Origin of the sequence: Streptomyces sp. SAI-127, from assembly GCF_029894425.1 — a bacterium.
GTDB lineage: Bacteria > Actinomycetota > Actinomycetes > Streptomycetales > Streptomycetaceae > Streptomyces.
In genome coordinates this window covers 9,139,511-9,195,450 of the sequence record NZ_JARXYJ010000001.1, presented here as the reverse complement: position 1 = coordinate 9,195,450, position 55,940 = coordinate 9,139,511, and the positions used below count along the sequence as shown (strand labels likewise).

General features: G+C 70.5%; 52 protein-coding genes and 3 pseudogenes (1 of these 55 cut by a window edge). 25 read left to right on the top strand and 30 right to left on the bottom strand.

Features of this window, described 5'->3' with window-relative positions:
* Positions 1-110 precede the first annotated feature (110 nt).
* The 3 genes from M2157_RS42175 (at position 111) to M2157_RS42165 (ending at position 3,285) form a co-directional block, all read left to right on the top strand.
* Positions 111-1,466 carry a dipeptidase gene (locus M2157_RS42175; protein WP_280867812.1) on the top strand — a complete coding sequence of 452 codons (1,356 nt, stop codon included), beginning with the start codon at positions 111-113 and terminating at the stop codon, positions 1,464-1,466.
* A 65-nt stretch (positions 1,467-1,531) separates the two neighbouring features.
* Positions 1,532-2,239 (top strand): MBL fold metallo-hydrolase, encoded by a 708-nt coding sequence (locus M2157_RS42170; RefSeq protein WP_280867811.1) that lies wholly within the window; start codon positions 1,532-1,534, stop codon positions 2,237-2,239.
* The gene (locus tag M2157_RS42165) at positions 2,179-3,285 is read left to right on the top strand and encodes a protein kinase family protein (protein ID WP_280867810.1); all 1,107 of its coding nucleotides are present in this window, start codon (positions 2,179-2,181) and stop codon (positions 3,283-3,285) included. The genes M2157_RS42170 and M2157_RS42165 overlap by 61 nt, the downstream gene beginning before the upstream one ends.
* Here the strand turns inward: M2157_RS42165 and M2157_RS42160 are convergent.
* The 7 genes from M2157_RS42160 to M2157_RS42130 form a co-directional block, all read right to left on the bottom strand.
* Positions 3,186-4,307, bottom strand: coding sequence for a dipeptide ABC transporter ATP-binding protein (locus M2157_RS42160; RefSeq protein WP_280867809.1), 1,122 nt, complete (start codon positions 4,305-4,307; stop codon positions 3,186-3,188). The genes M2157_RS42165 and M2157_RS42160 overlap by 100 nt on opposite strands.
* On the bottom strand, positions 4,304-5,380 hold the full coding sequence (locus M2157_RS42155; protein ID WP_280867808.1) for an ABC transporter ATP-binding protein: 1,077 nt from the start codon (positions 5,378-5,380) through the stop codon (positions 4,304-4,306). The genes M2157_RS42160 and M2157_RS42155 overlap by 4 nt, the downstream gene beginning before the upstream one ends.
* Positions 5,381-5,408: 28 nt before the next feature.
* Positions 5,409-6,401 carry an ABC transporter permease gene (locus M2157_RS42150; protein ID WP_266523983.1) on the bottom strand — a complete coding sequence of 331 codons (993 nt, stop codon included), beginning with the start codon at positions 6,399-6,401 and terminating at the stop codon, positions 5,409-5,411.
* Between the two features lie 71 nt (positions 6,402-6,472).
* Positions 6,473-8,140 (bottom strand): ABC transporter substrate-binding protein, encoded by a 1,668-nt coding sequence (locus M2157_RS42145; RefSeq protein WP_280867807.1) that lies wholly within the window; start codon positions 8,138-8,140, stop codon positions 6,473-6,475.
* An 80-nt stretch (positions 8,141-8,220) separates the two neighbouring features.
* A complete protein-coding gene (locus M2157_RS42140) occupies positions 8,221-9,249 on the bottom strand; it encodes an ABC transporter permease (protein WP_280867806.1) in 1,029 nt (342 codons plus the stop codon).
* Between the two features lie 330 nt (positions 9,250-9,579).
* Positions 9,580-10,620, bottom strand: coding sequence for an NUDIX domain-containing protein (locus M2157_RS42135; protein ID WP_280867805.1), 1,041 nt, complete (start codon positions 10,618-10,620; stop codon positions 9,580-9,582).
* Between the two features lie 143 nt (positions 10,621-10,763).
* Positions 10,764-10,958 carry a hypothetical protein gene (locus M2157_RS42130; protein ID WP_280867804.1) on the bottom strand — a complete coding sequence of 65 codons (195 nt, stop codon included), beginning with the start codon at positions 10,956-10,958 and terminating at the stop codon, positions 10,764-10,766.
* 153 nt (positions 10,959-11,111) lie between these two features.
* On the opposite strand from M2157_RS42130, the pseudogene M2157_RS42125 reads away from it, so the two are divergent.
* Positions 11,112-13,126 (top strand): annotated as a pseudogene (locus tag M2157_RS42125) (NPCBM/NEW2 domain-containing protein).
* 80 nt (positions 13,127-13,206) lie between these two features.
* Here M2157_RS42125 and M2157_RS42120 read toward each other — a convergent pair.
* Entirely contained in the window at positions 13,207-14,157 is a 951-nt protein-coding gene (locus M2157_RS42120) for an ROK family protein (protein ID WP_280855883.1), read from the bottom strand.
* 195 nt (positions 14,158-14,352) lie between these two features.
* Between M2157_RS42120 and M2157_RS42115 the strand changes: the two genes are divergently transcribed.
* A complete protein-coding gene (locus tag M2157_RS42115; RefSeq protein ID WP_280858930.1) occupies positions 14,353-15,402 on the top strand; it encodes a LacI family DNA-binding transcriptional regulator in 1,050 nt (349 codons plus the stop codon).
* Positions 15,403-15,408: 6 nt separating this feature from the next.
* Positions 15,409-16,209: a hypothetical protein gene (locus M2157_RS42110; RefSeq protein WP_280855884.1), complete on the top strand. Its 801-nt coding sequence runs from the start codon at positions 15,409-15,411 to the stop codon at positions 16,207-16,209.
* On the opposite strand, the gene M2157_RS42105 is transcribed toward M2157_RS42110, so the two are convergent.
* Both M2157_RS42105 and M2157_RS42100 read right to left on the bottom strand, forming a co-directional pair.
* Positions 16,155-18,221, bottom strand: coding sequence for a serine/threonine-protein kinase (locus M2157_RS42105; RefSeq protein WP_280867803.1), 2,067 nt, complete (start codon positions 18,219-18,221; stop codon positions 16,155-16,157). The genes M2157_RS42110 and M2157_RS42105 overlap by 55 nt on opposite strands.
* Positions 18,222-18,339: 118 nt before the next feature.
* Complete coding sequence (locus tag M2157_RS42100) at positions 18,340-19,644, bottom strand: aldolase/citrate lyase family protein (RefSeq protein WP_280855886.1); 1,305 nt, start codon at positions 19,642-19,644, stop codon at positions 18,340-18,342.
* Between the two features lie 190 nt (positions 19,645-19,834).
* Here M2157_RS42100 and M2157_RS42095 point away from each other — a divergent pair, with 190 nt between their 5' ends.
* Positions 19,835-20,728, top strand: coding sequence for an endonuclease/exonuclease/phosphatase family protein (locus M2157_RS42095; protein WP_280855887.1), 894 nt, complete (start codon positions 19,835-19,837; stop codon positions 20,726-20,728).
* A gap of 57 nt (positions 20,729-20,785) precedes the next feature.
* On the opposite strand, the pseudogene M2157_RS42090 reads toward M2157_RS42095, so the two are convergent.
* The 4 genes and pseudogenes from M2157_RS42090 to M2157_RS42075 form a co-directional block, all read right to left on the bottom strand.
* Positions 20,786-21,749 (bottom strand): annotated as a pseudogene (locus M2157_RS42090) (electron transfer flavoprotein subunit alpha/FixB family protein).
* A gap of 73 nt (positions 21,750-21,822) precedes the next feature.
* On the bottom strand, positions 21,823-22,611 hold the full coding sequence (locus M2157_RS42085) for an electron transfer flavoprotein subunit beta/FixA family protein (protein ID WP_280867802.1): 789 nt from the start codon (positions 22,609-22,611) through the stop codon (positions 21,823-21,825).
* 226 nt (positions 22,612-22,837) lie between these two features.
* On the bottom strand, positions 22,838-23,347 hold the full coding sequence (locus M2157_RS42080) for a flavin reductase family protein (RefSeq protein ID WP_280855890.1): 510 nt from the start codon (positions 23,345-23,347) through the stop codon (positions 22,838-22,840).
* Positions 23,348-23,555: 208 nt separating this feature from the next.
* Positions 23,556-23,969: a thioredoxin family protein gene (locus tag M2157_RS42075; protein WP_280868347.1), complete on the bottom strand. Its 414-nt coding sequence runs from the start codon at positions 23,967-23,969 to the stop codon at positions 23,556-23,558.
* Positions 23,970-24,043: 74 nt separating this feature from the next.
* Between M2157_RS42075 and M2157_RS42070 the strand changes: the two genes are divergently transcribed.
* Together M2157_RS42070 and M2157_RS42065 are read left to right on the top strand one after the other, a co-directional pair.
* A complete protein-coding gene (locus M2157_RS42070; RefSeq protein WP_059207360.1) occupies positions 24,044-24,460 on the top strand; it encodes a DUF4395 domain-containing protein in 417 nt (138 codons plus the stop codon).
* A gap of 183 nt (positions 24,461-24,643) precedes the next feature.
* Complete coding sequence (locus tag M2157_RS42065) at positions 24,644-25,372, top strand: lysophospholipid acyltransferase family protein (protein ID WP_280855892.1); 729 nt, start codon at positions 24,644-24,646, stop codon at positions 25,370-25,372.
* 20 nt (positions 25,373-25,392) lie between these two features.
* Here M2157_RS42065 and M2157_RS42060 read toward each other — a convergent pair whose 3' ends face one another.
* The 6 genes from M2157_RS42060 to M2157_RS42035 all read right to left on the bottom strand — a co-directional run bounded on the left by M2157_RS42060 (position 25,393) and on the right by M2157_RS42035 (position 30,556).
* Positions 25,393-26,082 carry a phenylalanine--tRNA ligase beta subunit-related protein gene (locus M2157_RS42060; protein WP_280867801.1) on the bottom strand — a complete coding sequence of 230 codons (690 nt, stop codon included), beginning with the start codon at positions 26,080-26,082 and terminating at the stop codon, positions 25,393-25,395.
* 8 nt (positions 26,083-26,090) lie between these two features.
* Positions 26,091-26,663 carry a transglutaminase family protein gene (locus tag M2157_RS42055; protein ID WP_280867800.1) on the bottom strand — a complete coding sequence of 191 codons (573 nt, stop codon included), beginning with the start codon at positions 26,661-26,663 and terminating at the stop codon, positions 26,091-26,093.
* A 61-nt stretch (positions 26,664-26,724) separates the two neighbouring features.
* A complete protein-coding gene (locus tag M2157_RS42050; protein WP_280867799.1) occupies positions 26,725-27,237 on the bottom strand; it encodes a GNAT family N-acetyltransferase in 513 nt (170 codons plus the stop codon).
* Between the two features lie 42 nt (positions 27,238-27,279).
* Entirely contained in the window at positions 27,280-28,350 is a 1,071-nt protein-coding gene (locus tag M2157_RS42045; RefSeq protein WP_280867798.1) for a low specificity L-threonine aldolase, read from the bottom strand.
* Positions 28,347-29,096: an SDR family oxidoreductase gene (locus M2157_RS42040; protein ID WP_280858932.1), complete on the bottom strand. Its 750-nt coding sequence runs from the start codon at positions 29,094-29,096 to the stop codon at positions 28,347-28,349. Before M2157_RS42040 ends, M2157_RS42045 begins: the two co-directional genes overlap by 4 nt.
* Before the next feature lie 62 nt (positions 29,097-29,158).
* On the bottom strand, positions 29,159-30,556 hold the full coding sequence (locus M2157_RS42035) for a DUF6421 family protein (protein WP_280855897.1): 1,398 nt from the start codon (positions 30,554-30,556) through the stop codon (positions 29,159-29,161).
* A gap of 271 nt (positions 30,557-30,827) precedes the next feature.
* Between M2157_RS42035 and M2157_RS42030 the strand changes: the two genes are divergently transcribed.
* Positions 30,828-31,511: a glycerophosphodiester phosphodiesterase family protein gene (locus M2157_RS42030; RefSeq protein ID WP_266524026.1), complete on the top strand. Its 684-nt coding sequence runs from the start codon at positions 30,828-30,830 to the stop codon at positions 31,509-31,511.
* A gap of 15 nt (positions 31,512-31,526) precedes the next feature.
* On the opposite strand, the gene M2157_RS42025 is transcribed toward M2157_RS42030, so the two are convergent.
* Positions 31,527-32,063 carry a GNAT family N-acetyltransferase gene (locus M2157_RS42025; RefSeq protein WP_280867797.1) on the bottom strand — a complete coding sequence of 179 codons (537 nt, stop codon included), beginning with the start codon at positions 32,061-32,063 and terminating at the stop codon, positions 31,527-31,529.
* 71 nt (positions 32,064-32,134) lie between these two features.
* Between M2157_RS42025 and M2157_RS42020 the strand changes: the two genes are divergently transcribed.
* The 3 genes from M2157_RS42020 (at position 32,135) to M2157_RS42010 (ending at position 35,125) form a co-directional block, all read left to right on the top strand.
* Positions 32,135-32,527: a VOC family protein gene (locus tag M2157_RS42020; protein WP_280867796.1), complete on the top strand. Its 393-nt coding sequence runs from the start codon at positions 32,135-32,137 to the stop codon at positions 32,525-32,527.
* Positions 32,528-32,635: 108 nt separating this feature from the next.
* A complete protein-coding gene (locus M2157_RS42015; protein ID WP_280867795.1) occupies positions 32,636-33,958 on the top strand; it encodes a diacylglycerol kinase family protein in 1,323 nt (440 codons plus the stop codon).
* 114 nt (positions 33,959-34,072) lie between these two features.
* Positions 34,073-35,125 (top strand): aldo/keto reductase, encoded by a 1,053-nt coding sequence (locus M2157_RS42010; RefSeq protein WP_280867794.1) that lies wholly within the window; start codon positions 34,073-34,075, stop codon positions 35,123-35,125.
* On the opposite strand, the gene M2157_RS42005 is transcribed toward M2157_RS42010, so the two are convergent.
* The 3 genes from M2157_RS42005 to M2157_RS41995 form a co-directional block, all read right to left on the bottom strand.
* Positions 35,122-37,725, bottom strand: a complete 2,604-nt coding sequence (locus tag M2157_RS42005) for a cellulosome protein (protein WP_280855904.1) — start codon at positions 37,723-37,725, stop codon at positions 35,122-35,124. The genes M2157_RS42010 and M2157_RS42005 overlap by 4 nt on opposite strands.
* 158 nt (positions 37,726-37,883) lie before the next feature.
* On the bottom strand, positions 37,884-38,423 hold the full coding sequence (locus M2157_RS42000) for a MarR family transcriptional regulator (protein WP_069762560.1): 540 nt from the start codon (positions 38,421-38,423) through the stop codon (positions 37,884-37,886).
* Entirely contained in the window at positions 38,420-40,042 is a 1,623-nt protein-coding gene (locus tag M2157_RS41995; RefSeq protein ID WP_280867793.1) for an FUSC family protein, read from the bottom strand. Before M2157_RS41995 ends, M2157_RS42000 begins: the two co-directional genes overlap by 4 nt.
* Positions 40,043-40,201: 159 nt before the next feature.
* Between M2157_RS41995 and M2157_RS41990 the strand changes: the two genes are divergently transcribed.
* From M2157_RS41990 to M2157_RS41970, 5 genes are all read left to right on the top strand, one after another.
* The gene (locus tag M2157_RS41990) at positions 40,202-40,732 is read left to right on the top strand and encodes a DUF5134 domain-containing protein (protein ID WP_280867792.1); all 531 of its coding nucleotides are present in this window, start codon (positions 40,202-40,204) and stop codon (positions 40,730-40,732) included.
* A gap of 243 nt (positions 40,733-40,975) precedes the next feature.
* Positions 40,976-41,647, top strand: coding sequence for a phosphatase PAP2 family protein (locus tag M2157_RS41985; RefSeq protein WP_280855908.1), 672 nt, complete (start codon positions 40,976-40,978; stop codon positions 41,645-41,647).
* A complete protein-coding gene (locus M2157_RS41980; RefSeq protein WP_280867791.1) occupies positions 41,644-42,162 on the top strand; it encodes a hypothetical protein in 519 nt (172 codons plus the stop codon). Before M2157_RS41985 ends, M2157_RS41980 begins: the two co-directional genes overlap by 4 nt.
* A gap of 9 nt (positions 42,163-42,171) precedes the next feature.
* Entirely contained in the window at positions 42,172-42,864 is a 693-nt protein-coding gene (locus M2157_RS41975; protein ID WP_280855910.1) for an HAD-IA family hydrolase, read from the top strand.
* Positions 42,865-43,103: 239 nt separating this feature from the next.
* Positions 43,104-43,778: a TetR/AcrR family transcriptional regulator gene (locus tag M2157_RS41970; protein WP_280855911.1), complete on the top strand. Its 675-nt coding sequence runs from the start codon at positions 43,104-43,106 to the stop codon at positions 43,776-43,778.
* Here M2157_RS41970 and M2157_RS41965 read toward each other — a convergent pair.
* A complete protein-coding gene (locus tag M2157_RS41965; RefSeq protein WP_280855912.1) occupies positions 43,766-45,268 on the bottom strand; it encodes a hypothetical protein in 1,503 nt (500 codons plus the stop codon). The genes M2157_RS41970 and M2157_RS41965 overlap by 13 nt on opposite strands.
* A gap of 96 nt (positions 45,269-45,364) precedes the next feature.
* Here M2157_RS41965 and M2157_RS41960 point away from each other — a divergent pair, with 96 nt between their 5' ends.
* Complete coding sequence (locus M2157_RS41960) at positions 45,365-46,033, top strand: DUF305 domain-containing protein (RefSeq protein ID WP_280855913.1); 669 nt, start codon at positions 45,365-45,367, stop codon at positions 46,031-46,033.
* A 27-nt stretch (positions 46,034-46,060) separates the two neighbouring features.
* Here M2157_RS41960 and M2157_RS41955 read toward each other — a convergent pair whose 3' ends face one another.
* Positions 46,061-46,528, bottom strand: coding sequence for a DUF6214 family protein (locus M2157_RS41955; RefSeq protein ID WP_280855914.1), 468 nt, complete (start codon positions 46,526-46,528; stop codon positions 46,061-46,063).
* A gap of 159 nt (positions 46,529-46,687) precedes the next feature.
* Between M2157_RS41955 and M2157_RS41950 the strand changes: the two genes are divergently transcribed.
* A complete protein-coding gene (locus M2157_RS41950) occupies positions 46,688-48,028 on the top strand; it encodes an FAD-dependent oxidoreductase (protein WP_280855915.1) in 1,341 nt (446 codons plus the stop codon).
* Positions 48,029-48,118: 90 nt separating this feature from the next.
* Positions 48,119-49,507 carry a nucleobase:cation symporter-2 family protein gene (locus M2157_RS41945; RefSeq protein ID WP_280867790.1) on the top strand — a complete coding sequence of 463 codons (1,389 nt, stop codon included), beginning with the start codon at positions 48,119-48,121 and terminating at the stop codon, positions 49,505-49,507.
* Here the strand turns inward: M2157_RS41945 and M2157_RS41940 are convergent.
* Positions 49,427-49,780, bottom strand: a complete 354-nt coding sequence (locus M2157_RS41940; RefSeq protein ID WP_280855917.1) for a helix-turn-helix domain-containing protein — start codon at positions 49,778-49,780, stop codon at positions 49,427-49,429. The two genes, M2157_RS41945 and M2157_RS41940, sit on opposite strands and share 81 nt — an antisense overlap.
* A 153-nt stretch (positions 49,781-49,933) precedes the next feature.
* On the opposite strand from M2157_RS41940, the gene M2157_RS41935 reads away from it, so the two are divergent.
* The gene (locus M2157_RS41935) at positions 49,934-51,013 is read left to right on the top strand and encodes an NADH:flavin oxidoreductase/NADH oxidase (RefSeq protein WP_280855918.1); all 1,080 of its coding nucleotides are present in this window, start codon (positions 49,934-49,936) and stop codon (positions 51,011-51,013) included.
* An 80-nt stretch (positions 51,014-51,093) separates the two neighbouring features.
* On the opposite strand, the gene M2157_RS41930 is transcribed toward M2157_RS41935, so the two are convergent.
* Both M2157_RS41930 and M2157_RS41925 read right to left on the bottom strand, forming a co-directional pair.
* Positions 51,094-52,386 carry a PHB depolymerase family esterase gene (locus tag M2157_RS41930; protein WP_280867789.1) on the bottom strand — a complete coding sequence of 431 codons (1,293 nt, stop codon included), beginning with the start codon at positions 52,384-52,386 and terminating at the stop codon, positions 51,094-51,096.
* Between the two features lie 35 nt (positions 52,387-52,421).
* Positions 52,422-52,640, bottom strand: a complete 219-nt coding sequence (locus tag M2157_RS41925; RefSeq protein WP_280867788.1) for a hypothetical protein — start codon at positions 52,638-52,640, stop codon at positions 52,422-52,424.
* A 356-nt stretch (positions 52,641-52,996) separates the two neighbouring features.
* On the opposite strand from M2157_RS41925, the gene M2157_RS41920 reads away from it, so the two are divergent.
* Both M2157_RS41920 and M2157_RS41915 read left to right on the top strand, forming a co-directional pair.
* Positions 52,997-53,974, top strand: coding sequence for a polysaccharide lyase family 1 protein (locus tag M2157_RS41920; protein WP_280867787.1), 978 nt, complete (start codon positions 52,997-52,999; stop codon positions 53,972-53,974).
* A gap of 47 nt (positions 53,975-54,021) precedes the next feature.
* Entirely contained in the window at positions 54,022-54,825 is an 804-nt protein-coding gene (locus M2157_RS41915; protein ID WP_280867786.1) for a pectate lyase, read from the top strand.
* 64 nt (positions 54,826-54,889) lie between these two features.
* Here M2157_RS41915 and M2157_RS41910 read toward each other — a convergent pair.
* Positions 54,890-55,649: pseudogene (locus tag M2157_RS41910) on the bottom strand (PaaX family transcriptional regulator C-terminal domain-containing protein).
* Positions 55,650-55,721: 72 nt separating this feature from the next.
* On the opposite strand from M2157_RS41910, the gene M2157_RS41905 reads away from it, so the two are divergent.
* Positions 55,722-55,940 carry the 5' end (the start) of a DNA alkylation response protein gene (locus M2157_RS41905; protein WP_280868346.1) on the top strand. 1,437 nt of this gene lie beyond the right edge of the window, so the window shows 219 of its 1,656 coding nt (coding positions 1-219); the start codon lies at positions 55,722-55,724; its stop codon lies off the right edge, out of view.

Here is a 55,940-nt window from a genome sequence, read left to right as displayed (position 1 = left end):
GCCGTTGCCGCACCTGTCTCCCGCATCCTACGGCGGGCCCGCCCACAGACCACTGTGGGAGGATCTACGGCACTCACAGCTACAACGTCGCACCCACCAGGAGCGTGCCCATGTCGTCGAATCCGGTCGCCGAGACCGTCGCCTCGCTGATGCCCAGGGCGCGGGCGGAGCTCACCGAACTGGTGGCTTTCCAGTCGGTGGCGGACTTCGACCAGTTCCCGAAGAGCGAGAGCGAGGCCGCCGCCCGCTGGGTCGCGGACGCGCTCACCGCCGAGGGCTTCCAGGACGTGGCACTGCTCGACACCCCGGACGGCACGCAGTCGGTCTACGGCCACCTGCCCGGTCCCGCGGGCGCGAAGACCGTCCTGCTGTACGCCCACTACGACGTGCAGCCGCCGCTGGACGAGGCCGGCTGGGCGACCCCGCCGTTCGAACTGACCGAGCGCGACGGCCGCTGGTACGGGCGCGGGGCCGCCGACTGCAAGGGCGGCGTGCTCATGCATCTGCTCGCGCTGCGCGCCCTCAAGGCCAACGGCGGGGTGCCGGTCCACGTCAAGTTCATCGCCGAGGGTTCGGAGGAGCAGGGCACGGGCGGCCTGGAGCGGTACGCCGAGGCGCACCCCGGGCTGCTGGACGCGAACGCCGTCGTCATCGGGGACGCGGGCAACTTCCGCACCGGTCTGCCGACGGTCACCGCCACCCTGCGCGGCATGACCATGCTCCGCGTCCGGATCGACACCCTGGAGGGCAACCTGCACTCGGGCCAGTTCGGCGGCGCCGCCCCCGACGCGCTGTCCGCGCTGATACGCGTACTGGACTCGCTGCGCGCGAAGGACGGGACGACGACGATCGACGGGCTCACCCCGGACGCGTCCTGGGACGGCCTGCGGTACGACGAGGAGCAGTTCCGCAAGGACGCCAAGGTCCTGGACGGCGTCGAGCTGATCGGTGACGGCACGGTCGCCGACCGCATCTGGGCCCGCCCGGCCGTGACGGTCCTCGGCATCGACTGTCCGCCGGTCGTCGGCGCCACCCCGTCCGTGCAGGCGAGCGCCCGTGCGCTGGTCAGCCTGCGGGTGCCGCCGGGCATCGACACCGACGAGGCGACCAAGCTGCTCCAGGTCCATCTGGAGACACACACTCCGTGGGGCGCGCGCGTGAGCACCGAGCGGATCGGCCAGGGCCAGCCGTTCAGCGCGGACACCACCAGCCCGGCGTACGCGGCGATGGCCGACGCGATGGCGGTGGCGTACCCGGGCCAGGAGATGCAGTACGCCGGCCAGGGCGGCTCGATCCCGCTGTGCAACACCCTCGCGGCGCTCTATCCGCACGCCGAGATCCTCCTCATCGGCCTGAGCGAGCCCGAGGCCCGGATCCACGCCGTGAACGAGAGCGTCTCCCCCGAGGAGCTGGAGCGCCTGTCGGTGGCGGAGGCCTTGTTCCTGCGCAACTACGCGGCGGGCTGAACCGCCGGCTCTGCTGTCGGCAGAAGGCCCTCGTCCGCGGACGGGGGCCTTTCTACGGTCGTCCCATGGACGTCATCGAGCTGCTCCCGCACCTCCACCTCCTGCGCTTCCCGGTCGGCCAGGCCTATCTCTGGCGAGACGGCGACGAGTCGACACTGATCGACGCCGGCCCGGCGGGGTCCGCCGCGTCGATCGCCGCCTGCGTACAGGGGCGCCTACGACGGATCGTGCTCACCCATTTCCACGAGGACCATGTGGGCGGGGCGGGCGAGTTGGCCGCTCTGACCGGCGCCGAGGTGCTGGCGCACGAGCTGGACGCGCCGGTCGTACGAGGTGAAGTACCGGGCCCGCCACCGGTGTTCGAGGACTGGGAGCGCCCCCTGCACGCGGAAGCCCTACGACACCTGCCACAGGGCGAGTTCGCGAGGCCGCCGAAGCTCACCGAGCTGTCCGACGGTGATCTGCTCGGCTTCGGCGGTGGGGCGCGGGTCGTCCATGTCCCGGGTCACACGCCCGGCAGTGTCGCGCTCCATCTCCCCGAGCACGGAGTGCTCTTCACCGGCGACGCCGTGGCCGCGTCACCTGTCGACGGGAAGGTGATGCCCGGCGTGTTCAACGTCGACCGGACCCAAGCCCTGCACTCCTTCGAGAAGTTGGCTGAACTCGGGGCGGACCTCGCGTGCTTCGGCCACGGGGGACCGATCATGGGGCCATGGTCTCCGCCACCCGTCTCAGCACCCACGCCGACACCGCCGCCTCCCTCGCCCTCCTGAGCGACCACGCCCTCGCCGACCTCGTGGCATCCGGCACGCCGGCAGGCACCGGCATCGGCGGACGGGCGAGCCTGCTGGAGGTGGACGGCGTACAGGTCTTCGTCAAGCAGGTGCCGCTCACCGCCACCGAGCTCCAGCCGGCCCACGTCCGATCCACCGCGAACCTCTTCGGCCTGCCGTCCCGCTTCCACTACGGCATCGGCGCGATCGGCAGCCCCGGCTTCGGCGCCTGGCGTGAGCTGGCCGTGCACGAGATGACGACCGACTGGGTACGCTCGGGCAGCTTTCCGGGCTTCCCGCTGCTGCACCACTGGCGGGTGCTGCCCGACCTCCCCCAGCCGCTCCCCGGTGACCTCGCCGACGTGGAGCGGTGCGTGGCCTACTGGGGCGGTGGCCGCGAGCGGGTCGAGGCCCTGCGCACGGCGTCCGCGAGCCTGACCCTGTTCCTGGAGTACGTGCCGCACACCCTCCACGACTGGTTCTCCGCACAACTGCGCACGGAGAATGCCGAGCCGGCCTGCGCCCTCGTGGAGCAGGGCCTCGAAGCCGTCACCGGCTTCCTCCGTGCGCAGCGGCAACTGATCCACTTCGACGCCCACTTCGGCAACATCCTCACCGACGGACACCGGCTCTACCTGACCGACTACGGGCTGTCCTTGTCGAGCCGCTTCGCACTCGACCCGCAGGAGCGCGACTTCTACGACCGCCACCGGGAATACGATCGCGCCTACGCCCTCTCCTATCTGGTGCACTGGCTGGTCGTCGACCAGTACGGCCTCGGCCGGGACGAGCGCGAGGAGTTCATCCGCGCATGCGCCGGCGGCAGGCGCCCCGAGGGGATCCTCGCGGCGGCGGCCGAGCTCATCTCGCGGCACGCCCGACTGGCAGTCGTGGTCGGCGACTTCAACCGGCGACTGGAACAGGAGAGCAGGCTCACCCCGTACCCTCACGACGACGTCGAGGCGCTGTCCTCCAGTGCGGTCAGGGCCGGATCGAGCACGATGTCCTCTCCGCGGGCCTCGACGCTCGGCTCCTCCGGGAAGTGACAGGCCGTCAGGTGCCCCTCCGCGTTCCCCGCCGCCCGCACCAGCGGCGGCTCCTCGGTCGCGCACCTGTCCTGGGCCTTCCAGCAGCGGGTACGGAAGCGGCAGCCGGACGGCGGGTCCACCGGCGAGGGCACGTCCCCGGCGAGCCGGATGCGCTCGCGCCGGCGGACGCCGTCCGGATCGGCCTCGGGCACCGCGGACAGCAGGGCGTGGGTGTAGGGGTGCCTCGGCCGCGTGTACAGCGTCTGCCGGTCGGCGACCTCGACGATCTTGCCGAGGTACATCACCGCGACCCGCTCGCAGAAGTGCCGTACGACAGCGAGGTCATGGGCGATGAAGACGAACGCGATGCCGAACTCCCGCTGGAGGTCCTGGAGCAGGTTGACGATCTGCGCCTGGATGGAGACGTCCAGCGCCGACACCGGTTCGTCGGCCACGATGAGCTTGGGCCGCAGCGCGAGCGCCCGGGCGATCCCGATGCGCTGGCGCTGGCCCCCGGAGAACTCGTTCGGGTAGCGGTTGTAGTGCTCGGGGCTGAGTCCGACCGTCTCCAGCAGTTCCTGGGCGCGCTTCTTGTGGCCCTGCGGCGGGTTGATGCCGTTGAGCCGCATCGGCGTCTCGACGATCGTGCCGACCGTGTGCCGGGGGTTCAGTGAGGAGTACGGGTCCTGGAAGATCATCTGGAGGTTCCGGCGAGCCTCCTTCATCCGGTTCTCCGGGGTGTGGGAGATGTCCTCGCCGTCGAACACGACCTTCCCGGCCGTGGGTTCCAGCAGCCGGGTGATCAGGCGGCCCGTCGTCGACTTGCCGCAGCCGGACTCGCCGACCAGACCGAGCGACTGGCCCGCGCCGACCGTGAAGTCGATGCCGTCGACGGCGTGCACGGCGCCGATCTGCCGCTGGAAGACGATGCCGTGGCGGATCGGGAAGTGCTTGGTGAGGCCGCTGACTTCGAGCAGGTGCTCCCCGGCGGCGGGCTGGGTGGTGCTCACGGCTTGCTCCTGTTCGTCCGCCGCGGTCACTGCCCGGCCCCGGCGGCCGTACGAACGCGGATCTCTTGCCTGGTCTCCGGGGTGAGGTGGCAGGCGGCGAGGTGCCGGCCGGTGCCGGCGACGGCCATCAGTTCGGGCCGCTCCGTCGCGCAACGCCCCTCCGGCACCCAGCCCTTGTAGGTGCAGCGGGGGTGGAAGGCGCAGCCTCCGGGAGGGTTGATGAGGCTGGGCGGTGACCCGGCGATCGGGTTCAGCCGCTGTTCGACGTCCCCGGTGATCTGCGGCATCGACTCCAACAGCCCCCAGGCGTAGGGGTGCTGGGGTTCCTTGAGTACGTCGCGCACGGTGCCGTACTCGATCCGGCGGCCGCCGTACATCACCAGGATGTCGTCGGCGATGTCGGCCACCACGCCGAGGTCGTGGGTGATGAGGATGACGGCGGAGCCGAACTCCTCCTGGAGATCTCGGATCAGGTCCAGGATCTGCGCCTGGACGGTGACGTCCAGGGCCGTCGTCGGCTCGTCGGCGATGAGCAGTTCGGGATCGCAGACCAGGGCCATGGCGATCATGGCGCGCTGGCGCATACCGCCGGAGAACTGATGGGGATAGTCCCGGACCCGGCGTTCGGGCTGCGGAATGCCTACCCGTTTCAGCATCTCCACCGCACGCTCCCGGGCCTCCTTCTTCGAGACCCTGTGGTGGACCCGGTAGGCCTCGGCGATCTGGGCGCCGACGGTGAAGTAGGGGTGCAGGGCGGACAGCGGGTCCTGGAAGATCATGGAGACGGTCCTGCCGCGCAGCGCGCGCATGTCGTGCTCCGGAAGGGCGACCAGGTCCTTGCCGTCCAGCCGGATCTCCCCGGAGACCACTGCGCGCGTGCCCTTGTGCAGCCCGAGCAGGGCCAGCGAGGTGACCGACTTCCCCGAGCCGGACTCGCCGACGATGCCGAGGGTGCTGCCCTTGTCCAGGGTGAAGGAGACGCCGTCGACGGACTTGACGATCCCGTCCTCGGTCGGGAAGTGCACGCGCAGGTCCCGTACGTCGAGGAAGGGGGCGGCCGCGGGATCGACGGCCGCCGGTTGCGGTGAGGTCTGCAGGGACACGGGGTTTTCCTTGCTGCGGTGAGGGGGCTCAGGCGAGGCGGACACGGGGGTCGACGAGGCCGTAGACCACGTCGACGACCACGTTGGCGAGCACGACGAAGGTGGCCGCGAAGAGCGTGGTGCCGAGGATGACGGGCAGGTCGGAGTTCTGCACCGAGTCGACCGCGAGCTTGCCGATGCCGTTGATGCCGAACACCGACTCGGTGATGACCGCGGAGCCGCCGATCAGCGAGCCGACGTCCATGCCGAAGATGGTGAGGATCGGGGTGATGGCGGCCCGCAGGCCGTGCTTGAGGACGACCTTGCCGCTGGACAGGCCCTTGGCCCGGGCGGTGCGCATGTAGTCCTCGGCGAAGACCTCCAGCATGGAGGAGCGGGTGAGCCGGGTGTACAGCGCGAGGTAGACGATGACCAGGGTGGCCCACGGCAGGATCAGGCCCTCGAACCAGGCGCTCGGGTCCTCGGTGATCGGGGTGTAGCCGGAGGCGGGCAGGATCTGCCACTTGTCGACGAACAGGTAGAGCAGCAGCAGTCCGACGAAGTAGATCTGCACGGAGACACCGAGCAGGGCGAGTCCCACCGCCGCCTTGTCGGCGGCCTTGCCCCGGCGGACGGCGGCGAGCGTGCCGAGGCCGACGCCCAGGATCAGGAAGAACACCGCGGCGCCGAGTCCGAGCGAGAGGTCCGCGGGGAAGTCGCCCAGCAGGGTGCTGAGGACGGGGGTGTCGGTCTGGAAGGAGATCCCGAGGCAGGGCGCGCCGCAGTGCACGCGCAGGCTCTGGTCTCCGTAGTCACGGCCGACGAAGAGGCCCTTGAAGAACTCCCAGAACTGGGTGAGGAAGCTCTTGTCGAGCCCGAGCGAATGCTTGATCTCGGTCAGCCGGGAGGGCGAGCAGGTCTTGCCGCAGGCCAGGAGTGCGGGATCGGACGGCAGCGCGAAGAAGATCACGAAGGTGATCACGGTGATCACCAGAAGGATCGCGGCCGCTGCCAGCAGGCGCCGGATGAGGTAACGAACCATGTCGTGCTGGACCTGACGTGAGAGGGGGTGCCCGCCGGCCGGGGACCGCCGGCGGGCCGAGGAGGGGTGCGTCAGCTCTTGACGTACACGTGGACGAGGCTGGGCTCGGCGAGGATGGGGTCCGGGATGACCCCGCCGACCTTGGAGCCCGCCAGTTCGCTGAAGTTCATGTACATCAGCGGGACCACCGCGGCGTCCTTCATGATCTGCTCGTCCAGGGCGCCGTAGGCGGCGTTGGCCTGCTTGACGTCGGTCATCTTGGCGATCTTGTCGATCTGCGCGTTGACCGCGGGGTCGTTCAGGTACGCCAGGTCCTGGTTGGACTGCGGCAGCTTGGCGATCTGCCGTCCGTCGAAGAGCACGGGCAGCACGGTGGAGGCGTTCGGCCAGTCCGCGATCCAGTCGACCCAGGTCAGGTCGTACTGGTTCTTCACGTTGTCGATGTTGCTGAAGTAGTTCGCCGCGTCGATCGGGGTGATGTTCACCGTGATGCCGATCTTGCCGAGCGACGTCTTCACCGCGTCACCGAAGTGCTCCAGGGTCGGTGTGTTCTCCACCGCCAGCGACATGGTGAGCTTGGGGTTCCCGACCTGCTTCATCAGCGCCTTGGCCTTGGTGAGGTCACCCGCGGGGTTGGTGCTGTAGAGGTTGAACTTCTTGTAGCCGTCGATGCCGGGGCTGATCATGGTGCTCGCGTAGTCGCCGTACGCCGAGCCGCCGAACGCGCCGCGGACGGTGGTCTTGTCGATCGCGTACTCGATGGCCTGACGGACCTTCAGGTCCTTGGTCCGTGTGGTGTTGATGGCGAGGTAGTTGATGCCGGGAGCCGGAATGTTGTAGAGACGGGACTTGAGCGACTGGTCGCTGGAGATCGTCGTCAGGTCGGAGCCCGCGATCGGCCACTGCATGATCGAGGTCTGGGCGGCGCCGGCGTCGGACTTGATCTGCTGGTCGATCGCCGACTGGTCCTGGCCGAGTTTCACGTCGATCTCATTGACGTTCTGCTGCCGGATCGGGTCGGTCGACTGCTTCCAGTGCGTGTTCTTGACGAGGACGACTTCCTTGTTCTTGGTGTACGACTTGATCATGTACGGCCCGTCGGACCAGACGTGTGTGTCGTACGTGGCCCCCGTGTCGTGGGCCTTGGGCACCCCGGACCAGCCGGGCATGGCGGTCGTCTCGTTGAAGTCCGCGACGGGCTGGCCGAGATGGAACACGATCGTGGACGCGTCGGGCGTCTGGATGGAGGCGAGCTCCTTGCCCGAGTAGGGCCCCTTGTAGGAGGAGCCGCCGACCAGCCACTGACTGGCGTACGGCGGGCCGCCGTTGATGTCGGGCGAGAAGGTCCGCTCGACGCCGTACTTGACGTCCTGCGCCGTGACGGGCGTGCCGTCCTGCCACACGACGCCCTTGCGCAGGTGGAAGGTCCACACCGTGTCGCCGTTGCTGGGCGTTCCGGTGTCGGTGGCCAGATCGCCGACGAGCTTGGGCTGGGAGCCGGTCTCGTCCCATCCGGTCAGGGTGCGCACGATCTCCTGGTCCATGCTCGAACCCTCGGTCGTGTAGGTGCGCTGAGGGTCGAGGTGGTCGAAGTCGGCGTGGTCGAGGACGGTCAGCGTGCCGCCCTTGGTCGGGGACCCGCTCCCGGTGGTGCTGGAGGAGCCCCCGCATGCGGTGGCCCCCAGGGCGATCGCCACGGCGGTGGCCGCGAGCGCGATCGAGCGCCTTCTGCGCGTCATTGGGTAACACTCCGTTCTTTTACGGCTCGGCGGTGCGACCCGAGTGGGGTCGTGCGTGCCGGTGTCGAGGGGGGACCGCGTCAGCTTCGGGCCGCGCGGGGATCTAGGGCGTCCCGGACTCCGTCTCCGAGGAGGTTGAGCCCGAGGACGAGGATCAGGAGCAGGACGCCGGGGACGAACAGGTACATCGGGTCCTGCAGGAAGTACTGGGAGGCGTCCGACAGCAGCGCCCCCCAGTCCGGGTTGGGCGGGATGACACCCACGCCGAGGTACGACAGGGCCGCCTCGGTGGTGATGTTCTGCGGGACGGCCAGCGCGAAGGAGATCAGGACCGGCGCCCACAGGTTCGGCAGCAGCTGCCGGAAGAGGATGTGCCACCGGCCGGCGCTCATGATCCGCGCGGCGTCGACGAACTCCCGTTCGCGCAGCGACAGGACCTGCCCTCGCACCAGCCGGGCGGTGTAGGCCCAGGCGAACACCGCGATGTTGAGGACGAGGACCAGCAGCCGCAGGTTCTCGTCGGTGCCGCCGTGGCTGTTGGTCTGCATCGCGTTCTGGATGACCGGGGTCAGCGCGATGATGAACAGCAGCTGCGGGAAGGCCAGCATCACGTCCATGATCCGCGAGAGCACGGAGTCGACCCAGCCGCCGGAGTATCCCGCCGCGAGGCCCGCCACGACACCGACGACGGTGGACAGCACGGCCGAGGCGAAGCCGACGAGGAGCGAGGTGCGCAGGCCGTAGACGATCCGGGCGAACAGGTCGTAGCCCGTGCCCGGTTCGACCCCCAGCAGGTGGGTGAGGCTGATGCCGCCCAGCGCACCGCGCGGGAAGTTGCCGGTGTCCGGGTCGATCGCCCTGCCGTCGGGGGTGATCGGCCCCCAACCGGTGATCGCGGTCAGGACCGGAGCCAGCAGCGCGACCAGGATGAACAGGACGGTGATCACGAAGGCGATCAGGGTGACCTTGTCCCGTCTGATGCGCCGCCAGGCCATTCGGGCGGGCGAGCGCCCGGTGATGACCGTGCCGTCGCTCCGCGGGTTCGGCGAAGGTTCACCGGCTTGCGTGGTGCCGGTGTCGGCGGGCATCGGCTGCTGTTGCGTCGTCATCGTGCGGACGTCCCGGGTATGTGCTGGGGCTGGCGCGGAGTTTTCGCCGTCGCCGGCGGACAGGGTCTCGTCATGGGGCTGTTGCCGTGAGACTGAGCGGACTGTCGCAACACGCTGAGAGGCCGGTCAAGGCGGAAAATGACCGGAAAGGGGATTGTTTGCGCTCCTTGCCAAGAGTTGACGAGGGCGGGACGTTTCGTTAGCTCTGACATGGAGGTATCACGACGATTCCCTTGGCTGGTTCTCGCCCTCCGCTTGCCTGAGTCGAACATGCCTCGAACATGGCGAAGCCCCGTCGGCACCGAATGCCGACGGGGCCTCCCCCGGACGTCAGCCGATCGGAACCCCGGCTTCCAGGTACAGCGCGGCCCCGCGTTCACGGGCCCGCAGCGCCCACCGCAACCGCTCGTAACGCACCGGCGGCAACAGCTCGGCGGCCTCCTCCTCGCTGGCGAAACACCAGCCGCGCAGCTCGGGACCGGGCAGCAGAACCGCCCGTGCCCGGGCGGAGTCGAGCCGGCCGCCGTCGAAGAGGAGGCGCAGTCCGCCGTATCCGGGAGGCGCGGGCGGCTCCCAGTCGACGACCAGGAGACGCGGTACGTGCTCCAGCTGGATGCCGGTCTCCTCGGCGACCTCGCGCACGCCGGCCCGGGCCGGCGCCTCGCCGCGCTCGACGACGCCGCCGGGGAACTCCCAGCCGGCCTTGTAGGTGGGGTCGACGAGCAGCACCCGGTCGCGCTCGTCGAAGAGGAGGACCCCGGCGGCCACGGTCTCGGCGGTGGGCTCGGGGGTCTGCACGATGTCGCACACCGGCACGGTCCCGGCGCCGAGGTCCTCGGCGATGCGGGCGGCCGTCTCGTACGGGGTGAGCGCGCCGGTGTCGATCAGGTGGGCGTCGGCGGTGAGCCAGGAGGCGAGGGCGGCCCGGTAGGGCTCGATGTGGTCGTACGCCCAATGCCCCTGCCCCATCTCGCCGGGCGGAAGGGTCGGCGGGGTCTCCCGCCCGGCTATTCGCTCGCGCAGGATCGTTTCCGCCGGAGCGAGGAGAACATGCCGGACGGTGATCCGGCGGGCGGCGAGGCCGCCAAAGATCTCGTCGCGGTACTCCTGGCGCAGCAGGGTCATGGGGACCACGAGGGTCCCGCCGAGCTCGGCGAGCATCGCGGCCGCCGTGTCGATCACCAGACGTCGCCAGATCGGCAGGTCCTGGAAGTCGCCGACCTCGGTGAGGTGCTTGGGCGGCAGCAGACGCACGACCGCCGCGCCGATGTCCTCGGGGTCGAAGAGCGTGCTGTTCGGGATCAGTTCGATCAGTTCCCGTGCGGCGGTGGTCTTCCCCGCACCGAACGCGCCGTTGATCCAGACGATCACGGACTCCCCCTCTTCTGTTTGGCCCCCTGAGGCTTGCCCGCTCCACCCTGCCACGGAAACCAGCCGCAGATGAGGGCGCACAAACGCGGCGCCGGGACCCCTCGTCCAGAGGGGTCCCGGCGCCGCGGTCCGCGCAGGCCTTGTCAGCCCTTCCCCCCGAGGGCGGTCCCGTCCACGCCGTCCAGACTGTCGTTGGCGACGGTGTGGTCGACGGTGCTGAGGGTCTTGTCGACGTCGATGCGGTTGAGGTCCTCACCCACGGAGTGCGAGGGAGTGACCGCCGCGACGACGAAGCCGGTGGCGAGGGAGGCGATGGCGAGCATGCTGCGCTTCTTCATGGCCTGATCAACGTCGACGGACGGAATGGGTCACGCTGCCGTACGCCGTGCCGCTCTCTTCCACCACAGTCCAACACGTCCTACCTTTAACCCACACTGAATGACGCGTACATGCAGTCATCGCACCTTCAGCCGGTTCGGAGGAACGTAACGATGCGTCACCTTCACACCCGCACAACCCGCCGAAGGATGGTCGCCGCACTCAGCGTGCTGCTGTTGGCGGTGCCCGGCGCTTCCGCCGTCGCGGACGAGGAGGGGCCGGCGTCACCCGCCCTGGCCGACGGCCTGGCCCTCACCCCGCCCATGGGCTTCAACAACTGGAACTCCACCCACTGCCGGGCCGAGTTCGACGAGTCCATGGTCAAGGGGATCGCGGACATCTTCGTCGAGAAGGGCCTCAAGGACGCCGGCTACCAGTACGTCAACCTCGACGACTGCTGGGCACTGCCGGCCCGGGACGCGGACGGCAAGCTCGTCCCGGACCCGGCCCGCTTCCCGAACGGGATCAAGGCCGTCGCCGACTATGTGCACGCCAAGGGCCTCAAGCTCGGCATCTACACCAGCGCGGGCACGAAGACGTGCAACAGCGCCGGCTTCCCGGGCGCGCTGGGCCACGAGTACAGCGACGCACAGCAGTTCGCCGACTGGGGCGTGGACTATCTCAAGTACGACAACTGCAACAACCAGGGCGTGGACGCCAGACTGCGCTACACGACCATGCGCGACGCCCTCGCGGCGACCGGCAGACCCATCGTCTACAGCATCTGCGAATGGGGCGAGAACAAGCCCTGGGAGTGGGCGGCGGACGTCGGACACCTGTGGCGCACCACCGGGGACATCAGCGACACCTGGGGCTCGATGCTGTCGATCCTCAAACAGAACCTGCCCCTCGCGCCCCACGCGGGCCCCGGCCACTGGAACGACCCCGACATGCTGGAGGTCGGCAACGGCGGCATGACGGCCACCGAGTACCGCTCGCACTTCTCGATGTGGTCGGTCATGGCGGCCCCCCCCTGCTCATCGGCAGCGACCTGCGCACGGCCTCCGACGAGACCTTCGAGATCCTCGGCAACAAGGAGGTCATCGCCGTCGACCAGGACCCGCTGGGCAAGCAGGGATCCGTCGTCTCCTCCGAGAGCGGACGCTGGGTCGTCGCCAAGGAGATGAAGGACGGCAGCCGCGCGGTGGCCCTGTTCAACGAGACGAGCAGCCCGCAGCGCATCGCCACCACCGCCGCGGCCGTCGGCCTGCCCGGCGCCGACGCGTACACCCTGCGCGACCTGTGGCAGCACAAGAGCTACAACACCGCGGGCACGATCTCGGCGACCGTCCCGGCGCACGGAACGGTCCTCGTACGGGTCTTCGCCGACCGCAGGTGGAACCAGCACCCGCCCGCCGTCGAACTCGGCCTGGACGGCAGTCCGTTGGTCCAGGCCGGCACGCCGGCCCGGCTGACGACGACCGTCACCGACCTGGGACGCACCCCGGCCCAGCAGGTCTCCGTACGGCTGTCCGGCCCCGAGGGGTGGGCCGTGAAGCCGACCTCGCCGACCACCTCGGCGGTCCTGTCCACGGGCCGCTCGCTGCGCACGAAGTGGACGGTCACCGCTCCACAGGGGACACCGACGGGGTCGTACGACCTGACGCTCAAGGCGAGTTACCGCTCACCGGCCGGTGTCCTGGTCGAGAACCTGCTGCCGTTCAGCGCGACCGTGGTGGTGCCGCCGCCGGCGGGGACCTCGGGACTCGGTGACCTTCCGTGGCTCTCGGCCGCCAATGGCTACGGTCCCGTGGAACGCAACACCAGCAACGGGGAGAGCGCCGCGGGCGACGGTCATCCGATCACCATGGGCGGCGTGGTGTACGCCAAGGGGCTCGGGGCGCACGCGGAGAGCGCCGTCGAGTACTACACGGGCGCGGCCTGCGAGACCGTCACCGCCGACGTCGGTGTCGACGACGAGAAGGGTGCGAACGGCACCGTCGCCTTCGAGATCTGGGCGGACGGCACCAAGGTGGCGGCCACCGGGGTCCTCACCAACGCCATGCCGGCCGAGCCGCTCACCGCGGACATCACCGGCGCCCGGCTGGTCCGGCTCGTCGTCACCGACGGCGGGGACGGCATCGACTCGGACCACGCGGACTGGGCGGACGCGCGGTTGAGCTGCTGACGCGCCTGGCGGCCGGTCCCGCGGGCCCGGCCGCCAGGTGAACGTTTCTGCCGACGCCGACACCTCGCGCCGCCCCGGCGTCAGACCGCCGCTGCCGTGTCCGCCTGCTTCGCGAGCGCCGCCGCGGCCGCGCCGACCAGCCCCGCGTCCGTGCCCATCTGGGCGGGCACGATCGTCAGGCGCTGGACGAAGGAGAGGGTCGCGTAGTCGCCCAGCGCCTTGCGCAGCGGCTCGAAGAGGACATCACCCGCCTTGCCGACCCCGCCGCCGATGACGGCGATGTCGATCTCGACGAGGGTCGCGGTGGCGGCGATACCGGCGGCGAGTGCCTGGGCGGCCCGCTGGAAGGAGGCCACGGCGACCGGATCGCCGCCTCGGGCCGCGTCGGCCACCGCGGCGGCGGACGTGTCACCGTCAGGACCGGGCCGCCAGCCGTTCTCCAGCGCGCGCCGGGCGATGTTCGGGCCGCTGGCTATGCGCTCCACACAGCCGCGCGCCCCGCACGGGCACGGGTCACCGTCGAGGTCGACGCTGATGTGCCCGATGTGCCCGGCGTTCCCGGTGGGCCCGGCGTGCAGTTGGCCGTTCAGCACCAGCCCGCCTCCCACACCGGTCGACACGACCATGCACAGCGCGTTGTCGTGCCCGCGGGCGGCGCCCTGCCAGTGCTCCGCCGCCGTGATGGCCACACCGTCGCCGATCAGCTCGACAGGGAGCCCGCCGGCCGCCTCGCGGACCCTGCTGACCAGCGGATAGTCCCGCCAGCCGGGCACGTTCACCGGGCTCACGGTCCCGGTGGAGGCGTCCACCGGGCCCGCGCTGCCGATACCGAGGGCGCCCGCGCGGCCCCACAGCGGCGAGTCCGTGAGTTCGCCGAGGGTCTCCTCGACGGCCCGCATCACGGTGTCGCCGTCCTCCTGCGCGGGCGTGGCGCGTTGCGCCCGGAGCAGGATCCGGCCGTGGCCGTCCACCAGCGCTCCGGCGATCTTGGTGCCGCCGATGTCGAGCGCAGCCACGAGGTCGGTGTGCATCAGTGTCAGTTCTCCCCGGTCAGCCTTGGGAATGGACAGGCCGGTCTCGCGGTGGGGGCGCAGGCCGACAGATTGCGGTGGACAGTGTCTCCCGCTTCTGACAACGTTGTCCAGGCTCTATGCTCGACGCCACATCCTCATACAAAATCATGGACCGCCGCATCCCCGTCGACGACAGGAACAGGACGCCGTATCGTGCCCGACACCCACAGCCGAGCAGACCGCCTCGCCACGACCCGGTACGGCAACCGTCCGACCATGAAGGACGTGGCCGCGCGGGCCGGCGTCGGGCTCAAGACGGTCTCCCGTGTGGTCAACGGCGAACCGGGGGTCACCCCCGAGACGGAGCACCGGGTGCGGGAGGCCATCGACGCCCTCGGCTTCCGCCGCAACGACAGCGCGCGCGTCCTGCGCAAGGGCCGTACGGCCAGCATCGGCCTGGTCCTGGAGGACCTCGCCGACCCGTTCTACGGCCCCCTCAGCCGCGCGGTGGAGGAGGTGGCCCGGGCCAACGGCGCCCTGCTCATCAACGGCTCCAGCGCCGAGGACCCCGAGCGCGAGCAGGAACTGGTGCTGGCGCTGTGCGCCCGGCGCGTGGACGGCCTCGTGGTCATCCCGGCCGGTGACGACCACCGTTATCTGGAGCCGGAGCTGAAGGCGGGCGTGGCCACGGTGTTCGTGGACCGTCCGGCGGGCCGGATCGACGCCGACGTCGTCCTCTCCGACAACTTCGGCGGTGCCCGCGACGCCGTGGCCCACCTGATCGCCCACGGCCACCGGCGGATCGGCTTCATCGGCGACATGCCCCGCATCCACACGGCCGTCGAGCGGCTGCGCGGGTACCGGGCCGCCATGGAGGACGCCGGCATCGAGGTGACGGACGCCTGGACGTCGCTGGGGGTCACCGACCCGGTGCGGGTGCGCGCGGCGGCCGAGGGGATGCTCTCCGGCCCCTCCCCCGTCACCGCGATCTTCACCGGCAACAACCGGGTGACGGTCACCGTGATCCGTGTCCTCGCCGAACACACCCGCCGAGTCGCCCTCGTCGGCTTCGACGACATCGAACTCGCCGATCTGCTGCAGCCGGGCGTCACGGTCGTCGCCCAGGACGCGGCTACGCTGGGACGTACGGCCGCCGAGCGACTGTTCCGCCAGCTGGACGGCACGCTGCTGACGCCGGAGCGGATCGAACTGCCGACGCGACTGATCACCCGGGGCTCGGGCGAGCTGCCGCCGGCGGACTGAGGTGCCATGGAGGACTTCACCCTGGAGACCCTCGGCCTGGCCGAGGCACCTCGCGAGCACCCGCTGCGGTATCCCGGCGCCTGGCCGACGGACTCCGCGCTGCTCGACGGTGACCGGCTGGTGCCGCTGCCCCCCGACCGGCTGTTGCACGAGGAGCGCACTCCCGTCCTCGCGGTCGGCTCCAACGCCAGTCCCGGCCAACTGCGCCACAAGATGGTCGAGTTCGGGATCACCTCGCCGATCCCGATGGTCAAGACACGGGTGACCGGCGTCGACGTGGGCGTGTCCGCGCACGTGAGCCGCATGGGATACGTGTCGGCGTCTCCCTTCCACGCCCCGGACACCGTACGGGAGTTGTTCGTCATCTGGCTGGACGCCGAGCAACTGGCGATCATCGACGCGAGCGAGGGGGTGCCGCTGCCGAACGGCAACTACGGGCGCGCCTGGCTGCCCGCGCCCGAGGTGCGGGTCGAGCTGCCCGGCGGCGTGACCCTGCCGGGTGTCCACTCGTACGTCAACCGCCACGGCGTCCTGCACGACGGCACCGGCGCCGCGCGCACCCACCCCGGCCAGCGGGAACTGCTGACCGAACTCCTCGTGGGGTCGGCCCGCTTGCGCGCGCTGTTCGGCGTCACGCCGGAGGAGTTCGTCGCACGGGCCCGTGCCGACCGGCAGCTGTGCGAGGCGGGCACCCGGCTGTTCGCCGACGAGAAGCGGGTCACGGAGTCCGGACTGGAGCCCTACGTGATCGTTCAGCAGACCGGGAGTCCCGGCACCGGCTCGTCGTTGTTCCCGCCCTTGATGTAGACGTCGCTGACGTACACGCCGGTGTTGCCGCTGTCGTCGTCCGTCTTCGCCCACCAGACGTTGGTCCACTCGCCGGATGTCTCGCGGCGGCCCAGGTTCTGCTGGCAGTAGAAGTAGTTGGTGCCCGCGTTGAGGACGCCGGCCTCGGCGCCGGAGGCGGTGTAGGACGTGGCCGTCTTCCAGACGGTGCAGTTGTACTTGCCGCCGCCGATGGCGGTGCAGGCCGGGGCCGGGGTGCCGGCGCCGCCGTCCCCGGTCGTGCCGCCGTCCCCGGAGCCGCTGCCGCCGGAGCCGCTGCCGCCCGACGAACCGTCCGAGCCGTCGCCCCCTGAGGTGCCACCGCCGGAGGAGTTGGCCGTGGCGGACGCGGAGGCCCGGCTCGTGGGCTTGGAGCCCCCGTCGTCGCCGGACGTCTCCTTCGCGCTCGGGGTCTTCTTGTCGTCCCCGTCCGTAGGCTCGGGACTGCTGGATCGGTCGGCGTCGGTGCGGGCGGGCGTGGAGGCCGTCGCCGTGGTGGCGGTCGCGGTCGGACGGGCGTCGGCCTCGGCGTCACCCGAGTTGTTCAGCATGGCGACGGCTGTTCCGGCCACCGCGAGCACGACGGTGACGGCCGCGGCGGCGAGCAGCGCGCGGCCCTTGCGGCGGGGCCGGGGCGCGGTGGTCATGGGGCCCGTCGGGAGCGGGTCGTGGGGCCCGGACGCGCCGTGGCCGTGAGCCGGAGACCCGGGCTGTCCCGGAGCGGCGACGGACGCCCCCGAGCCGTGTTCCGAGGGCCCGGGTTGCCCCGGACCACCGCTCTGAGAGGCGGACGCCACCCACCAGGGTGCCGGGGCCCCGGCCTGCTCGTCAGCACCAGCAGCACCCGGCGTGCCCTGTCCCGGAGTCCCGGGCTCGGCAGCCGCCGCGGGCGCGGTCGGTTGCGCGGTCCCCGCCGTTTCGTGCTCACCGGGGCCCTGGTCCTGCCCAGCCCCCTGCGTCGCCGTCGGCCTCGTCGGGTCCGTGGGCCTCGTCGGGTCCGTCGGTCCGAGACCGGCCGATGGCACCGCCGCCGCGGGAACGTCGGGTGTCGCCTCGGCCCGCCCCGCCGAACCGGCCGTACTCGTCGAACCCGCCGTACTCCGCAAGGTCGTCGTGGGGCTGTCCGCCCCGGCCCCGTCCGCAACCGCCTGCAGCAGCGCGCGGGCCTCCCCGGCCCCCGGACGTGCCTCGGGACGCTTGTCCAGCAGGCGCTGGAGAACCGGGCCGAGGGGGCCGGCACTGCGGGATTCGGGGAGCGGCTCGCCGACGATCGCGGTGAGCGTGGAGAACGTCGACGTACGGCGGAACGGCGAGGCGCCCTCGACCGCCGCGTACAGCGTGGCGCCCAGGCCCCAGACGTCGGAGGCCGGTCCCGGATCGGCACCCTGGGCGCGCTCGGGCGCCATGTAGTCCAGGGAGCCGACGAGATGGCCGGTGCGGGTGAGGTTCGTGGCCGAGCCGTCCCCCGGATCGTCCATCGTGGCGATGCCGAAGTCGGTCAGCAGGACGCGGCCCGAGCGGTCGAGCAGGATGTTGCCGGGCTTGACGTCCCGGTGCAGTACGCCGGCTTCGTGGGCGGCGGCCAGCGCGTCCATGACCTTGGCGCCGATGCCGGCCGCCTCGCGCGGGTCGAGGGGGCCGCGCTTGCGCAGCACGGCGTCCAGGGACGGCCCGTCGACCAGCTCCATGACGATCAGCGGACGCCCGTCGACCTCGGCCACGTCGTGCACCGCGACGACGCCGGGATGCCGGACCCGGGCCGCCGCACGGGCCTCGCGCTGCATCCGCAGCCGCAAATCCGCGAGTTCGGGACCGTCGGCGTCGGTATAAGTGCGCAGTTCCTTGACGGCGACCTCGCGGCCGAGAACCTCGTCGACGGCCCGCCAGACCACACCCATGCCGCCGCGACCGAGCTGGGCCACGACACGATAACGCCCGGCCAGCAGCCGACCGGCTTCGTCCTGGCCCTTTCCGTTGGTCTCCCCCGAAGACACCGCTGCCCCGTTCCTGTGAACACGTCAATGCGTGCGGTACAGCCTACGGGGCAGGAGTGACGGCTTCAGCCGGTGGTTGCGACCGTGACAGGGCCGCTACCTCTCCGCCTGCTTGGTGCTAGTTCGTGGAGACGGTCAGGTCACCGCGCCGGGGCACCGCGTACCCCTCCAGGTCGGCCCGCGTCAGACCCGTCAGCCGGGCCACCTCGCCGATGTCGAGGGCGCCGCAGTCGAGCCCGCGCAGCAGATAACCGCTGAGCGCCTTGGCGGTGGCCGGCTCGTCCATGACGTCGCCGCCGACCCGGCCCGCGTACCGGGCGAGTCGGCCGGCGGCCTGCTCGAAGCCCTCTCGGTAGAAGGCGAACACGGCGGCGTACCGGGTGGGGATGTGGCCGGGGTGCATGTCCCAGCCCTGGTAGTAGGCGCGGGCCAGCGCCCGGCGCGTCAGGCCGTAGTGCAGTCGCCAGGCGTCGTGGACCTTCGTCGTCGGACCGACCGGCAGGACGTTCGTGGAGCCGTCCGAGACCCGTACCCCGGTGCCCGCGGCCGCGACCTGCATGATCGCCTTCGCGTGGTCGGCGGCGGGGTGGTCGCTCGCCTGGTGGGCGGCGGAGACGCCGAGGCAGGCGCTGTAGTCGAAGGTGCCGTAGTGCAGTCCGGTGGCGCGGCCCTCGGCGGCCTGGATCATACGGGCGACGGTGGCGGTGCCGTCGGTGGCGAGGATGGACTGGCTGGTCTCGATCTGGATCTCGAAGCCGAGTCGGCCGGAGTCGAGACCGTACGCCTTCTCGAAGGCCTCCAGGAGCCGGACGAAGGCGGTGACCTGCTCGGCGTAGGTCACCTTGGGCAGGGTCAGCACCAGTCCGTCGGGCAGGCCGCCCGCCGCCATGAGACCCGTGAGGAAGACGTCGAGGGTCCGGATGCCGCGGTCCCGGACGGCCGCCTCCATGCACTTCATGCGGATGCCCATGTACGGGGCCGCCGTGCCGTTCCTGTACGCCCCGGCGATCAGTCGTGCCGCGCGGGCCGCCGTCTCGTCCTCCTCGGCGTCCGGGCGCGGGCCGTAGCCGTCCTCGAAGTCGACGCGCAGGTCCTCGATCGGCTCGTGCTCCAACTTGGCGCGCACGCGCGCGTAGACGGGCTCGGCGAGGTCGTCGGACAACCCGAGGACGGCGGCGAAGGACGCGGCGTCCGGGGCGTGTTCGTCGAGGGCGGCGAGAGCCTTGTCCCCCCAGGAGCGAATGGTGTCGGAGGCGAAGACGTCACCGGGGACGTAGACGGTGTGCACGGGCTGGCGGGTGCCGGGGTCTCCGGGGTAGCGGCGCTCCAGTTCGGCGTCGACCGGCGCGAGGGAGGCGCTGATCTCCTCGCTGACGGCACCCGCGAGGCTCGTCGCCACCTTCTCCTGCTGGCCCTGGCCCATCCCACACCCTCCTGTTTTCCGCTCTACGGAATCAACAATCCGTAGAGCGAAGTTATCCATGAAGCTTCCGGACGGTCAACACCCCGTCCACAGCATGAGCCACCGCGTTCATTCAAGGCGCCGAGAACCTCTACGCCCTCTACCGCACTCCGGTTCGAACATTCATCCTGTCCCGTCGGGAGGGAACAACATGTCGGACACCCACAGAATGACGCGTCGCATGGGCCTCAGAACCGCCATGGCCGCCGCCGTCACCGTGCCGCTCATGGGCACGCTGCCGGCCTCCGCCGCCAAGCCGTCAAACCGCCGACTCGATGTCATGACGTTCAATCTCCGCTTCGCAAGCACCTCCGAACCCAACAGCTGGACCGCCCGCCGTCCGGTGATGCGCCGGCTGTTACGTCGGGAAGCCCCGACCCTGATGGGCACCCAGGAAGGCCTCTACCAGCAACTGCTCGACATCCACGCCGACCTCGGACCGCACTACGACTGGATCGGCACCGGCCGCGAGGGCGGCAGCCACGACGAGTCCACGGCGATCTTCTACGACACCCGGCGCCTGGCCCCGGTCGAGCACGACACGTACTGGCTCTCCGACACGCCCAGGGTCATCGGCTCGAACACCTGGGGTGGAGCGCTCCCGCGGATCGTCACGTGGGTCCGCTTCCGCGACCGGGCCGTCGGCGGACGGGAGTTCCACGTCCTCAACACCCACTTCGACCACGTGGGCCAGTACGCGCGCGAGCGGTCCGCCCAGTTCCTCGCCCAGAGGATCGCCGGGTTCGACCGCTCGTCACCGGTGGTGGTGACCGGCGACTTCAACGCCACGGCCCACGACAACCCGGCGTACGACAGCCTGCTCGCCACGGGTCTCGTCGACACCTGGGACACGGCCGCGGAACGCGGCAAGCAGTACGCCACCTTCCACGGCTACAAACCCCTCACCCCCGACGGCGACCGCATCGACTGGATCCTCACCTCGCCCGGCGTCACCGTCCACCGGGCCTCGATCAACACCTTCTCGATGAACGGGCAGTTCCCGAGCGACCACCTGCCGGTACAGGCCACTGTCACCCTGGGATGAGCCGAGGCCCCCGCGACCGCGTCGGCGGTCACGGGGGCCTCGTACGCCCGGACGGGGTCAGCCCTTGCGGGTGTTGATCTCCTCGGTGAGGGCGGGGACGACGTCGAAGAGGTCGCCGACGACGCCGTAGTCGACGAGGTCGAAGATCGGGGCCTCGGCGTCCTTGTTGACCGCCACGATGGTCTTGGAGGTCTGCATGCCGGCGCGGTGCTGGATCGCGCCGGAGATGCCGTTGGCGATGTACAGCTGCGGCGAGACACTCTTGCCGGTCTGGCCGACCTGGTTGGTGTGCGGGTACCAGCCCGCGTCCACCGCGGCCCGGGAGGCGCCGACGGCCGCGCCGAGGGAGTCGGCCAGGGCCTCGATGATCGCGAAGTTCTCGGAGCCGTTGACGCCGCGGCCGCCGGAGACCACGATCGCGGCCTCGGTCAGCTCCGGACGCCCGGTCGACTCACGCGGGGTACGGCCGGTCACCTTGGTGCCGGTGGCCTGCGCGGAGAACGTCACCGACAGCTCCGATACCGCGGGGTTGGCCGGGGCGGCCTCCACGGCGGCGGAGTTGGGCTTGACGGTGATGACCGGGGTGCCCTTGGAGATGCGGGACTTGGTGGTGAAGGAGGCGGCGAACACCGACTGGGTGGCCACCGGGCCCGCCTCGCCGGCTTCCAGGTCGACGGCGTCGGTGATGATGCCGGAGCCGATGCGCAGCGCCAGGCGGGCGGCGATCTCCTTGCCCTCGGCGGAGGGACGGCACCAGCACGGCGGCCGGGGAGACGGCCTCGACGGCGGCCTGCAGCGCGTCGACCTTGGGGACGACCAGGTAGTCGGCGTACTCGGAGGCGTCGTGGGTCAGGACCTTGACGGCGCCGTGCTCGCCCAGGACGGCGGCGGTGTCGGCGGCACCGGCACCCAGCGCGACGGCGACCGGCTCGCCGATACGGCGGGCCAGGGTCAGCAGCTCCAGGGTGGGCTTGCGGACGGCGCCGTCCACGTGGTCGACATAGACGAGAACTTCAGCCATGGGAATGCTCTCCTGCGGATTGCGAAGTCTGAGGGGGCGGTAAGGGGGTTGAGCCTCAGCGGGCCAGTGACCCTTAGATGAACTTCTGGCTCGCGAGGAACTCGGCGAGCTGCTTGCCGCCCTCGCCCTCGTCCTTGACGATCGTGCCCGCGGTACGGGCCGGGCGCTCCGTGGCGGAGTCGACCGTGGTGTAGGAGCCCTCCAGGCCGACCTGCTCGGCCTCCAGGTCCAGGTCGGACAGGTCCCAGGCCTGCACCGGCTTCTTCTTCGCCGCCATGATGCCCTTGAAGGAGGGGTAACGCGCCTCGCCCGACTGGTCGGTCACCGACACCACCGCCGGCAGCGAGGCCTCCAGCTGCTCCGAGGCGGCATCACCGTCACGGCGGCCCTTGACCGTGCCGTCCTCGACCGTCACCTCGGACAGCAGGGTCACCTGCGGCACACCCAGACGCTCGGCCAGCAGCGCCGGAACCACGCCCATGGTGCCGTCGGTGGAGGCCATACCGGAGATCACCAGGTCGTAACCGGCCTTCTCGATCGCCTTGGCCAGCACCAGCGAGGTGCCGAGGGCGTCGGTGCCGTGCAGGTCGTCGTCCTCGACGTGGACGGCCTTGTCGGCACCCATCGACAGCGCCTTGCGCAGCGCGTCCTTGGCGTCCTCGGGGCCCACGGTCAGGACCGTGACCTCGACGTCGTCGTCGGAGTTCTCCGAGATCTGCAGCGCCTGCTCGACCGCGTACTCGTCCAGCTCGGAGAGCAGACCGTCCACGTCGTCCCGGTCGACGGTCAGGTCATCGGCGAAGTGCCGGTCGCCGGTGGCGTCGGGCACGTACTTCACAGTGACAACGATCCTCAAGCTCACGCCGGCTCTCCTACTGCATCGTCATTTTTCGGCTGCCTCTTGCAGGCAGCATAGGCGCCCCAAGCGGCCGATCCCGGTCGGGGCGGGCTGCGCTCCGACCGCAATATTACTCACCAGTACATCCAGTTCCTGCCCGCTAAGCAAGCGCTTTGAACTGTGACCTTCGCAACGCAGCGTAATCGGAACTCGACGGCCGCGCACCACAGCGGAAGGGCCGATGAGCCGATCAGTCGCGCAGGCCGTTGAACCGGCCCTGGTGGTAGACCAGCGGTCGGCCGGCGCCGGCGGGGTCACCCAGCCGCACCTCGGCCAGCACGACGCGGTGGTCCCCCGCGGGCACGCGCGCCACGACCCGGCACACCAGCCAGGCGAGGACGTCGTCGAGGACGGGCACGCCCTCGGGCCCCTCGCGCCAGGCGGTGGGCGCGCCGAAGCGGTCGGCGCCGCTGCGGGCGAAGGTGGCGGCCAGATCTTCCTGGTGCTCGCCGAGTATGTGGACGCCGACGTGCTCCGCCCGGGATATCGCGGGCCAGCTGGAGGCGCCCGTACCGATCCCGAAGGAGAGCATCGGCGGCTCGGCGGAGACCGAGGCGAGGGACGTGGCGGTGAATCCGACCGGGCCGGCCTCACCGCTCGCGGTGATCACGGCGACACCTGCTGCGTGCCGCCGGAAGACGGACCGCAGGAGGTCGGGAGAGGCGAGCCGGGGGGCGCCGAGGTCGGGCGTGGCCGTCATGTGGATGTCCTTCTGCGAGGAGTGTCGAGCTGGACCGTGGCTGCTCAACAAGCCGGACAGCGCGCGCTCGCGGTGCGGGCCAGGTCGACGTGGGCCCGCCCGAACAGAAGGAGTTCCGTAGGCATACGGTCAGGCTGACGATAGGTGCGGTGCACAGTCAAGTATGTTCCGGCATATGGGAGATGCCTCACCGTGGGCGCACCCGGTGTCAAACCGCCTCCCCGACCGCCGCGATGACGTCCGCCTTGCGCGGCTGGCCGGTGGCCCGCCGTACGACCCGGCCGTCGGCGTCGAGGACCAGTACGGTCGGCGTCTTGAGGATGTCGAGTTCGCGGACCAGGTCGAGGTTCTTCTCGGCGTCGATCTCGACATGGGCCACGCCCGGGACCATGCCGGCGACCTCGCCCAACACCCGCCGGGTCGCCCGGCAGGGCGCGCAGAAGGCGCTGGAGAACTGGACGAGCGTGGCGCGTTCGCCGAGCTCCTCGCCCAACTCGGCCGCACCGAGCCTCTTGCCGTCGTCCCGCCCGCGCACCCGCACTCTCCCGCTCCGCCGCCGCTGCAGCACCCCATAGGCGCTCGCCGTCACGAGCACCGCCACGCACACCACGATTCCGGTCATCATCCGCACAGCATTCACGAGACTGCAAAGATTCCCGCCTCCCCCAAGTCTCACCGTTGCGGAATGCTTGATTCATGGACATCGATGCAAGGGGGCCGCGCTTCGGCGCGGCCGTGACGACCGTCGTGCTGGCGGCCGTTCTGATCACGGGCAGTGTCTGGCTGCTGGCCTGGCAGACACTGGCGTTCGCGCTGGGCGCGGCGGGCGGCGTGGGGCGCTCGCCGTACGGCTGGCTGTTCCGGAAGGCCGTGCGCCCACGGATCGGGCCGCCGACCGAGTTCGAGGCGCCGGAACCGCCGCGGTTCGCGCAGGCGGTGGGGCTCGCCTTCGCGGGTCTGGGACTCGTGGGTTACGGGATCGGACCGGAGTGGCTCGGGCTCGCCGCGACCGGAGCGGCACTCGCGGCCGCCTTTCTCAACGCCACGTTCGGGTACTGCCTGGGATGCGAGATGTACCTGCTCGTGCGGCGGGTGACCGTACGCGCGGAGTAAAGGAGGCTTAAAAGCCCAAGGTCGATCACAGGGCGGACGTGACGAGAATCTCTCGCCGTGCGGGCACCAGGGCTGGCTCCCCGCCCGTTCTTGGGGCACGATCTGCGAGATGCCGTAAACCTACGGCTGCGTAACTTAATGCCGGGAGCTTCCCGGGCAGAGCAGGAAGGGCTCACCCCGCCCATGGCAGAGCTTGTCTACCGTCCCGTCGTCGGATTCGCCCAGGCCCTGTTCAAGGCCTGGGACCTCAAGATCGACTGCCGGGGTTCGGAGAACATCCCGCGCTCGGGCGGCGCCGTGCTGGTGAGCAATCACATCAGCTACCTGGACTTCGTCTTCAACGGCCTGGCCGCGCTCCCGCAGAAGCGCCTCGTGCGTTTCATGGCGAAGGAGTCCGTTTTCCGCCACAAGGTCTCCGGTCCGCTGATGCGCGGGATGAAGCACATCCCGGTCGACCGCACGCAGGGCGAGACGGCCTACGCCCACGCCCTGGAGTCGCTGCGGTCGGGCGAGATCGTCGGGGTCTTCCCCGAGGCGACCATCTCGCAGTCCTTCACACTGAAGAGCTTCAAGTCGGGTGCGGCGCGGATGGCGCAGGAGGCCGGTGTCCCCCTGATCCCGATGGCCGTCTGGGGTACGCAGCGGCTGTGGACCAAGGGGCACCCCCGTAACTTCAAGCGCAGCCACATCCCGATCACCATGAGGGTGGGCGAGGCGATCGAGGCCTCTCGGGACAAGTACGCCGGGGCCATCACGCGGCAGGTGCGCGAGCGGGTCAACGAGTTGCTGGAAGCGGCCCAGCGGGCCTACCCCGTGCGCCCCAAGGGGCCGGACGACACGTGGTGGATGCCCGCGCATCTCGGGGGTACGGCGCCCACGCCCGAGCAGGTGCGCGAGGCCGAAGCCCGGTAGTGGGCCGTCCGGGGCCGGGGCTACCGCGACGCCGTGGTGATCTGCGCGCCCGGACTGAACTTCTCCAGCAGTTCGGCCAGTTCGGTGGCCGCCTTCTCCATGTCAGCGGGCGACATCGGGGCCATGCCCTCCAGCAGGAAGACTCCCGAGACCGTCTCTTCGGTGAGCCTTGTGCGGGGGCCCTGGCGCCAGTTCCAGCGGCGGCAGGTCACACCTTCCTCGTCCCGCCAGATCACCTCGCCGGCGTCGGGATGCTCCACGGCCTCCTCGCCTGCGGCCACCGTCACGAAGTCCTCGTCGCCGGTGGCCCGTACCAGCCGCATCCCGCCCCGGATGCGGTCGAGGTCCTCGCCGCCGACGGGGACGAGGTGTGCGACGCTGATCGCGTTGTAGAGGTCGACCAGGAGGTTGATGCGGGGCAGGCCCGCGTCCGACAGGGCCCTCTTCGCCAGCGCCTCCGCCGAGTTGCGGGTGCGTGACGGCTTCGAGCCGAACGCCGTGTAGACCTCCCGCCAGGCCGCCATGTGCGGGTCCTCGTGCGGGGCGCGCCCGTCCAGGCGTACGGCGAGACGGCGGGCCGCCTCGTCGAGGAGTGCCGAACTGGTGTCGGTGCTGGGCCCGTTGACGAGTCCGTGGGCCTCGATGGCGAGGTGCCTGAAGCCGGGCGCGAGGGCGCGCACTTCGTCGGACACGGTCAGGGAGAGGGTCATCGGGTGCCTCAGAGTGCGATCGGGAGTGTTTTCCAGAGGTACGGCCGGTCGGGGGCGGCCTTGAGGACGCTCAGGACGGCCGGGTGTGGTTCAGCGTACAGGACCGGGTAGTCCATCTCGTTGGACTCCGGGTCGGGGGTGAAGGCCAACCGCTCGCGGTCGAGGGAGAACCGGGCGTCCACTCCGGGTTTGTTGCCCCGGGGGTCCTGGCGGCGCCAGGCACCGTTGAACCGGACGGCGACCAGGCCGTGCACCACGTCGAACCTCTGGTAGCAGAGGGCGGTCGGGATGTCCTCGGCGCGCAGCAGGGCGGCGAGCGCGTGGGCCTTGGCGTAGCAGATGCCGGTGCCCTGCTCCAGGACGTCGGACGCCCGCCAGGTGACGCGGAGATCGCCGGAGTCCTGGGAGTGCGGGATGGTGTCGCGGACGAACTCGAAGGCCAGTCGCGCATAGGCATACGAGTCGACCGCCTCCCTGGCGAGACGTGCGGCCATCTCCCGGACGACCGGGTGGTCGTGGTCGATGGCCTCGTCGACGGCCAGGTATGCGGAAAGGTCGGGGGTTTTCTGGATCAGCTCCATGCCCGCAGAGCATAGGAAGACGATCACCTCGAGGTCAATCAATTTACAGAGCTCAGTATATTTATGCAGCGTAGCAATGTACGGCGACCACCTGGGACGGGCTCCAGCGCTGTTCGACCGTGGCCAGCCTCGTCCAGCCCAGCCGTTCGTACAGGGCCGCCGCGGCGGTGTCGGACGCGACGACGTCGAGCACCGGATGCAGACCGTGGTGCTGGGCCTGCGCCACCGCTCTGCCCATCAGCAGGGCACCGATCCCGTGCCCTCTCGCCTGCGGGGCGACGAACAACCGGCCGACCACCGCGGCCTGTTCCCCGCTCGTGCCGTTGCGCTCGCTCCACAGGACAGGGGCCAGGTCGTCTTCGGTACTGCGGGAGAGGCTGACATGGCCCGCGACACGGCCGTCCAGCTCGGCGACCCAGCTGCCCAGTGCCGCCCCATGCGACAGCCACTCGCCGGGCCGGGCAGGCCAGTTCACCGGATAGCCGTCGCGGCGATGGACCTCCGCCAGCACCCGCACGCATGCCTCGACGTCGTCATCGGTCCTCGGCCGGACCCCGCGCTGTGTCTCGTCCACCCCGGCATGCAAGCACAGACCGCCTCCGGTTCGGTACGCGCCCTAGCGCGCCATCTCCTCCTTCAGCGCCGCCACGAACGCGTCCACGTCGTCCTCGGTCGTGTCGAAGGCGCACATCCAGCGGACGGCGCCGGCGGCCTCGTCCCAGAAGTAGAAGCGGAAGCGCTTCTGGAGGCGCTCGCTCACGTCGTGCGGGAGCTTGGCGAAGACGCCGTTGGCCTGGACCGGGTAGAGGATCTCGACACCGTGGACGGCGCGGACGCCCTCGGCCAGGCGCTGGGCCATCTCGTTGGAGTGGCGGGCGTTGCGCAGCCAGAGGTCCTTGGCGAGCAGGGCCTCCAACTGCACCGACACGAAACGCATCTTGGAGGCGAGCTGCATCGACAGCTTGCGCAGGTGCTTCATGTGGGAGACCGCGTCCTGGTTGATCACCACGACCGCCTCACCGAACAGTGCGCCGTTCTTCGTCCCGCCCAGGGAGAGGATGTCGACGCCGACCGCGTTGGTGAACGTCCGCATCGGGACGTCGAGGGAAGCGGCCGCGTTGGCTATGCGGGAGCCGTCCAGGTGGACCTTCATGCCGTGCGCGTGGGCGTGGTCGCAGATCGCGCGGATCTCGTCGGGCGTGTAGAGGGTGCCGAGCTCCGTGGACTGGGTGATCGAGACGACCTGCGGCATCGCGCGGTGCTCGTCCTCCCAGCCCCAGGCCTGCTTGTCGATCAGTTCGGGCGTGAGCTTGCCGTCCGGGGTGGGCACGGCGAGCAGCTTGAGGCCGCCCATGCGCTCGGGGGCACCGCCCTCGTCGACGTTGATGTGCGCGCTCTCGGCGCAGATCACCGCGCCCCAGCGGTCGGTGACCGCCTGGAGCGCGACGACGTTGGCGCCGGTGCCGTTGAAGACCGGGAACGCCTCGGCCGTGGCGCCGAAGTGGCTGCGGACGATGCCCTGGAGGTTCTCGGTGTAGTCGTCCTCGCCGTACGCGACCTGGTGCCCGCCGTTGGCCAGGGCCAGGGCGGCGAGCACCTCCGGGTGGGCCCCGGCGTAGTTGTCGCTGGCGAAACCGCGGACCTGCGGGTCGTGATGGCGACGAGCGTCGGTCTTCGGGGGGTTCACGGCTTCTCGGTCAGCCACAGACGGTTTCCGTTCACTTCGGCGGCGGGCTTGTCCCAGACACCGGCGATGGCCTCGGCCAGGTCCCTGACGTCCGTGAAGCCCGCGAACTTCGCGTTGGGCCGATCGGCGCGCATGGCCTCGTGCACCAGTGCCTTCACCACCAGGATCGTAGCCGCGGACCTCGGCCCGTCGGCGCCCCCGGTCTTGCGGAAGGCGTCCGCGAGAGCGAGCGTCCAGGCCTCGGCTGCGGCCTTGGCGGCGGCGTACGAGGCGTTGCCCGCGGACGGCTTCGTCGCGCCGGCGGCGCTGATCAGGACGTAGCGGCCGCGGTCACTGCGCTGCAGGCCCTCGTAGAAGGCGAGCGAGGTGTGCTGCACGGTGCGGATGAGCAGCAGTTCCAGGAAGTCCCAGTCGTCCAGGCTCGACTTGATGAAGGTCTCGCTGCCACGCCAACCGCCGACGAGGTGGACCAGGCCGTCGACGCGGCCGAAGTCCTTCTCGATGTGCTCGGCCCAGTCGCGGGTGGATTGCAGGTCCAGCAGGTCGACCGGCTCGCCGGTGACGGAGGCGCCGCCCGACGCGTAGCGTGCCGCGTCCACGGCCTCCGCGAGCCGCTCCGGGTCGTTGTCCGCGCCGACGACGGTCGCACCCGCCTCGGCCAGCCGCAGCAGTGCCGCGCGGCCCGCGGGCCCGCCCGCGCCGGCCACCGCGATCACCGCACCGCTGAGAGCTCCGTTCCCCGCCATGTTCTTCGCCTCCTGAGCAGCCGCCTCGGCGGCCTGTGCAGTGTTCCCGGTGCCGCGATCGCTCACGCGGCGACCCGCTCGGCGTTCTCCGCAGTGATACCCCGGGTCGAGGCGATCACATGACGAAGCTTCTTGGAGAGGGCCTCATAGAACATGCTCAGCGGAAACTCGTCCGGAAGCACGTCGTCGACGAGTTTCCGGGGCGGCAGCGACAGGTCGAGGGCGTCGGGGCCCTTGGCCCACTTGGAACCCGGGTGCGGGGCGAGGTAGGTGGAGACCAGCTCGTAGCCGGCGAACCAGTGGACGAGCTTGGGGCGGTCGATGCCGTCGCGGTAGAGCTGCTCGATGTCGGCGCACAGCTGGTTGGTGACCTCGGGGGCGCGCTGCCAGTCGATGAACAGCTTGTTGTCGGTCCAGCGGACGACGTCGTGCTTGTGCAGGTAGGCGAAGAGGAGCTGGCCGCCGAGCCCGTCGTAGTTGCGCACGCGCTCGCCGGTGACCGGGAAGCGGAACATCCGGTCGAAGAGGACCGCGTACTGCACGTCACGGGCCTGCGGCACGCCGTCCGCCTCCAGCTTCACGGCCTCCCTGAAGGCGGTGAGGTCGCAGCGCAGCTCTTCGAGGCCGTACATCCAGAACGGCTGGCGCTGCTTGATCATGAAGGGGTCGAAGGGCAGGTCGCCGTGGCTGTGGGTGCGGTCGTGGACCATGTCCCACAGCACGAAGGCCTCCTCGCAGCGCTTCTGGTCGTGGACCATCGCGGCGATGTCCTCGGGCAGTTCCAGGCCCAGGATGTCGACGGCGGCGTCGGTGACCCGGCGGAAGCGGGCGGCCTCGCGGTCGCAGAAGATACCGCCCCAGGAGAAGCGTTCCGGCGCCTCGCGCACGGCGATCGTCTCCGGGAAGAGCACGGCCGAGTTGGTGTCGTAACCGGCGGTGAAGTCCTCGAACTTGATGCCGCAGAACAGCGGATTGTCGTAGCGGGTGCGCTCCAGTTCGGCCAGCCACTCGGGCCAGACCATGCGCAGCACGACCGCCTCGAGATTGCGGTCCGGGTTGCCGTTCTGCGTGTACATCGGGAAGACGACCAGGTGCTGGAGGCCGTCCGCGCGGTTGGCGGCGGGCTGGAAGGCCAGCAGGGAGTCGAGGAAGTCGGGCACCTCGAAGCCGCCCTCGGACCAGCGCCGGAGGTCCTTGACGAGGGCGGCGTGGTAGTCGGCGTCGTGCGGCAGCGACGGCGACAGCTCCCGCACCGCCTCGACGACACGCCGTACGGCGGCCTCGGCGTCCCCGCGCGCGGGCGCGCTCTCGGCCTCGAAGTCGATCGACCCGTCCTTGGACTGCCATGGCCGGATCCGCTCCACGGCATCCTTGAGCACAGGCCATGCCGGGTGCTCCACCACCCTGGTCACGGGAGGAACGTGGTCCCCCGATGTCGCCTGCACAAGAATTTCCGTCATGTCCCATCCTCCACGGGAGAACCTCGCGTATGGAGACCGTATACATACGAGCTTCCGTCCAGCAAGAGCGGACTCGGGAAGTTATCCTGCCCACACCAATTGTCACCGAACTTTTTCCTGTCGAGTGCCATGAACGCGGAGATTCCGGGTAAGTGAGATCGCTCCCCCGCACGTCACCGCGATCCCTCGTGTACGTACGGGTCCATCACACGGCGTAGCCGTTAGGCTGCGGCTCTGCACCGAGCCGCCGTCGACGGAAGCGAGTTGAACCTTGAACTTCCTTACCATCGGTCATCGCGGAGTCATGGGTACCGAACCCGAGAACACCCTCCGTTCCTTCGTGGCCGCCCAGCAGGCCGGTCTCGACCTCATCGAACTCGATCTGCACCTGAGCAAGGACGGCGCCCTCGTCGTCATGCACGACACCGACGTGGACCGCACGACCGACGGAACCGGCCCGATCGCCGAGAAGACCCTCACCGAACTGCGCGCCCTGGACGCGGGCCGCGGAGAACGCGTCCCGGTGTTCGAGGAGGTCCTGGACGCCGTACGGTCGCCGCTCCAGGCCGAGATCAAGGACATCGCGGCGGCCCGGGCGCTGGCCGAGGTCATGCTCCGGCGGAATCTGGTCTCCCGGGTCGAGGTGTCCTCGTTCCACGACGAGGCGATCGCCGAGATCGGCCGCCTCGTGCCCGGCGTACGGACCGCGCTCATCGGCAGCCGGTTCGGCCCCGACATCGTGGAGCGTGCCGTCGAGGCCGGGGCGGGAACGGTCTGCCTGAACATCCGCCGGCTGACCCTGGAGGTCGTCGAGGCGGCCCGCAAGGCGGATCTGAAGATCATCGGCTGGGTGGTGAACACCCAGGACCATCTGAAGCTGGTGCGGGCCCTGGAACTGGACGGCGCGACGACCGACTACCCGGAGATCAAACGCACCGGCCGCTTCACCGCGTGAACCGGGGCAGGAACGTCACACCAGCGGCTTGACCAGCAGCTCGAACTGCAGGTCGTCGCGCTGCGGAACGCCGAAGCGCTCGTCGCCGTACGGGAAGGGCGTCATCTCTCCCGTACGGCGGTAGCCGCGCCGCTCGTACCAGGCGACGAGGTCGTTGCGCACCGAGATCACGGTCATGTGCATCTCGGTGACGCCCCAGGTCTCCCGGGCGATCCGCTCCGCCTCCGCGATGATCACCTTGCCGAGGCCGCCGCCCTGGAGTGCCGGACTGACCGCGAACATCCCGAAGTACGCGTGCGTGCTCCGGTGTTCGAGCTGGCAGCAGGCGACGACCCGGCCGTCCCGCTCCACGGTGAGCAGCCGGCTGTCGGGCGACTTGATGACCGCGAGCACACCCTCCGGATCCGTCCGCTGCCCCTCCAGGATGTCCGCCTCGGTGGTCCACCCGGCCCGGCTGTCGTCTCCGCGGTACGCCGACTCGACCAGCGCGACGAGCGTGTCCACATCGGCGTCGGTGGCGTCACGGAAGGTGAGGCCGGCGGTGGTCTCCATGGGGTGCGTCTCCACTTCTCGGGCGCGGCTGGGGCACGGTCGAGACTAACGCCCCGGATAGGCTCCCCCGCATGGTCCACGTACTGAGCGGCCGCGTCCTGCTGCGGCCCACGGATCCGGAGCGTTCCCGAGTCTTCTACGGCGATCAGCTGGGCCTCGCCGTGTACCGCGAGTTCGGCACGGGCCCGGAGCGGGGCACCGTCTACTTCCTCGGCGGTGGATTCCTTGAGCTGTCGGGACGGTCCGAGGCTCCACGGGCCGCGGACGTCCGGCTGTGGCTCCAGGTCGCGGACGTGACCGCGGCGCACGAGGAACTGCTGGCCAAGGGTGTCGAGATCGTACGGCCCCCGGTGAAGGAGCCGTGGGGGCTGGTCGAGATGTGGGTGGCCGACCCGGACGGCACCCCGATCGTGCTGGTGGAGGTGCCGCCGGACCATCCGATGCGGTACCGGCCCGGAATCTGAACGCGGCGTCTGCCGGCCGGCGTCACGCCTGATGCCGGCCGTTTCGCCGACTTGGATATGCTCCGCCGACCGCCGTGGCCCCGAGGGCGCCGAGCAGTGAAGGAGCACATGAGCGTGGACGTGAACGCCCCGGCCTGGCACGGGCAGCGATGGGCGGCCAGGACCGCCCTGGCGGCGGCCGCCCTCGCGGTGCTGCTCCCGCTCGGGTACGGCGGTCTCCGCGGCGTGCTGCTGCTGGCGGCCGGGCTCGCGGGCGGGGCCGTCACCGCGGCGGCGGTGTGGTGGACGCTGACCCGGCGCGGCCCGGCGCGCTGGCTGGCGGCGGTGCTCGCGGCCGTCACCCCCACCGTGGTCGTCGTTCTCTTCGTGGTCACCCTGGGCTGGGTTCTCGTGCTGTCGCCGGTGCTGTGGGCCGTGGCCGTGTGGAGCGGTCGGTACGCGCTGCGCAGCACCGGCAAACGGCCCAGGCGTATGAAGGAGCACCGGGCGCGGTCCGTGCGGCGGCCCTTCCTGCTCATGAACCCCCGCTCCGGAGGCGGGAAGGTGGAGCGGTTCGGTCTGCGGGAGAAGGCCGAACGGCTGGGCGCGCGGGTCGTGCTGCTCGACCCGGAGGAGCATCAGGACGTGACCGCGCTGGCGCGGGCGGCCGTGGCGGAGGGCGCGGACCTGCTGGGCGTCGCGGGCGGTGACGGCACCCAGGCGCTGGTCGCCGCCGTCGCCGCGGAACACGACCTGCCGTTCCTCGTCGTCTGCGCCGGTACACGCAACCACTTCGCGATGGACCTCGGCCTCGACCGTGCCGACCCCGCTGCCTGTCTCGACGCGCTCACCGACGGCGTCGAACTCCGGGTGGATCTCGGCTTCGCCGCGGACCATCCCTTCGTCAACAACGCCTCCTTCGGCGCGTACGCGGCGGTCGTCCAGAGCCCCGCCTACCGCGACGACAAGATCGGCACCACCCTGGAGCTCCTGCCCGACCTGCTCACCCGCCGGCACGGCGCCCGTCTGACCGCGCGGATCGACGCCACGACACTCGACGGCCCGCAAGCCGTGCTGGTGAGCAACAACGCCTACCGCACCGACGATCCGGTGGGCCTCGGCCGCCGCGAGCGGCTCGACTCGGGGCTGCTCGGCATCCTCGGCGTCAAGGTGGACAGTGCGGCCGAGGCCGCGGCGCTGCTGCTCGACCCCGATCCGGAGGGTCTCGCCGTCCTGTCCGCGCGGGAGGTGGTCGTCGACGCCGACCGGCCGGAGATCGAGGTCGGCGTCGACGGCGAGGCCCTGGTCCTGCCCACCCCGGTCCACTGCCGTATCGTCCCCGGGGCGCTCCGCGTCCACGTCCCGAGGAAACGGCCGGGTGTACCGGAGGCGCAACCACGCCTGAACTGGCGCCAGTTGCGCAAACTGGCGGCGACGGCCGGGCGGGCGTGAGTTTCGTGATCAGCGCGAGCGGCAGGGCGAACACTGCATCCCGTCAGAGTTGCGTTGAAGTGCGCTCCAGCCCCTAGCGTCGTGCGCACGACCTGCCTCAAGGGGGAACTGATCGTGCGGTACACACTGTTCGGCAAGACCGGTCTGCGCGTGAGCGAGCTGAGCCTCGGCGCGATGGTCATGGGTGAGGATCCCGCCTACGGCTCCGACAAGGAGACCAGCGCCAGGCTTCTCGACGCCTACGCCGACGCGGGCGGCAACTTCGTCGACACGGCGGACATCTACTCGGGCGGCACCTCGGAGCGCATCCTCGGCGAGCTGCTCGACGGGCGGCGCGAGGAGTTCGTGCTGGCCAGCAAGTACACCTGCGCGACGCGGGCCGGGGACGTCAACTCGGCCGGCAACCATCGCAAGAACCTCGTGCAGTCGGTGGAGGCGAGTCTCGGGCGGCTGCGCACCGACCGGCTGGACATCCTGTGGGTGCATGCGCGGGACAACTTCACCCCGGTCGAGGAGGTCATGCGGGCACTCGACGACCTCGTACGTACGGGCAAGGTGCTCTACGTCGGTGTGTCGGACTGGCCCGCCTGGGAGACGGCGCAGGCCAACACCCTCGCGGAGTTGCGGGGTTGGACCGCGTTCGCGGGTTCGCAGTTGCGCTACAACCTGCTGGAGCGCACCCCGGAGCGTGAACTGCTCCCGCAGGCAAGGGCGTTCGGCCAGGCGGTGCTGGCCTGGTCGCCGCTGGCGGGCGGGAAGCTCACCGGCAAGTACCGGCGGGGTGAGGCGGGACGTCTCGACGCCTGGGGCGACAAGCCGAACCCGCGGGAGGAGGAGGTCGTCACGGCCGCCATGGAGATCGCCGAGCAGGGCGGCTGGAGCCCGGCCCAGGTGGCACTGGCCTGGCTGCTGGGCCGCCCGGGCAATGTGGTCCCCATCGTCGCGGCCACCCGGGAGAGCCAGCTCGCCGACAACCTCGGCAGCCTCGACGTCCGCCTCGACGCCGACGCCATCGCGCGTCTGGACGAGGTGAGTGCGGTGCCGCTCGGCTTTCCGCACGACTTCCTACGGTCGCCGGAGATCATCAAGAACATCTACGGCGACAGCTGGCAGGCCATCGACGACCGCCGCTCCGGATACCGGCGTACCGCGACCGACGTGGTCTAGAGGGGACGCACGTCGGCCTCCGTGAAGGCGAGCGGTGTCACGGTGACCCGGTCGATGACGGGGGCGTGGGCGGAGCGCTGGCCGAATGCGTTCCTGGTGTCGCCGGCGAAGTCGGGGAGTTCGTCGGCGGTGAACGTGATCGTGTTGAGGCCCGGGCGCAGGGTGAGGGGCACGGAGAGGTTCCAGAAGTTGTTGAAGTGGAAGGTGGTGGGGAACAGGACGCGGTGCGCGGGGGCGCCGTTGACGCAGATGTCGGCGTGGCGGCAGACCGGGTCCGGGTTGTAGTGGGTGGAGGGGGGCTGCTCGCCGTTGGAGTAGCGGATCGTCAGCGCGTGGCGTCCGGCGCGGTCCGCCGTGACCGTCAGGGTGAGTGCGTTCGCGGGCCCGGCACCGATGCCGTCAACTGCCTTGCCACCGACGGCGTACGGGTATCCGGTCACCCTCGCCGTGCCGGTCAGGAGGCCTTCCTCGGCGGCGTACGCGGTGGTGGGCAGCAGGCCGCGGGAAGGGGCGATCCGCAGCCGGTCGACGATCAGCCGGTCCGACGTCCCGGTGACCGTCACCTTGTTGACGCCCCCGGCCAGGAAGAGCGGTACGGCGCCGCGCTCGACGCGTCCGATCTCCTCGCCGTTGACGCTCCACACGCCCTCTCCGGGCCCTAGCAGGTCGACGGTCACGGAGGCCTCGCCGTCGTCGGCCGCGTACGTCCAGAAGGTGACGGTGCCGCCTCGCGGGAGCACGGCGACTCCGGGCCCCGAGGCGCCGCGGTGGGCGTGGCTGACCCGGGCCCCGCCGCCGAGGTCCGCGAACTCGGCCTCGTACAGGGCCGTTTCGTCCTCGTACCGCAGCACGAGGTCCAGCTTGTCGACGACCGCGTCGCCCTTGGTGACTCCGAGGTCGGGGTCCTGGGCGGCGAGGGTGATCCGGTGCCGGCCGGCGGTCAGCTCCACCCGGGTGTCGGTGTGTCCCCACACCGCCCGCTTGTAGCCGAGCGGCAACCGCAGTTCGCGAGGACTCTCGCCGTCGACGCGCACGAAGACGTTGGTGGGGCCCTGCTCGCGCACCAGGTCGGCGAGATTGTGCGAGCCCGCGAACACCTGGAGGTCGTACGTCCCGTCCTGCGGCACCTCGACGTCGAAGGCGAGCACACCGTCGGAGCCGGTGCGCAGACCGCCCACGTGGTAGCCACCGGACGTCGCGAACCGGTCGACGGCGGTCGGGGACCCCTCCGGTCCGTTCTTGGAGTAACCGCCTCCCGTGTAGCCGGCGTCCTCGGCCTCGTACGTCCGCCTCCAACGCACCGCGGGCGGCAGGGCCACGGCCCCGTTGCCGCCCGGCGACAGGATCACGTGGTAGGCGGACATCGCGTCGAGGCCGGTCAGACCGAGCGTCACTCTCCCGTCCACGACCGGCAGTTCCTCGTCCCGCAGCCGCAACGGCTGTTCTGCCGCACCCACTTGCCCCGTCCAGGGAATCTCCACGAGACGGGCCTGGACCACGGCGCCGAACACCTCCGCGTCCACGCCCTCGAAGACGACGTCCGCCGCGCCGTCCGCTCCCCCGAACAGCGCCCGCGCCTGCCGCTTGTCCCGGTCGAGGGTGGCGACGCCCTGGAGGGTGTACTGCACGTTGGGGTGCGGGGCGAGCACCCGGACGGTGTTGCCGGTCAGCTGCCCGTAGGCGTTGTAGAGCCACCACTGGCCGTTGGCCTTGTTCGCCTCGACCGCCGAGTCGTTGAGGTTGCCGGCGATGTTCCAGTAGGCGATGTCGGCGTCGACCTTCGACTCCTCGATCGCGGCGATCCACTGGATCATCTGTCCGGGGACGGAGACGTGGTAGTTGTGCGCGTACTCGTTGATGTTGACGGGCAGCGGGCCGATGCCCAACTCTCGTTCCAGTTCGCGGTACTTGGCGATGTTGGTGCGGACCTCGGCGGGCGAGGACAGCTCGTGCCAGGTGACGATGTCGGGCAGCACGTCGTGCGACTTCGCGAACTCCAGGAAGTCCCTGACCTCGGGGTACAGAATGCAGGTGTTGGGTCCGGCCACCCGCGCGTCCGGGTCGAGGTCCTTGATGAGGCGGTACGCGGCTTCCCAGGCGGCGAAGTAGTGGTCCGGCTCGGTCCGCCAGGAGACCTGGTCGTAGCTCCACTCCCCCTCGCCGAACATGTTGCCCTCGGGTTCGTTGAACGGCACGTACACGACGTGGTCCTTCAACTCCCCCACGGTCAGGACGTGTTCTACCTGACGGCGGATCACGTCCAGATGTCCGGCGAGCCGCTCCTCGCCGGTGGCGCCCGGCCACTCGTACGGAAACCCCCGGTAGAAGTCGGGCAGATAGACGTAGACGTCCTTGCCGCCCGCCGCGACGAAGGCCGGCAGGATCTCCAGGGCGTCGCCGCCCGGATGCTGGGTGCCGTCCTGGGCCTTGGTCGTCACCGTGCGCGGGTACATGCCCTCGACCACGACGCGGCTGGGCACGCCGTCGCCGTAGAGCCCGTAGAGCGTGCCGCTCGCTCCTCCGTGGAAGGGTCCGGTCTCGGTCCCGAGATCGATGGTGAGTTTCTCGGGGGCGGGGCCTTCGGCTGCCACGGCATCCATCCTTCGTTCGGCATTCCGTACGACAGTCGATGATCCGCACCGACCTGGACGAACGTAGAAAGCGCGGACGGACCGCGTCAACAGGCAGCGGGCTTCAAAACGTCCGAAACCGCAGGTCGGGCGGCAGTGACGCCGAGGCCGACGCTGCCGGACCACCGTCAGGCGCGCAGCACTCCCAGGGTGCCCTCCAGCCGGCCGAGCAGCTCCCCCAGCCGGCCGGCGAGTTCGTCCCGCGCCTCGGGGGTCAGGACGGACAGCACGGCCGTCTCGTACGCCAGTTGCTCGGGCAGGATCCCGTCGACCAGGTCGCGGCCGGCCTCGGTGAGCCGGACGTGGGCGACGCGGCGGTCGCGGGTGTCGCCCCGGCGCTCCACCAGGCCCCGCTCGGTCAGCTGCTTGAGCCGCTTGGTGACGGCGGCGCCGGAGGAGAAGGTCTCGCGGGCCAGGTCACCGGGGGTCAGCTCGTGGCCGGTGCGGCGCAGGGCGCCGAGCAGGTCGAACTCGGGACGGCTGAGTCCGGCCCGGCGCAGGGGGGCGTCCTCGGCCTGCTGGAGCAGGGCCGCGCAGCGGTTGACACGGCCGATGATCTCCATGGGGCCGGTGTCGAGGCCGGGGTGGACGGTCTGCCACTGCCGGACGACGGCGGCGACGGTGTCGTGCCTCGCCGGTTCCTCCGGTCGTCCGTTCGGTGCCGTCATGGGCGGGCGCCCTCCGCTCTGTGGTGCCGGATCGTCGCGGCGAGCGTACGGTGTCCGGCCTGCTCGGCGCGTACGACCCTCTCCTGGGGCAGGGCACGCTGCCACCATTCGCCGGACGCGGCCTCGACGCCGGCCCGCAGGTCGACCAGGGCGGCGGCGAGGGCGCGGCGGGCGGAGTCCAGGCTGGCGGGAGCGGGGTGCGGCTCCGCGAGAAGGCGGGCGGCGCGGGCGCGGGCGCCTTCCACGGCGGCCAGCGCGTGCTCGACGCGATCGCCCGCGCGCCGGTTGGTGACGGCCATGGCGGCGACGAACCCGACCAGCGCCCCGACGAGGGTGTCCACGACCCGCTCGGTGATCAGCCGGCCCGGCTCCTGGTACCCGGCGAACTCGGTGATGAGCAGCGCCATCGGGGTGACGCAGATGCTGCCGAGCCAGTAGTTGCGGCCCATGAGCGCCTCGGCGCCGAAGTTGAGGGCGAGGCAGCACAGGACGAGGGCGGCGGGCCCGAGGTGGGCGAGCGGGACCACGGCGGCGAACACCAGCACCCCGACGAGGTTGCCGACGACGCGCTGGACACCCCGGCTCCAGGTGAGGGTGACGTTGGCCTGGTAGAGCGAGGCGGCGGTGACCAGCGCCCAGTAGGGGCGGCCGATGCCGAGCGCGAGGGAGACGTAACCGGCGAGGGCGCAGCCCAGGGCGGTGCGCATCGCGATCGGGGCGAGCGGCCCGAGGGCACGCCACCACCGGCGGGCCGGGGCGGCGAGTTCGGCCTCCACTCCGAGGAGTTCGTCGTCGTACGCCGTCCGCGGGACCGGCCCGGTGCCGCGCAGTTCGCGGGCCCAGGCGCGCAGGCGGTGCGGGTCCGCGTCGGCGGGTGCGGCGAGGGCGACCTCGGCGCGGACGACGAGACGTTCGAGGGCCCGCCGGGTCTCGGAGCGGGCGCCGGCCGAGAGAAGGGTCTGCCAGGCGGCCTGCACGGCGGCATGGGCGGTTCCGCTTGCTTGGGGGCGCCGGTTCTCCGCATAAGCGGCAGCCGCGTTCAGCGCGTGGGCGGTGGCCCGTCGCTCCGGGCCGTGCGGCCGCAACAGACCGGGTGCCATGCCGATCAGCCAGGCCCAGATGCCCGCGGCGAGGGCCAGGGCGAGGTGGCCGGGCACCTGGGCGAGGGTCTGCGGGGCGAACAGGGAGGCGGAGCTGATGAAGGTGAGGACCACATGGCCCGGCGGGCCGATCCGGGTCGCGTCACAGAGCGCTTTCTGCACGGCGGCCACCAGTGCACCGACGGTGACCAGCACCACCGCGCTGCTGGTGAGCGAAGCGGCGACGAGGCCGACAGCAAGGCCGGCGACCATGCCGAGCACCACCCCGGCCAGGGCGCGGGCCCGGGCGGCGTAGGGCCGGTGGTGGGCGTACAGCGCGCACAGGGACCCGGCCATGGCGTACATCGCCAGGTCGAGTCGGCCGAGGGCCAGGAGGATCAGGTTCGGCGGGGCGACCGCGACGACCACGCTCAGCGCGGGCTTGAACCAGATGTCGGAGGGCCTGCCGAGGCGCAGCACACCGGCCAGGGGGAGACGGCGGACGCGCGGGGTGCCGGCAATGGGGGTCGCACTGCTCATGGGCCAATACTTTAGCAGGTGTTTTACTCGTAAATGATAAGGACGCGATCGCTCTGACCTGCTGTGCTCCGTCGCACGCTCCCCGCGTACACCCTTGCGCTCGATTGCGCGCCGCATGGCCCGGGCATTTCTTGACCGACGTCGAGCGGGGAGGTGGGCGTGCACGGACCGGCTTCGCCCGGCTGGCTGCTGGTGGCGCTCTGCGCGGCGACCGGGGCGTACTGCCTGCTGCGGATGCGCAGCAGCGTCGAGGAACAGCGCCGGGCCGCGGGCGGTGAGGCGCTGATGGGCTTCGGGATGGCCGCGATGGCCGTACCCGCCGCCGTGTTCACGCCACCGTCGTGGGCCTGGCCGCTCTGCGCGGCCGTGTTCGGCGGGGCCGCGCTGCGCGCGCTGTGGGCGGCGCGCACGAGCACCCATCATCTGCACCACCTGGTGGGGGCCGGGGCCATGGTCTACATGACGGTGGTGATGGCGGCCTCCCCCGGGCACCACGGCGGCGCGGGGGTCCCCGTGGTGACGGGCGTCCTGCTCCTCTACTTCGCGGGCTACGTCCTGCTGTCCGGCGTCCGCCTCATACCGGTGACCGCCGGTGGCGGGACGGTCGGCTGGGGCGATCGTCCCGAACTCGCGCGCGCGTGTCGGCTGTCGATGGGCATCGCGATGGTGGCCATGCTGCTGACGCTCTGAGGCGGCGGGGCCGGACGAGGGAGCGGCGTACGCAACCGCTGCCCGCACAGACGGGGCGAACACGACGAGAACCGGGGCGTGTTCGGGCCCTGCCCGCCCCTCAGGCCATGTCCCACAGAGGTGCATCACTTGGACCGGGACAGCGACGGCCGCTGGTGCCCCTCGCCTCCGCGGAACGGTCGCTCAGGCCCGCCCCAGCCCCGGAATTGGCCTCGAGCCGCACCGGTCGGCGAGGATCGCAGTATGCACACGCCGTCCGTCGACTCCCCGCCCCGCCCCCCGGAGCACCGGACCGCCGCCCGCGCGACCGGTGTCCTCGCCCTGTGCTCGGTGCTGCTGCTCGTCCTGGTCGCGGCCAAGTGGCATCCGTTGCTCACCGTGGACGGCGACATCGCCGACACCACGCACCGCTGGGCGGTCGACGAGCCGGGGGTGACCCACGCCTTCCGCATCCTCACGGACTGGGTGTGGGACCCCTGGGCGATGCGCATCCTCGCTGCGATCGCGGTGATGTGGTTGGTGTGGCGGCGCAACGCCCGGTGGACCGCCGTATGGCTGGCGGCCACCTGTGCGCTGGGCACACTGCTCCAGCAGATCCTGAAGGCCACGGTCGGCCGCCCGCGCCCCGTCTGGCCCGACCCCGTCGACACCGCGCACTTCGCGGCCTACCCGTCGGGCCACGCCCTGACGGCCACGGTCGTCTGCGGCCTGCTCCTGTGGCTCCTCCACCACTACGGCGCCGGCCGCGCCCTGTGGCTCACGGCGCTGGCCCTCTCCGTGGTCTCCGTGGTCGGCGTCGGTCTGACCCGTATCTGGCTCGGCGTCCACTGGCCCTCCGACGTGCTCGGCGGCTGGCTCCTGGGCGCGATGCTGGTGACGCTGGCGGTGCTGATCCACCAGCGGTACCGGCCGTGAACGACAGCCCGAGCCGGGTCCACGGCTATGTGGGCCCGCCCGAGCTGCGCTCGACGGTACGGCCGGACAGCAAGGGCCGGATCATCCGTTCCGCCGCCGACCTCGACACCTGGCTGTCCGGGCGCGAGGCGGCCGAGGCCTCGGAGCCCTTCACCTTCGTCGTCGCCCTCGACGGCCTGCTGCGGCTCGCGGCCCGCAGGAGTGAGCACGTGGCCTGCGCGGGCGGAGCGGATGTGACGGCCGCCGGCGAGATGGGATTCGCCCGGCGCGCCGGCCGCTGGGCGGTCGACGAGGTCACCAACCACTCCACGGGCTACTGCCCGGACCTCGATTCGTGGCAGGCGGTCGGGCGCGCGCTCGACCGGGCCGGCGTCGAGCACCCCGGCCGGTTCACGCACGAGGTGGTGTTCCGGCGCTGCGAGGAGTGCGGGGAGCGGTCGATCGTGCGCGAGGCGGATTTCGTCTGCGTGTTCTGCGGGAGCGAGCTCCCCGTCGAGTGGAACGCAGGCCCGTAAGATCACCGTATGACTGCCGTCCTGTTCGACTTCTCGGGAACCCTCTTCCGGATCGAGTCCACCGAGTCCTGGCTGAGGACCGCTCTCGAGGAGGCGGGACTTGCCCTCGCCGAGGCCGAGTTGACGCGGGTCGCGCTGGAGCTGGAGAGGGTGGGGGCGTTGCCCGGTGGGCCGCCGCCCCGGGCGCCGATGCCGGACGAGGTCGCCGCCGTGTGGGGGATTCGGGACGAGAGTGCCGAGCTGCACCGGGCCGCGTACACCGGGCTCTCGCGGCTGGTCCCGCTGCCGGATCCCGCGCTGCACGACGCGTTGTACGACCGGCACATGTCCCCCGCCGCCTGGCAGCCGTATCCCGACGCCACCGAGGTCCTGCGTGCGCTGCGGGAGCGCGGGATCGGGGTGGGTGTGGTCAGCAACATCGGCTGGGACCTGCGCCCCGTCTTCCGCGCACACGGGCTCGATCCCTACGTCGACGTGTATGTGCTGTCGTACGAACACGGCGTCCAGAAGCCGGACCCCCGGCTGTTCAAGACCGCCTGCACGGCGCTCGGTGTCGAGCCCCGGGACGTCCTGATGGTCGGCGACGACCGGCGGGCGGACGGCGGTGCGGCGGCCCTCGGCTGCGGGGTGCACTTCGTGGATCATCTGCCGGCGGCGCAGCGGCCCGACGGACTGCGGCCCGTCCTCGACCTGGTGGGCTGAGACCCGGATCGGCACGCGGGGTCGGCACCCGGAATCGACACCAGAAAGGTGTCCGAAAACCGGGTGGTCACCCCGCCGGAGTGGTCGCCTGAGGACACCATTGGGACGTATGCTCGCCCACCCTGGACGATCCCCCGCGTCGCCCAGAGCAGGCGGCAGCCCCGACCAGGCCTTTAGCGGGCCGGTCCGGACGCACTGAGTATAGTTGGCTGAGAGCCAGTCAACGCAGGAGTTACAGCATGTCCCCGCGCAGCGCCTCGGTCAATGAAGAGTTGCGCCGTCGTTCCCGGGAGCGGCTCCTGCAGGCGGCACTCGAACTGGTCTCCGAGCGCGGTTACGAGGCCACGACCCTCGGCGACATCGCGGACCGGGCCGGTTCGGCACGCGGTCTGGTGTCGTACTACTTCCCCGGCAAGCGCCGGCTCGTGCAGTCCGCCGTGCACCGGCTCATGCACCGGACGCTGGAGGAGGCGCTGGAGCGCGAGCCGCGCACCGAGGACGGCCGGGAGCGGATGGCCCGGGCCATCGACGCGATCCTGGGCCTGGCCCGGGACCGGACCGTACTGATGCGCCAGCATATGGCGGGCCTGCTGGACACCGACGGCTTCGTGCAGTGCCCGGAGCAGCAGCGCCTGGCCGAGCTGCTGCGGGACACGATGGAACGGCACGGTTCGCAGACGGTCGAGACCGACTACCCGATGCTGCGTTCGCAACTCATGGGCGCGGTCTACGCGATGGTCGTACCGAACGTCCCGATGTCGTTGGCGACGCTGCGCGCCGAGCTGTTCACGCGCTACCGGCTCGACTGGGAGCAGGGCGTCCCGCCGGGCACCGAGGCACCCGACGGGACGTACGACACGGATCTGTCGCGTTTCTTCGAGACGGGCCCGGAGGCCGGGGATCAGTCGAAGTAGTCCGGCTGCGTCTGGACGTTGAGTTCGCCGAGCCGCACCTTCTTGGCGGGATCCGTGCGCCGGTCGCTGAGTTTCAGGACATCGAAGCCCTTGGCGATGTCGTTCGAGTAGATGTAGCCGTTGTAGTAGTACGCCGACCACGAGCCGGCGGTCGTCAGGCGCTCGGTGGTCACCGGGCCGCGCTCGAAGTAGCCGATCTCCTTCGGGCGCGAGGAGTCCGTGAAGTCCCAGACGGAGACACCGCCCTGGTACCAGGCCTGGACCATGATGTCCTTGCCCTTGACCGGGATCAGCGAGCCGTTGTGGGCCACGCACACCTCGACGGCCGACTGGTGGCGGGGGATCTTGAAGTAGCTGCGGAAGACGAGCTTGCGCTTGTCGCCCTTGCCAACGATGTCGTAGATGCCGTCCGCACCGCGGTTCGGACCGATCTCCGCGTTGCAGGTGGCCGCACCGCCGCCGCCCAGCTCGTCGGTGAAGACGACCTTGTTCGCCTTCTGGTTGAAGGTGGCCGAGTGCCAGAACGCGAAGTTCACGTTGTCCTGCACCCGGTCGATGACCTTCGGGTTCTCCGGGTCCTTGATGGAGAACAGGATGCCGTCACCCATGCAGGCACCCGCCGCCAGGTCCTTGTCCGGGAGCACCGTGATGTCGTGGCAGCCGGTGGTCTTGGAGACACCCGGGTTGGTGGGCGAACCGGGGTTGCCGCCGCCGTCCGGACCCTCGCCGGGGAAGAGCACCGGGAAGTCCACGACCGCCGCCTTCTCGGGCGCGTTGCGGGGCACCTTGATGACGGAGATGCCGTCGTGCGGCGGCTGGCAGTCGGGGTAGGTCGCGTTCGGCGAGTACGAGGAGACGTACAGGTAGACGTTCCTGCGCTCGGGCACCAGCGTGTGGGTGTGCGAGCCGCAGGCGGTCTCCACGGCTGCGACGTACTTCGGGTTGGTCTTGTCGCTGATGTCGAAGACCTTCATGCCCTCCCACGACGACTTCTCGGTCGCGGGCTGGGTGGTGCTGCTGCAACTGCTGTCGCTGCGCGAGGAGTCGGTGGACAGGAACAGCAGGTTCCCGGAGACGGAGATGTCGTTCTGCGAGCCGGGGCACAGCACCTGGGCGACGGTCCTGGGCGCCTTCGGGTTGCTGATGTCGAAGATGCGGAAGCCGTCGTAGTTGCCGGAGAAGGCGTACCTGCCCTGGAAGGCCAGGTCCGAATTGGTGCCGGGCAGTGCGTCCTTGGGGATGTTGACGAGGTGTTCGATGTTGTCGGAGTGGACGATCTCGTCCTGGCCGGGTATCTCGCCGTCGGCGATCGCCGCCTTCACCTCGGCCTCGGTGCTCTTGGACACTCCCTTGCCCGCCGCCGGGCCGTCCCCGGGGTCGGGGGTCGCGACGGCCGGCCCTGCGGTCAGCAGCGCGGCCAGGAGACCCGCGGCGGCCGTGGCAACTCCCAGACGTCTGCGCCGGGTTCGGGACTCTTTCAACAGGATCACTGTTTTCCTCCCTGTGCCGTTCATGTGGAACGGTTCACGCGTCACCGCAGTATCGTCTTCACCATGCACAGATCAACAGAGGGCAACGAACCTGTAATGAAGGGACCATGGGCGGCCACTGTGCTTTTCCGCCGTGCGCCCCTGCTGGCGGCCACCCTTGCCACCGCGGCAGCCCTGGCCCTCGGGGGCTGCGACTCCGACGCGGATCCCAAGTCGGCGTCGGAGACCGGGCCTTCGGTGCTCGCGCCGGGCAAGCCGGGCGAGGCGAACCGCACGCTCTCCGCTCAGGACGCCGAGGAGCAGCGGGCCGACGACGACACTCCCAACTCGGCGGACGTCTCGTACGCGCGGATGATGATCGAGCACCACACCCAGGCGCTGGAACTGACCGAACTGGCCCCCGACCGCGCCGAGTCGACGAGACTCAAGGCACTCGCCGAGCGGATCTCGGCCGCCCAGGGGCCGGAGATCGCCGCGATGGGGGCCTGGCTGAAGGAGCACGGCCAGTCCGAGAAGGGCGGCGGCCACACGCACGCCACGATGCCCGGCATGGCGACCGAGGCCCAGCTGAAGAAGCTGCGCGCGGCGAAGGGGAAGGCGTTCGACGAGCTCTTCCTCACGCTGATGATCACTCACCACGAGGGGGCGATCACCATGGCGACGGACGTGAAGGGGCAGGGCAACAACATCCGGATCGAGGAGATGGCCGACGACGTGGTCGCCCAGCAGACGAGCGAGATCAACCGGATGCGGGACATGCTCTGAACGGGGCGTTTCAGTGAACTCGTACGTTCAGCGCCTTGCGTGACGTGGGGTCAGAAAACCCGCGTCGCGCGCCCGGGAGATGAGCCTGAGCGACTTGCGGCGGCTGTGGCCGGTCGCGCCCATCACCGCGAGGACCGGGTCGACGCCGTCCTCCTGTGCGGCTCGGTACTCCTGGGCGATCAACCAGCGCCCTTCCATGCCGCGCGGCCAGGCAGGGCGGGCGCGGCTGACCAGCTGCTCGGCGGCAGCGGCAGCGGCAGCGGGAGGCGTCACCCCACAGGCCTCGAAGAGCGGGCCCTCGATCCAGCCGGCGAGGGCGCCCAGGTCCTCGAGCGACAGCGCCGGCCGGGCCCGTACGTCCTCCAGGGACACGCCGCCTCCGGCCACCACCGCGAGCGTGTCCACCCGGGCACCGTCGGCGAAGGCCAGCCGGACGTGGAACCAGGCCATCGTGCCCCCGTCCTCCCGCACTTTCCACGCGGGCCACACGGACACGCTGCCGTCCGCCGGACGACGATCGGAAAGATGAAGAATGGATGCTTCCAGCACGCACGCAACGTAACCGCATGATCACATTCCATAGGAACGGACACGCGTACGCGTGCGAGGCGCAGCACCCTGTCAGCGGAGCGGTGGCGGTGCGATCCTGGAAGCATGCGTGTCGCCGTCGTCGGCTCCGGGCCCAGCGGGTGCTACACCGCCCAGAGCCTCGTCCAGCAGGATCCGGACGTGCTCGTCGATGTCCTGGACCGGCTGCCGTGCCCGTACGGCCTGGTGCGCTACGGCGTGGCACCGGACCACGAGAAGATCAAATCGCTCCAGAACAACCTGCGGACGGTGCTGGAACACGAGCGGGTGCGGTTTCTCGGCGGCGTCGAGATCGGCCCGGGCGGGGTGCCGACCGCGCGGCTGCGCGAGCTGTACCACGCCGTCGTGTACTGCGTGGGCGCCGCGACCGACCGGCATCTGGGGATCCCGGGTGAGGATCTGCCGGGCAGCTGGTCGGCGACGGAGTTCGTGTCCTGGTACAGCGCGCATCCCGACTCCACGGCCGACGGTTTCGTGGTCGGCGCCCGGTCGGCGGTGGTCATCGGTGTGGGGAACGTCGCGGTCGACGTGACGCGGATGCTGGCCCGCGGGGTGACGGAGCTCAGCCCGACCGACATGCCGCATCCGGCGCTCACCGCGCTGGCCGCCAGCCGGGTGACGGAGGTCCACATGGTGGGCCGGCGGGGCCCTTCCCAGGCCCGCTTCACCACCAAGGAGCTGCGCGAGCTGGGTTCACTGCCGGACACCGAAGTGGCCGTGAACGCGGCGGAGTTGGCGCTGGACCCGGCGTACCTGGACCCCTCTCCCCTGCCGGCGCCGCAGCGCCGGAACGTGGAGGTGCTGCGGGGCTGGGCGGCCGCGGAGTCACCACCGGCCTCCCGCCGGATCTCGTTGCGCTTCTTCCTGCGTCCCGTCGAACTCCTCGCCGACGGCGGCCGCGTGGGCGCGGTCCGCTTCGAGAGGACGGTGCCGGACGGGCGCGGCGGCGTGCGCGGCACCGGTGAATTCGAGGAGCTCGAGGCCCAGTTGGTGCTGCGCTCGGTGGGCTACCGGGGGATGCCGGTGGAGGGACTGCCGTTCGACACCGAGAGCGGGACCGTACCCAACGTCGACGGGCGTGTCGTGCACGGCTGTTCCGCCGTCCAGGGTGAGTACGTGGCCGGCTGGATCAAGCGCGGCCCGACCGGCGTGATCGGCACCAACCGCCCGGACGCCAAGGAGACGGTGACCTCGTTGCTCGAGGACGCCCCCACGCTCGTACACAAAGATCTGCGCGAAGACCCGCTTGACGCACTGCGGGCGGAGGGCGCCGAACCGGTGGAGTGGGCGGGTTGGTGTGCGATCGAGCGGGCGGAAGCGGAGCTCGGCGCGTCCCTGGGCCGGGGCGTGGTGAAACTCCCGGACTGGCAGTCCCTGATGAACGCGGTGCACGGCAGTGCTTCTTAGGGGCACGTGCACCTCCTGGCCCGCACCGGGCAACGAACCGGCAACACCCCCGCAATCAACAAACTGTTCAAGACGCTTACGGTCTCGGACATGGCTCAAACCACCCCTGTGCACCCCGTAGACGAAGTACCCCCGGTACGGCAGCTCGCCGCCTTCGGCCTCCAGCACGTCCTCGCGATGTACGCGGGTGCCGTGGCCGTCCCCCTGATCGTCGGCGGCGCGATGAAGCTGTCGCCCGCGGATCTGGCGTATCTGATCACCGCCGACCTCCTGGTGTGCGGTATCGCCACGCTCATCCAGTGCATCGGCTTCTGGCGTTTCGGCGTACGACTCCCGATCATGCAGGGCTGCACCTTCGCGGCCGTGTCACCGATGGTCCTGATCGGCACGACGGGCGGCGGACTCCCGGCGATCTACGGCTCGGTGATCGTCGCGGGCCTCGCGATCATGTTGCTCGCGCCCGTCTTCGGCAAGTTGCTCCGCTTCTTCCCGCCGCTGGTCACGGGCACGGTGATCCTGATCATCGGCATCTCGCTGCTGCCGGTAGCCGGCAACTGGGTCGCGGGTGGCGTCGGATCGGCCGACTTCGGCGCCCCGAAGAACATCGCGCTCGCCGTGTTCGTCCTGGTGGTGGTGCTGGGCGTGCAGCGGTTCGCGCCGGCGTTCCTGAGCCGGATCGCGGTACTGATCGGCATCGTGGTCGGCCTGGCGGTGGCCGTCCCCTTCGGGTTCACGGACTTCGACGGGGTCGGTGACGCGGACTGGGTCGGGATCAGCACGCCCTTCCACTTCGGGGCGCCGACCTTCGAGTTCTCGGCGATCGTGTCGATGCTGGTGGTGGCACTGGTGACGATGACCGAGACGACCGGTGACCTGATCGCGGTGGGCGAGATGACGGACCGCAGGGTCGAGCCGCGCTCCCTCTCGGACGGCCTGCGCGCCGACGGCCTGTCGACCGTGCTCGGCGGTGTCTTCAACACCTTCCCGTACACGGCGTACGCCCAGAACGTCGGGCTCGTCGGCATGACCCGGGTGCGCAGCCGCTGGGTCGTCGCCACGGCCGGCGGCATCCTGGTCCTGCTGGGCCTGCTGCCCAAGCTGGGCGCTGTGGTCGCGGCCGTACCGGCTCCGGTGCTGGGCGGGGCGGGCCTGGTGATGTTCGGGACGGTCGCGGCGAGCGGTCTGCGGACTCTCACCCAGGTCGACTTCAAGGGCAACAACAACCTGACCGTGGTGGCCGTCTCGGTGGCCATGGGCGTGCTGCCGGTCGGCGTGCCGACGATCTACGAGAAGTTCCCCGACTGGTTCCAGACGGTGATGAACAGCGGCATCAGCGCGGGCTGTCTGACGGCGATCGTGCTGAACCTGCTCTTCAACCACCTGCCCGGGAAGGCCGACTCAGCCGCTCCCGAGCCGGACGGCCTGGCGGGCGGCGGCGCCGAGGAGGGCGTCGAGAAGTCCCGGGAAGAGGTCGTCTAGGTCGTCCCGGCGCAGGCCGTTCATCTTGGCGGTGCCCCGGTAGACCTGCCGGATCACTCCACTCTCGCGCAACACACGGAAGTGGTGGGTGGTCGTCGACTTGGTGACGGGCAGATCGAAGTGCGAACAGGAGAGCTCGTCGCTGACCGCGGCGAGTTCTCGCACGATCTGCAGACGCATCGGGTCGGACAGGGCGTGCAGGATGCCCTCCAGCCGGATCTCGCCGCGCTCGGGGTGCGGAAGGGCACGACTGCTGACGGCGGGGGAGGTCACGGCGGCTCCACTTCTCCGGGTTTCCCGGGGCTCCCCGGCCCTGGGCCGGTCCTCGGGAATCCCATTGTACGAGACCTTTCGTAGTTTGACATTCGACGTACTACGATGCCTATCGTACGAGTCCACCACCGGTCTTGATGAATGGAGCCCGCCGTGAGCGCACTCTTCGAGCCCTACACCCTCCGCGACGTGACGATCCCGAACCGGGTGTGGATGCCGCCGATGTGCCAGTACTCGGCCGCTCCCCATGGTCCCGAGACCGGCGCCCCGAACGACTGGCACTTCGCGCACTACGCGGCGCGCGCGGCCGGCGGCACGGGCCTGATCATCGTCGAGGCCACCGGCGTCAGCCCCGAGGGCCGCATCTCCCCCTACGACCTCGGCATCTGGAACGACACCCAGGTCGAGGCGTTCCGCCGCATCACCCGCTTCCTGGTCTCGCAGGGCACCGTTCCGGGCATCCAGCTCGCGCATGCCGGCCGCAAGGCGTCCACCGACCAGCCGTGGAAGGGCGGCGCGCCGCTCGCCCCGGACGCGCTGGGATGGCAGCCGCTGGGCCCCAGCGCGCTGGCGTACGACACGAAGCACCCGGTGCCGGCAGAGCTGACGAACGATCAGATCACGGAGGTGGTGGGTCAGTTCGCAGAGGCGGCCCGCCGCGCTCTCGCCGCCGGTTTCGAAGTCGCCGAGATTCACGGCGCCCACGGCTATCTGATCGGCAACTTCCTCTCCCCGCACAGCAATCACCGCACCGACGAGTACGGCGGCTCCTACGAGAACCGCACCCGCTTCGCGCTGGAGGTCGTCGACGCGGTGCGCGAGGTCTGGCCCGACGACAAGCCCCTCTTCTTCCGCATCTCGGCGACCGACTGGCTGGAGGAGGGCGGCTGGACCCCGGACGACACCGTCCGCTTCGCCCACGACCTCCAGGCCCACGGCATCGACCTCCTCGACGTCTCCACCGGCGGCAACGCGGCGGGCGTCCGCATCCCGGTCGGCCCCGGCTACCAGGTCCCCTTCGCCGCCCGCGTCAAGGCGGAGACCACCCTCCCGGTCGCCGCGGTCGGCCTCATCACGGAGACCGGACAGGCCGAGAAGATCCTCTCCAACGGCGAGGCGGACGCGGTGCTGCTGGGCCGCGAACTGCTCCGGAACCCGTCCTGGGCGCGGCATGCCGCGCGGGAACTGGGCGGAGAGGTGCGTGTTCCGGAGCAGTACCACCGGTCGGTCTGACGGGCGGGGTCTGCCGCGCTCCCGGCGGGACGCCCGCACACTGTGCCGACGTCCCGCCTGAGGACAACGGTGTGGGATGCTCAACTCGCCGTACAGGTCGTCCCGTTGAGTGTGAACGCCCCCGGCGCCGCGCTGTTCCCGCCGTGATTCGCCTGGTACCCGATGCTGACGCTCGCGTTGGGCGCGATCGTGCTGTTGTACGTCGCGTTCGTCGCCGTCACCGCGCCGGAGGACGGGGTGTACGTGGCGCCCCAGCCGTTGGTGATGGTCTGGCCGGCGGGGAGTGCGAAGGCCAGCTGCCAACCGTTGATCGCGGTGGTGCCGGTGTTGGTGATGGTCACTGACGCCGTCAGGCCCGTGTTCCAGGCGTTGGTCGTGGCCGTCACCTTGCAGGCGCCCGGCTGGGGTTGGGGGGCCGGGCCCGAGCTGTCGAGGCCGAAGAAGGTGAGGGCGCGGGAGGCCATGCCCCAGGCGTAGAGGTTGTGGCCGACGCCCTGGAGGCTGATCGCCTCGACGGGCGCCCGGTCACCGGTGGCGCCGTAGCGGGTGCGGGTCCAGCCGGAGACGGGTGAGTCGGTGGCGGCCGGTGTCTGGCTGACGCCGAGGACGTTCGTCCACTGCTTGACCTCCTCCCCGAAGTTGGGGTAGCGCAGCACGTCGTCCTCGGTGCCGTGCCACACCTGCATGCGCGGCCGGGTGCCGGTGTAGCCGGGGTAGGCGGCGCGGACCAGGTCGCCCCACTCCTGCGGGGTGTGGGCGATCGTGCCGCCCGAGCAGGCGCTGTTCCACTCCGAGCCGTCGGTCGTCGCGAAGCAGCCGAAGGGGACGCCGGAGAAGGCCGCGCCCGCCGCGAACACGTCCGGGTAGTCGCCGAGCAGGACGTTCGTCATCATCGCGCCGGAGGAGATACCGGTGGCGTAGATCCGACTGGTGTCGGCGGAGTAGGCGCTCACCGTCCAGTCGATCATCGACTTGATCCCGACGGGGTCGCTGCCGCCGCCCCGCTTCAGCGCCTGCGGCGAGGACACGTCGAAGCACTTGCTGGACCGGGTGACCGAGGGGTAGATCACCACGAAGCCGTGGGTGTCGGCCAGTTGGGCCCACTCGGTGCCGTTGTACATGGCCGGTCCGGAGCCGGTGCAGTAGTGCACGGCCACGACGACCGCGGGGTGCGCGGTGACGTTGTCCGGCACGTACAGGTACATCTGGAGATTGCTGGGATTCGTACCGAAGTCGGTCACCTCGGTGAGGGTCGCGGTGGGCACCGCCTCGGTGCGGGCCGAGGCCGCGGGTGCGGCGAAGATCGCCGCAGCGAGTAACGACAGCAGTGCCGGCAGCACCGAACTCAGCGGTCTCCTGGGGGTGGTGGACACGTCCTTGCCCCTTTCGGTCAGCGGTATCAGCACGATCAGCGGGAGGAGTTCGTCCAGGTCAACAGGGCCGGTCGCCAGGGCAGTTGCGGATGGCCGGCGTCCGGCTCGGGGCCGATCAGCGGGCCGGTCGAGGACCGGCCGAAGGAGTCCGGCAGCGGGCCGGTCCGGTCGCACGCCGCCGCCGGTCCGGGGGCCAGGGCGGTGAATCCCGGGGCGAGCAAGGTGAGCACCGGGCCGCTGATGGACGTACGCATAGGTGGAGTCACCACCGACTCACCCCTCTCGGCAGTCCTCGGAAATCTCTCGGAAGGGAAGCGTCCGGCGAGCATCGTGGCATGCACATGGCCGCCATGGAAGCGCTCCCACACGTCGAAAGAATTCGCTCGCCCCCGTGGACCCTCCCCCACCTGGGACGGCTGAATGTCTTCTGCGCAAAGCGTTGACCAGAAAGCGCTTACCCTCTACGTTCCGTTCAGCGATGTGACCGGCCTGCCAACCAGGGGCCAGACATAGCCGCACTGCACTGCACACGTCGTTCAACATGGCGAACAGTTTTCACGTACATGGCCGACCACGCACCATGCAGGCACCACGAAGGGACGCACCCCGCATGCGTACTCGCCCCCCACGTACACACGCGCAAAGATCCGCTCTGGCCGCCGGTGCGGCCGCGCTCGCGACGGCGGCCGCCCTGGCCGTTCCGCAGTCGGCCGGGGCCGCCGAGACCTCCCCCATCGGTTTCGGCGCCGGAACGACCGGCGGCGGCAGCGCCTCCGCGGTCACCGTCTCCACGCTGAGCGCCTTCAAGTCGGCCGTCACCGGCAGCACGGCGAAGGTCGTCAAGGTCAGCGGTCTGATCTCGCTGAGCGGTACGGTCGACGTCGGCTCCAACACCACGGTGCTGGGCGTCGGCTCGTCCTCCGGGTTCACCGGCGGCGGGCTGCGGCTGAAGAAGGTCACGAACGTCGTCGTCCGCAACCTGAACATCAGCAAGCCCCTCGCGCCCGCCGACGGCATCGAGGTGCAGGCCTCGACGAAGGTGTGGATCGACCACAACTCCTTCTCGGCGGACCGTGATCACGACAAGGACTACTACGACGGTCTGCTGGACATCAACCACGGCTCCGACAACGTCACGGTGTCCTGGAACACCTTCAAGGACCACTTCAAGGGCTCGCTCGTCGGCCACAGCGACAACAACGCGAGCGAGGACACCGGCCATCTGAAGGTGACGTACCACCACAACTGGTTCAACAACGTCAACTCGCGCATCCCGAGTCTGCGCTTCGGCACCGGGCACTTCTACGACAACTACGTCGTCGGCGCCGAGACCGCGGTGCACTCGCGCATGGGCGCCCAGATGCTCGTGGAGAACAACGTCTTCCGGAGCACCGGAGTCGCTGTCACCACGAACCGGAGCAGTGACGTGGACGGCTACGCCAACCTGCGCGGCAACGACCTCGGCGGAGCCGCCACCGAGGTCTCCCGGGTCGGCACCTTCACCACCGCTCCGTACGGCTACACCGCCGAGCCCGCCTCCTCCGTCGTCGCCTCGGTGACGGGCGGCGCGGGCACCGGAAAGATCTGACCACCCCCAACCAGTCCACCCCCCGACACGGAAGAAGGAATCGGGACATGACTTCTCCGGCACGTCCACGCGCGCGTACCCGCGCACTGACAAGCGCCATGGCCGCACTCGGCCTCTCGGTTGGCATGATCATGACACTCAACGCACCGACGGCCAGCGCCGCCACCTGGCCGACCGCGAACGGCAGCCAGGGGGTCTCCTCGACCATCCAGCTGTCCGGCACCAAGGACTACGGGATGAAGCGCCTGTACGGCACGGGCGACCTGGGCAGCGACAACCAGGACGAGGACCAGGGGCCGATCCTGAACCTGGCCGCCGGGACCGTCCTGAAGAACGTCATCATCGGGGCTCCCGCCGCCGACGGCATCCACTGCGCGGGCAGCTGCACGCTGCAGAACGTGTGGTGGGAGGACGTCGGCGAGGACGCGGCGACCTTCCGCGGCTCCTCGTCGTCGAACGTGTACACCGTCTCCGGCGGTGGCGCGCGGTCGGCCAGCGACAAGGTGTTCCAGTTCAACGGCGCCGGAACGCTCAACGTCTCCAACTTCGCGGTGCAGAACTTCGGCACCTTCGTGCGGTCCTGCGGCAACTGCTCGACGCAGTACAAGCGGACGATCAACCTCAACACCATCGAGGCGACCTACTCGGGCAACAAGCTCGTCGGCATCAACACCAACTACGGCGACAGCGCGACCCTGAAGAAGATCACGATCGTCGGCGACTCCAGCAAGAAGATCGTCCCGTGCCAGAAGTACATCGGGAACAACACGGGCAAGGAGCCGACCACGAACGGCTCCGGACCGGACGGTACTTACTGCAAGTACGCGACGTCCGACATCACCTACAGGTAGCCGCTCGGTAGGTGGAGGCGGCCGTACGAAGCGTCCCCGCACGGCGCTTCGCACGGCCGCCGTGTCATGTGCGGAGCCGGCTCTGGGGCACGGTGTCCGCCAGCTCCCCTTGATAGGCCGCGTAGGTGGAGCGCAGTTCCGCGCCCGGCCAGTCGGGCGGCAGGAGCTCGGGCGGCAGCACCGGGTCGGTCAGCAGATGCCGTACGACGGCCGCGAAGCCGGTGAGCCGGTCCGCGGGCCGGTCCGCGCGCGCGACATGGATGAGCAGCGCCCGGGACCGGGCCGCCCAGCCGCCGAGGGACCACAGCTCGGCGGCCAGCTCCGGCCCTGGGCGACCGGGGCGGGCCGTGTAGCGCTGGGCGACCGCATCGAGGTCGTCCGGAAGCGATCGGAGCAGGTTGGCGGGGCGCAGCCAGACGCCCTCACGCAGTTCGGCGAGTCGGAGGGCGGTCAGCCGTGCGCGCAGCTCGGCGCGTTCGGCCGGACCACGGCCCGTCGCCGTGATCACGACCATCTCCCAGTCGCCGCTCCACGCGCGCGTGCGAGGGTGCACGGAGTCGTCCTGACGGCGCTGCCGGGCGAGCAGCCGGTCACTGAGGCCGTAGACGGTATCGGCGCGTCGCAGGTCACCGGCGGTCACCATCCGGCGTGAGGGCGGCACGCAGCGTGGAGCCGCCGACCCCGAACGGCTCCACCGCGCGGAGCAGGTCCTTCACGGGCATCTCCGGCGGATGCGCGCCGAGCAGCAGGCTCAGTACCACCGACCGCGCGGACAACGGCCGCAGGTCGACCTCGTCAGGCTGCTCCGACACGTTCCTCCGCATGGTCACGTACTGTACGACTCCCTCGTTGTTGCACTATTGCTACGACCGCAGTAGGAGTGCAACATGGGTTTCATGGTCTCCATGCCCGCGCCCGAACAGGCCGCCACCCACACCGTCACCAACCAGCCCCCTCCGCTGACTCCGTACGACGCCTCCGACGATCCCGTCCTGCTGGAAGGGCTGCGCCGCGAGGGCGCCGGCTGGGCCGAGGAGGGCATCCGGCGGCTCGGTCTGCGGGCGGGGAGCGCCGAGGCCCAGGAGTGGGCGGAACAGGCCAACCGGCACGAGCCG

Bases quoted from the DNA above. Each gene is read 5' to 3' on its own strand.
- M2157_RS42175 (WP_280867812.1), top strand. From the start codon at position 111: ATGTCGTCGAATCCGGTCGCCGAGACCGTCGCCTCGCTGATGCCCAGG.
- M2157_RS42170 (WP_280867811.1), top strand. From the start codon at position 1,532: ATGGACGTCATCGAGCTGCTCCCGCACCTCCACCTCCTGCGCTTCCCG.
- M2157_RS42165 (WP_280867810.1), top strand. From the start codon at position 2,179: ATGGTCTCCGCCACCCGTCTCAGCACCCACGCCGACACCGCCGCCTCC.
- M2157_RS42150 (WP_266523983.1), bottom strand. From the start codon at position 6,401: ATGGTTCGTTACCTCATCCGGCGCCTGCTGGCAGCGGCCGCGATCCTT.
- M2157_RS42145 (WP_280867807.1), bottom strand. From the start codon at position 8,140: ATGACGCGCAGAAGGCGCTCGATCGCGCTCGCGGCCACCGCCGTGGCG.
- M2157_RS42140 (WP_280867806.1), bottom strand. From the start codon at position 9,249: ATGACGACGCAACAGCAGCCGATGCCCGCCGACACCGGCACCACGCAA.
- M2157_RS42130 (WP_280867804.1), bottom strand. From the start codon at position 10,958: ATGAAGAAGCGCAGCATGCTCGCCATCGCCTCCCTCGCCACCGGCTTC.
- M2157_RS42120 (WP_280855883.1), bottom strand. From the start codon at position 14,157: ATGCACACCGACCTCGTGGCTGCGCTCGACATCGGCGGCACCAAGATC.
- M2157_RS42110 (WP_280855884.1), top strand. From the start codon at position 15,409: ATGGAGGACTTCACCCTGGAGACCCTCGGCCTGGCCGAGGCACCTCGC.
- M2157_RS42100 (WP_280855886.1), bottom strand. From the start codon at position 19,644: ATGGGCCAGGGCCAGCAGGAGAAGGTGGCGACGAGCCTCGCGGGTGCC.
- M2157_RS42095 (WP_280855887.1), top strand. From the start codon at position 19,835: ATGTCGGACACCCACAGAATGACGCGTCGCATGGGCCTCAGAACCGCC.
- M2157_RS42080 (WP_280855890.1), bottom strand. From the start codon at position 23,347: ATGACGGCCACGCCCGACCTCGGCGCCCCCCGGCTCGCCTCTCCCGAC.
- M2157_RS42075 (WP_280868347.1), bottom strand. From the start codon at position 23,969: ATGACCGGAATCGTGGTGTGCGTGGCGGTGCTCGTGACGGCGAGCGCC.
- M2157_RS42070 (WP_059207360.1), top strand. From the start codon at position 24,044: ATGGACATCGATGCAAGGGGGCCGCGCTTCGGCGCGGCCGTGACGACC.
- M2157_RS42065 (WP_280855892.1), top strand. From the start codon at position 24,644: ATGGCAGAGCTTGTCTACCGTCCCGTCGTCGGATTCGCCCAGGCCCTG.
- M2157_RS42060 (WP_280867801.1), bottom strand. From the start codon at position 26,082: ATGACCCTCTCCCTGACCGTGTCCGACGAAGTGCGCGCCCTCGCGCCC.
- M2157_RS42055 (WP_280867800.1), bottom strand. From the start codon at position 26,663: ATGGAGCTGATCCAGAAAACCCCCGACCTTTCCGCATACCTGGCCGTC.
- M2157_RS42040 (WP_280858932.1), bottom strand. From the start codon at position 29,096: ATGGCGGGGAACGGAGCTCTCAGCGGTGCGGTGATCGCGGTGGCCGGC.
- M2157_RS42035 (WP_280855897.1), bottom strand. From the start codon at position 30,556: ATGACGGAAATTCTTGTGCAGGCGACATCGGGGGACCACGTTCCTCCC.
- M2157_RS42025 (WP_280867797.1), bottom strand. From the start codon at position 32,063: ATGGAGACCACCGCCGGCCTCACCTTCCGTGACGCCACCGACGCCGAT.
- M2157_RS42020 (WP_280867796.1), top strand. From the start codon at position 32,135: ATGGTCCACGTACTGAGCGGCCGCGTCCTGCTGCGGCCCACGGATCCG.
- M2157_RS42015 (WP_280867795.1), top strand. From the start codon at position 32,636: ATGAGCGTGGACGTGAACGCCCCGGCCTGGCACGGGCAGCGATGGGCG.
- M2157_RS42005 (WP_280855904.1), bottom strand. From the start codon at position 37,725: ATGGATGCCGTGGCAGCCGAAGGCCCCGCCCCCGAGAAACTCACCATC.
- M2157_RS42000 (WP_069762560.1), bottom strand. From the start codon at position 38,423: ATGACGGCACCGAACGGACGACCGGAGGAACCGGCGAGGCACGACACC.
- M2157_RS41995 (WP_280867793.1), bottom strand. From the start codon at position 40,042: ATGAGCAGTGCGACCCCCATTGCCGGCACCCCGCGCGTCCGCCGTCTC.
- M2157_RS41985 (WP_280855908.1), top strand. From the start codon at position 40,976: ATGCACACGCCGTCCGTCGACTCCCCGCCCCGCCCCCCGGAGCACCGG.
- M2157_RS41975 (WP_280855910.1), top strand. From the start codon at position 42,172: ATGACTGCCGTCCTGTTCGACTTCTCGGGAACCCTCTTCCGGATCGAG.
- M2157_RS41970 (WP_280855911.1), top strand. From the start codon at position 43,104: ATGTCCCCGCGCAGCGCCTCGGTCAATGAAGAGTTGCGCCGTCGTTCC.
- M2157_RS41960 (WP_280855913.1), top strand. From the start codon at position 45,365: ATGAAGGGACCATGGGCGGCCACTGTGCTTTTCCGCCGTGCGCCCCTG.
- M2157_RS41950 (WP_280855915.1), top strand. From the start codon at position 46,688: ATGCGTGTCGCCGTCGTCGGCTCCGGGCCCAGCGGGTGCTACACCGCC.
- M2157_RS41945 (WP_280867790.1), top strand. From the start codon at position 48,119: ATGGCTCAAACCACCCCTGTGCACCCCGTAGACGAAGTACCCCCGGTA.
- M2157_RS41925 (WP_280867788.1), bottom strand. From the start codon at position 52,640: ATGCGTACGTCCATCAGCGGCCCGGTGCTCACCTTGCTCGCCCCGGGA.
- M2157_RS41920 (WP_280867787.1), top strand. From the start codon at position 52,997: ATGCGTACTCGCCCCCCACGTACACACGCGCAAAGATCCGCTCTGGCC.
- M2157_RS41915 (WP_280867786.1), top strand. From the start codon at position 54,022: ATGACTTCTCCGGCACGTCCACGCGCGCGTACCCGCGCACTGACAAGC.